Origin of the sequence: Marinobacter sp. MMG032 (assembly GCF_040112695.1) — a bacterium.
GTDB classification, from domain to species: Bacteria; Pseudomonadota; Gammaproteobacteria; order Pseudomonadales; family Oleiphilaceae; genus Marinobacter; species Marinobacter salsuginis.
Genome location: NZ_CP157802.1, coordinates 2,807,310 through 2,864,980, shown reverse-complemented (window position 1 = coordinate 2,864,980; position 57,671 = coordinate 2,807,310). Strand labels below are relative to the sequence as shown.

Here is a 57,671-nt window from a genome sequence, read left to right as displayed (position 1 = left end):
TGGGCATCAGCCTGTTCCGGGTTCGACAGACGATCAAGATAGCGCTTCAAAGCGGTGATACCCCGGCGGTACTCAGCCTCTGTTGAGGGAATGGCCCAGCTCTCGCTGTCGAAGTGGAACTGGGGCTCGGCAATGACCAGATCCTGATCCTCGGCCGACTGACTCTGGGAGCGGCTGATATCTTTGCGCATGGCACGCGAAAGGTCACGGAGCTGAACCAGCACGCCATATTCCCAGTTGGGCATGTTGTCCAGCCAAAGCCCGGGAGGGAAAACGTCGTTGGAGATGTAGCCACCAGGCTTGTCCAGCAGGGTTTCGCCAATTCGAATCATGGTCACCGTGGTGGCGAAGCCGGTGATGGGTTCCCTTTCCATGGAGTTGGCCACCGACCGGGTATGTTCGCGCACCGAGAAAGTTTCCGGCTCGCTGCTCCAGAACATGCCAAGCACCAAAGCCACCAGCAGGTAGACCACAACCAGCGCCAGAATCAGTTTGCCGATCACGCCGCTGCCACCGGCATAATCCTGAACATCGTCTTTCTTGTCCTTGAAGTACTGTCTGATTTTGCCTGGCATATGACTCTTAATCCCCTGTCTGTTGATTATCAGCGGCAAACGGCCGACCAAGATGGTAACCCATGGCTCCGTCGACACCCAGCTTACAGAGTACCGAGTATTCCGCGGCTGTTTCCACTCCTGTAGCGAACACTTTCACGCCGCGGCTGTGTGCGATGGCCACAACGGACTCTATGTAGAAGCGGTTATCCTCGTGGGTGTCGATGTCATGGATGAAACTGTTATCGATACGCAGGCCCTGAAACCTCAGATTTCTGAGATAACTGAATGGCACGCCACCAACGCCGAAGCGGTCTACCAGTACCGGCACCCCCAGGCGCCCCAGCGCCCTGACCAGCAGGCCCACTGCCGTGCGGTGATGGTGAATGGTCTGTTCGGAGATACCTATCCAGAGATTTCGGGCCAGCGAACCGGCCTGCCCCAGTTGTTCAAGCAAGTCCGTACGAAAGGCCTCGTTGGCCACGGACGCATTGCCAAGTGAGACGGCCAGAGGCTGATCGGGCAGGTCTTTCAAACGATCCAGTACCCGCTGGACCAACAGTCGATCAATATCGGAAATCAGGCCGAAGCGCTCGGCCATGGGCACAAAGGTACCTGCCTTCAGGGCCCCTTCAACGGAATCAATGCGGGAGAACACCTGGTGATAAACCGGCATGAGACGACCTTCGTGGACCATGGGCTGGAGCCAGAGCGAAAGTGTCTGTCGACGGATCGCCTCACTGATGATTACCCGCCAGGTCTCCAGATTGTGATGGCCATCCTTCTCCGGATCCGCCAGGTGACAGCCCGTGCCGTTGCTACTCTGGGCGGTCCGCAGGGCTTCGTCCGCAGCAGCCATGAGATCGCGGGCTCCGCGGCCCTCAAGCGTTCTCGCCAGCCCGGCATGCACGGCTGTATCCATGGGTGAGGCAAGATCCGAATACACCCCGTCAAGGTCATTTACCAGTTGCCGACACCAGACACCGGCGTCGGCCGGCATGACACCGGGCAGGAAAATGGCAAACTCGGCACCGGTTCGTCGACCGGCAAACGATCCGGCATGCTGCCTGACGAACTCTGCAATCACTGTGGCCACTCTCAACAGCAGCCGATCCGCTTCGCTCCGGCCATAGGCCTGGTTATACCCGGAAAAATCCGCCAGCTGAATCAGTATGAGAACCCCGGGCGCGGCCTTTTCCTCGGATTCCACTTCGACTTTCAGGCGCTGGTCAAAGGCACCCCGGCTGGCCAGCCCGGTGACCGAATCCTCGTTATTGACCCGGCGCAGGTGCTGGATGAGTTTGGCCTGGCCCTCAAAAAGCTGGCCCAGATCACCCGCCATCTGGTTCATGGCGTCCGTGACCTGGTTGATTTCACGGGTCGACTTGATCGACACCCGTTTCCTGAAATCCCTCTGGCCCAGGGCCCTGGCCTGATCCTCCAGAGCATGCAGCGGCCGCAGGGTCCGGCGAAGCAGCAGGAAAACCGCAAATAGTCCAATACCGCCAATAACCGCAGTACTGGCAGTCAGACCAATGGTGATTCGCCAAAGGTCTTCGTAGGCCCGACCTGGGTGGCTGATTACCTGAACCGTGCCAAGTCGGCTCCAGCCGCGGACCACTTCTGCCTCGGCGATCGGCAGGGGAAGATCCGCAAAAGTGCGGAACCAGGCCGGCACAGCGACCTTGTTCAGAGTCATTGCGCGCCCGGCAACCTGCTCACCCTGATGATTCAGGTAGCTGACGGACAGGTATCGCCCACTGTCGAACACCGCATCAATCAATGAGGCGGAAGCCACCGGGTCACGACCATCAATGGCGTTGGAGAGTGACAATCCGATGGCCGTAGCCCCGTCACGGGCGTGGCCGGCCAACTGATCGGAGACATAATTCCGGAAGTACCCGAAGCTGGTAATGAAAACCGCAATCAGCAGGGTTACCAGCAAACCTCCGGTCAACACCAGAAGCATTGTTCGCAGAGTAACCACACCCTGCTGCCTGCGTTTCAAGAGGATTTGCTTCCGTGCCATGGGGAGCTTCTCCGGATTGGCTGTGAGCCAGCCGGCCAGGTGTTTGTGACTTGCACCGCAGAGTTGACAAACATTTACATAGCGCAACCTACGCCGACAACATTAAACACTATAGACTCTGCAAAAGGACTAAGGTTGAAAAATCGTCCGCACCGGGGAAGGACGACCAATAACGAAAAAGAGACAGGCCCGAGCCACATGAACGACGAAAGCCAGAAAGAAAAACTCAGGCAGCATTTCGCACGCCGTGTAACAACCCAGGCCCGGGTTGTTCTGGACACCTGGCAGAAAATTCACGAAGACCGGGACAAGGCCGCCGCCCATCGCAACGAGTTTGCCGCTGCCACCGACAAGCTGGTGCGTTACGCCCAGCGCTTCGAAATGGAAAGTCACGCCAGGGCCGGGCAAACCACGCTGGAACTGATCAACCAGTGGGAACCGGGTTCGGCACTGGACGAAGGCCTTGAGCGACAGCTCCAGGATGCCATCGAAACCCTGTCCCAGAGCACCCTGCGCAGGACAGACCGCAACAGTTCCGAGGCGCCTCACCAGTTTCGCCGCACCCCGGTCTACATTGCTCTGGCCAACCAGGAAATGGCAAGCCGCCTCATCCGGCAACTGGAGTTTTTCGGGTTTCGGGCTTCGGCCTTTGCCAACGCCGATGAACTGACCGAAGCCTGTGCACTCCACAAGCCCGAGACCATCCTGGTAGACGTCAATTTCGGCGGTTCTCCCAATGCCGGCATTACCACCATCGAGCATCTGCAGGAACGTCACGATACGCCCATCCCGATCATCTTCATGAGCGATGAGGATGGCTCCATTGAAACCCGTCTGCAGGCCTCACGGTGCGGCGGGGAAGAGTTCTTCTATCCCGCCGTCGATCCGGGCCAGTTGATCGAGAAGATCGAAACCTATACCCACGGCAATACCGTGGAGCCTTACAAGGTTCTTGTTCTGGACGACTCCCGGGCCCAGGCCAAGTACATGGAAACGGTGTTGAAAAAGGCTGGCATGACCGCCCACATCATCACCGACCCGATGCAGATCATCCACGCGCTGGAAGAGTTCTCCCCGGAGATCATTATCCTCGACATGTATATGCCGGGCTGCACCGGGATGGAGATCGCCCGTGTCATCCGTCAACAGGATCGCTTCCACAGCGTCCCCATTATTTACCTGTCAGCAGAGGAAGACGTCAGCAAACAGCTCCATGCCATGAGTCTGGGGGGCGACGATTTCCTGACCAAGCCAATCGACCCGAAACATCTGATAGCCACCATCCACAACCGTGGCCGCCGTGCCCGCTCTCTACTGGCACTGATGATCCGTGACAGCCTGACTGGCCTGTTCAATCACACTCACACGCTCCACCTGCTGGACCAGGAGATTGTGCGGGCTCGCCAGAAAGAGCAGCCACTGTGCTTTGCGATGATCGACATCGATTACTTCAAGAAGGTAAACGACACCTTTGGCCATCCGATCGGCGACCGTGTGTTGCGAAGCCTGTCGATGTTCCTCAAACAGCGCCTGCGCAAAACCGATCACATCGGCCGGTATGGCGGTGAGGAATTCGCCATTATCCTGCCCAACACCCGCCCGAGCGATGCCCGGAACGTTCTCAATGAAATCCGGGAGCGGTTCTCGGAGCTCCAGCAGCCCGCCGGCGACCGGGAATTCAACGTCACCTTCAGTTGCGGAATCGCAGCCTGGGATGACGACACTTCCCAGGCATTGTGCGAGCGGGCAGACCGGGCGCTCTACAGCTCCAAGGAACTGGGCCGCAACTGCGTGACTCTGGCAGACACCTGATTCTGGGCCGTTCCGGCCCGCATCCCCCCGCGCAGACCCTCCAGAACAAATTTCGGTCGGGCATGGCTGAGTCCCTGCCCGGCTGCTACCTTTTATGAAACCAACGTCGTATAGAAGTTAGATCCTCCGTTCACGACAATGATTGTCATCAGCGGAAAGATCCCGTTTCGATTCATTTGCCGTCTTTTTTACGACCAATGGACAACAGGGAAGATTGTCAAAAAGTGTTGATCTGAACAAAACAAGCACGCACCATTGGGGGAACATGCCGTTAAATTCGGCGATCCTGTAAAAAGACACCAAGGCAGACAGAACCATGTCGACAATTCTCGTACTCCATGGACCCAACCTGAACATGCTCGGTACACGCGAGCCAGAGGTCTATGGCTACGAGACGCTGGCAAACATCGACGACCGGTTGCGTTCACAGGCGGCGGAGCACGGGCACCATCTGCTGCATCTGCAATCGAACGCCGAATACGAACTGATTGAACGGGTTCACGAGGCCCGGGCAGAAGGCGTGGACTTTATCATCATCAATCCAGCCGCTTTCACCCACACCAGCGTTGCCCTTCGGGATGCCATGCTGGCTTCGGGAATTCCTTTTATTGAAGTGCATCTTTCCAACGTGCATGCACGGGAACCGTTCCGGCATCACTCCTATTTCTCGGATATCGCCGAAGGCGTTATCTGTGGGCTGGGTAGCCAGGGGTACGATCTTGCACTCCAGGCGGCCCTGACACGCATTCACCGATAGACCTGACAAAACGGGACTGGACTGACTATGGATATTCGTAAAATCAAGAAACTGATCGAGCTGCTCGAGGAATCCGACGTCGAGGAGCTGGAGATTCACGAGGCGGACGATTCGGTTCGTATCTCCCGCCGCCGTGAGCCGGCCGCCGGCGCCCAGTACGTGAGTCATTATCCGGCCCCGGCGCCTGCACAGCAGCCAGCTCCGGCCCCTGCGGCGGCTGCCCCGGCGGCTGAAGAACCATCAGCGCCAGCGGGTCCGTCCGGACACACTGTGAAATCCCCCATGGTAGGTACGTTCTATCGCTCGCCGTCGCCCACCGCCAAGGCGTTTGTGGAAGTTGGCCAGACGGTCAACGTGGGTGATGTCATCTGCATCGTGGAAGCCATGAAGATGATGAACCAGATTGAGGCCGACAAGAGCGGCACAATCCAGGACATCCTGGTCGAGAATGGCCAGCCGGTTGAGTTTGACCAGCCCCTGGTCGTCATTTCCTGAACGCGGTGATAGCTACTCATGGCCATGTTAGAGAAAGTTCTGATCGCAAACCGGGGTGAAATTGCCCTCCGGATTCTGCGCGCGTGCAAGGAGTTGGGTATCAAGACCGTGGCAGTGCATTCCCAGGTCGATCGCGACCTGATGCATGTGCGCCTCGCTGACGAGTCGGTCTGCATTGGCCCCAACAGCGCCACCGACAGCTACCTGAACATCCCGACCATCATCAGCGCCGCCGAGGTCACCGATTCCGTGGGTATTCACCCCGGCTACGGCTTCCTTGCCGAGAACGCCGATTTTGCCGAACAGGTGGAAAAGAGCGGCTTCCGCTTCATCGGCCCCAAGGCCGATACCATTCGGCTGATGGGCAACAAGGTGTCCGCCATCAACGCCATGATCAAGGCCGGCGTTCCGACTGTGCCAGGATCGGATGGCCCGCTGGATGACGACGAAGAGCGGACCCTGAGAATTGCCCGCGAAATCGGCTATCCAGTGATGATCAAGGCCGCTTCCGGCGGCGGCGGACGCGGCATGCAGGTGGTGCACTCGGAGGCGGCCCTGTTGAAAGGTGTCCAGATCACCCAGAGCGAAGCCAAGAATGCCTTCGGCGACCCTACGGTGTACCTCGAGAAGTTCCTGGAAGCGCCACGTCACGTGGAAGTACAGGTTCTGGCCGACATGCACGGCAACTGCATCCATCTGGGCGACCGCGACTGCTCCATGCAGCGCCGGAACCAGAAGGTCATCGAGGAAGCCCCGGCCCCGAACATCAACCAGGAATCCCGGGAGCGCACCCTGAAGGCCTGCGTCGATGCCTGCAAGGAAATTGGCTACGTGGGCGCTGGCACCTTCGAGTTCCTGTACCAAGACGGCGAGTTCTATTTCATCGAAATGAACACCCGGGTCCAGGTGGAACACCCCGTCTCCGAGATGGTCACCGGCGTGGACATCGTGCGTGAGCAGCTACGCATCGCCAGCGGCCTGCCACTGCAGTACACCCAGGACGACATCCGGATCTCCGGGCACGCCATGGAGTGCCGGATCAACGCCGAAGATCCGAAAACTTTCATCCCCAGCCCTGGAAAGGTCAAGCATTTCCATGCGCCTGGCGGGAATGGAGTGCGGGTGGATTCCCACCTGTACAGCGGCTACACGGTTCCGCCCTATTACGATTCCCTGGTGGCCAAACTGATCACCTGGGGCGACGACCGAGACATTGCCCGGCGCCGGATGAAGAACGCGCTGGACGAACTGGTGGTCGAGGGAATCAAGACCAACCAGCCTCTGCATCGGAAACTGGTACGCGATGGTGGCTTTAAACAGGTAGACTTCACCATCCACTACCTTGAGAAACTGATGCGGGATTAAACATGCCCTGGATACAACTCCAGATCCCGGCTGATCCGGACAACGCGGATCAGCTGGAAGATCTGCTCATGGAGATGGGCTCCGACGCCGTCTCCATGGAGGATGCCGCCGACCAGCCCCTGTACGAGCCCGACCCGGGCACCACCCCTCTCTGGAGCCAGACCACCGTCACCGGATTATTCGACTCCGATCGGGATATCGAACAGCTATGCGCCGATATCCGGGATGCCTGGCACCAGCGAACCCAGCAGGCGCTTCCCGAAATCGAAGTAACGCTGGTTGAGGACAAGGACTGGGAGCGGGCCTGGATGGACGATTTTCAGCCCCTGAAATTCGGCGAGCGACTCTGGATCGTGCCCAGCTGGCATGACGCCCCGGACCCGGATGCCGCGAACCTGATGCTGGACCCCGGCCTGGCCTTCGGTACCGGCACCCATCCGACCACAGCCCTCTGTCTGGAATGGCTCGATGGCCAGGACGCCCAGGGTAAGCAGGTCATCGATTATGGCTGCGGCTCCGGCATTCTTGGCCTGGCAGCCCTGCTGCTTGGCGCAGACCATGTTATTGGCGTTGATACCGACCCACAGGCCCTTGAAGCCAGCCGGGAAAACGCCCGGCGTAATGGTGTCGAAGACAGCAAGCTGGACCTGTTTCTGCCAGAAGACGAACCCGAGACCCAAGCCGACATCATGCTCGCCAATATCCTGGCCCAACCTCTGATCGGCCTTGCCTCTCATCTGGCTTCCCGGACCAGACCCGGCGGCGACCTCGTGCTATCCGGCATTTTGTCCAGCCAGGCCCGGGAAGTGATGGCCGCCTACGAGCCCTGGTTCGTGATGGACGAGCCCGAACAGCGGGAAGAGTGGATACGCCTCACAGGACGGCGCAACGACAGATGACGAAACCGGTCTTAACGACTAAACTCCGACACTCGTAGCCCAGTCGCTTTCAGGAAGAAGCATGACCCAGAGCAGCCTGCAGACACAGTGCCCCAATTGCCAGACCCGGTTCCGGGTAACCGAAGAACAGCTTGGCATTGCCAAGGGCAAGGTACGCTGCGGGAACTGCATGAAAGTGTTCAACGCCATCGAACACCAGGTTATTCCCGGCGGCGATAAACCACGAACCCAACCCAGCCCCGAGCAACCGGCGGGCACCCAATCACCGGCCGGCTCCGGCGTCAGCGAGGAAGATTTTGTCTTTGCTGACAACCCGGAAGAGGATGCGGCGGAAGGCCGGTACGCCGGCACAAAGCTGACCTTTTCCGATGACGAGCTCAGCGACAGCTTCCGCAGCTTCGACGAGCGCGACGAAGCAGACTACAAAGACGCTGAGACTGACAGTTCCGACGAGAATGTGGATGAAAGCTGGGCCGAAGCCATTCTGCAGGATGACGAGCCAGCGCAACGGAAACCGTCTGCTGCAGAGCGGCCAGAACCGGAGCCCGTACCCGAGCCCGAGCCGGAAGAGCCAGCGTTCGAGCCACAAACCAGACAGGAACCCGACCGCGAGTTAAGCCTCGAGGAAGAACCGGTGTTCGAGCAGACCCAAACACCCGCTTCCCGGGGCGACCGGACCGCCAAAGAGCCTGATCCTTTCGATGACTTTGTGGAGGAATCCGGTTTCGATTTCGATGAGCCGGATCGACCGGCCGACACCTTCCATGCCGACCCGCCCTTCCGGGACCTGCGTCGCGACCCCGTTGCCGTCGATTCGGGCGGGAGCGGCATTCGAACCATCGTATGGAGTGTCATTGTGCTGGGCCTGATCGGTGTTCTGATCGCCCAGGTCACCTGGTTCCAGTTCGACCGCCTGTCGGCCATTCCCGAGTTGCGGCCGTTTTATGAAAAAGGGTGTGAACTGGCCGGATGCGAGCTCAAACCGCTGATCAATGTTGAGGCGATACAGAGCCGGAAACTGGTGGTTCGGACCGATCCGGATAACCGCTCGCAACTGGTGGTCGATGCCGTGATCATCAACCGGGCCGACTTCGAGCAGCCGTTCCCCGCCATTGCCCTGACCTTTTCCAACCTGAATGGCGATGTTGTTGCACAAAGCCTGTTCACGCCCGAAGAATACTTGGCCGGCGAGGGTCGAGAGCTGGAAGCCATGCCCACGGATACCCCCGTGCGCATTGCCATCAACATTCGGGATCCGGGCCGTGACGCAGTGAATTACAACATCCTCTTCCGCCCCCACACTCCCTGATCGAGTCAGGAAGTATTCACTCGACAGAGATGGCCGACGGCCATCGCACAGAACAAAAGTCAACCAGAAAGGGCGAAAAATAATCAGTTTTTTCACCGCCCAGCCCCTTCAATCATGGTCCACCCGGCGGTATCATTACCGCCCTTCGGATGCTGGATCGGTTACTTATTGAACAACCGCTCAGCCCGACCTTTGCTTAACCCGCTGTGACACGGACTCAGATCATGCTGCCAACGGCAAAAATCGGGCCGTACACCTTGCCCAACCCCTTGATTGTTGCGCCCATGGCTGGCGTAACAGACCGCCCTTTCCGTCTGCTTTGCCGGAGATTGGGCGCCGGTCTGGCGGTGTCGGAGATGGTCATAGCGGACAGCAAACTCTGGCATACGCGCAAATCCCGGACACGTCTGAATCATCAGGGTGAGCCGGAGCCCCGTTCGGTACAAATCGCCGGCGGTGATCCGCAGATGCTCGCCGACGCCGCACGTCAGAATGCGGAATTCGGTGCCCAGATCATCGACATCAATATGGGTTGTCCGGCCAAGAAAGTCTGCAACAAGGCCGCCGGCTCCGCCCTGATGAAAGATGAAGTCCTGGTGCGCGACATTCTTGAGGCTGTGGTTCAGGCGGTTGATATTCCCGTCACCCTCAAGATGCGTACCGGATGGGACAGGGACAATCGCAATGCACTGGTCGTTGCCCGAATGGCGGAGGATGCCGGTATTCAGGCGGTTGCCATTCATGGCCGGACCCGTGCGGACAAGTACGAGGGCAACGCCGAGTACGACACCATCGCCGATGTGAAGTCGCGCATCAGCATTCCGGTGTTTGCCAATGGGGATATTACATCACCGGAGAAAGCCCGGGACGTGCTTCGCCACACCGGTGCCGATGGCTTGCTGATAGGCCGTGCCGCCCAGGGTAGCCCCTGGATTTTTCGGGAAATCCGGCATTTCCTGGAAACCGGCAGCCACATGGCCGCACCGGAGCTGGACGAGGTCGAAGATATTCTGACCGAGCACCTCCAGGCACTGCACGCCTTCTATGGCGAGACCATGGGTGTGCGCATTGCCAGAAAACACGTGGGCTGGTACCTGCAGTCCCACGATCCGGGTAAACAGTTCCGCAAACGCTTCAACGCCATCGACGATGCGCTGGAGCAGAGAGACACGATTCAACGGTATTTTGCAGGCTTACGAAATGGAGAGGTATTCGCAGCATGAGCGCTGAGACTTTGGCAAACGATAACCTGAGCACCCCGGCCAACAATGATATTCATCAGTTGCAGACGGTGAACAGCAGCGGCAACACCGTCACCCTGCGTGACAGCGTGGAGGTTGCCCTGAAAAACTACTTCGCCCAACTGGACGGCGCTCCGGTGACCGAGGTCTACCAGCTGGTACTGTCCGAGGTGGAAGCTCCGCTGCTGGAGCAGGTGATGAAATACACCCGCAACAACCAGACCAAGGCCTCCACCATGCTGGGCCTGAACCGCGGCACCCTGCGCAAGAAGCTGAAGCAGTACGGTCTGCTATAATCCAGACACCCTGATTTGACGAGGGCCTCCCGGACACCATTCGCGAGGCCCTTATTCGTTCATCTCCAGCGAAGAAAGTGACCCATGGCAAACCAGGCTAACACCTCCGTCCGTCGCGCCCTGATCAGCGTGAGTGATAAAACCGGCATCGTCGATTTCGGACGTGCCCTGACCGAACGCGGCGTTGAGCTGCTCTCCACCGGTGGCACCTTCCGGCTCCTGAAAGAAAACAACATCCCGGTTACCGAAGTCTCCGACTACACCGGTTTTCCCGAGATGATGGATGGCCGGGTAAAAACCCTTCACCCGAAGATTCACGGCGGGATACTTGGCCGTCGGGGCACTGATGATGCGGTCATGTCCGAGCATGGCATCAACCCCATCGACATGGTCGTGGTCAATCTCTACCCCTTCGAGGAGACGGTTGCCAAACCCGACTGTGATCTGGCGACTGCCATTGAGAACATCGATATCGGTGGTCCGACCATGGTTCGCGCTGCGGCCAAGAACCACAACGACGTTGCCATCGTGGTGAACGCCTCTGACTACAGCCGGGTCCTTAAAGAGCTGGACGCCAACGATGGTCAACTCAGCTACAGCACCCGGTTTGACCTTGCGGTCAAGGCATTTGAGCACACTGCGGGCTACGATGGTGCCATTGCCAACTACCTGGGTGGCCGCACGCCGGATAACGACAACGCGGATTTCCCCCGTACCTTTAACGCCCAGTTCGTGAAGGTCCAGGACATGCGCTATGGCGAAAACCCGCATCAGCGCGCCGCCTTCTACGCCGAGCGCAACCCGAAGGAAGCCTGCGTAGCCACGGCCAAACAGCTCCAGGGCAAAGAGCTCAGCTACAACAACGTAGCCGACACCGATGCCGCCCTGGAATGCGTGAAGCCCTTCGCCGACCCGGCCTGCGTAATCGTCAAACACGCCAACCCCTGTGGCGTAGCCATCGGTGCAGATATCCGTCAGGCCTACGACTTGGCCTTCGCCACCGACCCCACCTCGGCGTTTGGCGGCATCATTGCCTTCAACCGGGAGCTCGATGCAGAGACGGCCAAAGCCATCATTGACCGCCAGTTTGTGGAAGTGATCATCGCCCCCACCGTCGCTCCGGAAGCGGTGGAACTGGTCGCCGCCAAGAAGAACGTGCGCCTGCTGGCCTGCGGCGAGTTTGATGGTGAACGCGCCCGTTCCATGGACTACAAACGGGTAACCGGCGGACTGTTGGTCCAGGACCGGGATCTGGGCATGGTGGCCATGGAAGACGTCAAAGTGGTCACTGAACGCCAGCCTTCCGAACAGGAACTGAACGACCTGCTGTTTGCCTGGGAAGTAGCCAAGTACGTAAAATCCAACGCCATTGTCTACGCCAAGGCCGGCCGTACCATTGGCGTGGGCGCCGGCCAGATGAGCCGGGTCTACAGTGCCAAGATTGCCGGCATCAAGGCCGCGGATGAAGGTCTGGAAGTGAAAGGGTCGGTGATGGCCTCTGACGCCTTCTTCCCGTTCCGCGACGGCATCGACGCGGCCGCAGCAGCCGGCATTACCGCTGTGATCCAGCCTGGTGGCTCCATGCGCGATCAGGAAGTCATTGATGCGGCCAACGAACACGGCATCGCCATGGTCTTCACCGGCATGCGCCACTTCCGGCACTGAGGGATACGCAACATGAATATTCTCGTTATTGGCTCCGGCGGCCGCGAACATGCCCTGGCCTGGAAAGCCGCCCAGTCACCCAAGGCAGACCGTGTTTTTGTAGCGCCCGGCAACGCCGGCACGGCACGGGAAGGCGGCCTGGAAAATGTCGACATCGACGTGATGGACCTGGACGGACTGGCCAACTTCGCCGCCACCAACCACGTTGGACTGACCATCGTCGGCCCGGAAGCACCGCTGGTGGCAGGCATCGTGGACAAGTTCGAACAGCGTGGCCTGCGGGTGTTCGGCCCGACTGCCGGCGCCGCGCAGTTGGAAGGCTCCAAGGCCTTTACCAAGGATTTTCTGGCACGCCACAAGATTCCGACGGCCGGCTATGGCAACTTCACCGACGTGGATGAAGCTCTGGCCTATGTCCGTCAGCAGGGCGCCCCTATCGTGGTCAAGGCTGACGGCCTGGCCGCCGGCAAGGGCGTGATCGTGGCCATGACCCTGGAAGAAGCCGAGGACGCCATTCGCGACATGTTGGCCGGCAACGCGTTCGGTGATGCCGGTAGCCGCGTGGTCATCGAGGAATTCCTTGACGGCGAGGAAGCCAGCTTCATCGTGATGGTGGATGGCGAGCATGTACTGGCCATGGCCACCTCCCAGGATCATAAACGGGTGGGCGATGGCGACTCCGGCCCCAATACCGGGGGCATGGGCGCCTACTCACCAGCTCCGGTGGTTACCGCCGACGTGCACCAGCGCATCATGGATGAGGTCATTTACCCGACTGTGCGCGGAATGGCATCTGAGGGCCACCCCTACAAGGGGTTCCTTTACGCTGGCCTGATGATCGACAACAGCGGCGCCCCGAGAGTGATCGAATTCAACTGCCGCTTTGGCGACCCGGAAACCCAGCCGATCATGCTGCGGATGAAGTCCGATCTGGTGGAACTGTGCGATGCCGCTATCGACGGCAAGCTGGACCAGTGTCCCTCAGAGTGGGACGACCGGGCCTCCGTGGGTATCGTACTGGCAGCCGGTGGTTACCCGGGCAGCTATAACAAGGGCGATGCCATCTCCGGCCTGCCGGAAACCGAAACCGAGGGCGAGAAGGTGTTTCACGCCGGCACTCGCCTGAACGGAGACCAGGTCGTTACCAACGGTGGCCGTGTACTTTGCGCCACCGCACTGGGCAACACCGTTACCGAGGCTCAGAAACGGGCTTATGAACTGGCCTCACGGATCCAGTGGGACGGCGCTTTCTATCGCAAGGACATCGCTTTTCGGGCCATTGCCCGCGAACAGTCCTGAGCCCTGGCAGAACCAGTCGGCGAAAACACAGCCCGGTCATTGACCGGGCTTTTTTATGGAGTAATGTAAACGCCTCGCAACGGATGCCGACAAGCCAACCGAAAGGAGCCCCTGATGCCACGCCCGCTAACCCTCAATCTGTTCCTGGTTCTGACTGTCTCGCTGGTTCTGAGCGCCTGCTCACGCCAGGGCATCTACGAGACGGCCATCGGGCTCGAACGGTCCTCGGCAGGCCTGGAAGCAGATACCGTGACTGTCGATAGCCTGGATATCGCCTACCTGCGGAATCACAAAGCGGTGGATGGCGACACCATCGTTATGATCCACGGGTTCGGGGCCAACAAAGACAACTGGACCCGCCTCGCCGGCCACCTGACCGGCGATTTCAATGTCTACGCGATCGATCTGCCCGGGCATGGTGAGAGCAGCAAACCCCTCGATATCGGCTATCGCCTGGAAGACCAGGCCGGTTACGTCGCACAGATTCTCGACGCGCTTTCCGTCGATGACGCCCACATTATGGGCAACTCCATGGGGGGTGCGATTACGGCTCTCTATGCCGCCAACCATCCCGGTAAAGTAAAATCGGCGGTGCTGTTCGACCCGGCGGGTATTCTGGAGTATGAAAGCGAGCTGGTGGATTTGGTGATGGAGGGAGACAACCCCCTGATTCCCAGGAAACCCGGTGATTTCGAGCGACTCATGGAATTTGCTCTTGAGAAAGAGCCCTTTGTGCCCTGGCCGATCATGGGTGTAATGGAAGAGCGGGCCATTGCCAATCGGGAAGTGAACGAAGTCATTTTTGCGGCCATCCGGGACGCCGGTTTCGAGTCGGACTTCCGCGACGCCATCACAGAGATTCAGGCGCCGGTCCTGATCATCTGGGGCAAAGAGGACCGGGTTATAAACTACCGCAACGGCGAGGTGTTTGCGGAAGCAATACCGGGTAGCCGCCTAGAGCTGATGGAAGGCATTGGTCACGCCCCCATGGTGGAGGCCCCCGCAGAATCGGCAGAACTGTTCCGAACCTTTATCGGGCAACCAGCAGAATGAAGCCTTTGGGGGTTACTTTGCCTGCCTTCCACCTTCTGCGAGTACACGAGCAGAGGAAAACAGGGTAGCCTAGCAACTATTGTGTTTTTGACATCCGAATTGATACCCCATGCCTGAAGCGATCTGGATTACCTTTGCCTTCGGCCTTGGCCTGCTGGTCAAGCTTGTTGGACTCCCTCCGCTTGTTGGCTATCTGGCCGCAGGCTTCGTGCTCAGTGGCATCGCCGAGGCAACCGGTGTTGTGATCGAGGAGACCAACGTTCTCCAACACATCGCGCACCTTGGGGTACTCCTGCTGCTATTCACTGTCGGGCTTAAACTTAAGCTCCGTTCCATCGTCAGCCCGGAAGTGATTGGCGGCAGTTTGCTTCATTTCGGAATTACCTGCGCGGTCTTTACGCCCGGGCTGTACCTGCTCATGGATATCGAATGGTCGACAGCCTTGATGCTGGCCATTGCCCTGTCCTTCTCGAGCACCGTACTGGCGGCGAAGGTGCTTGAATCCAAACGGGAGCTACGGGCATTCCACGGTCGGGTCGCCATCGGCATCCTCATCATGCAGGACCTGATTGCGCTGGTCGTCATGAGTCTCGCGGCCGGGAAGACACCTTCCGAGTGGGCGCTGATTGTGTTCGGGTTGCCGCTACTTCGACCTCTTCTGTTCCGACTGTTGGATGCCAGCGGCCACGACGAACTGCTGGTTCTCTTGGGCTTGCTGCTTGCGCTTGTTGTCGGCGGACTTGGCTTCGAAGCGGTTGGGCTGAGTTCCGAGCTTGGCGCACTTGTTTTCGGCGCCATGCTGGCCAATCACCCTCGCTCCCAGGAGCTTTCCAAATCGCTCTGGAGCGTCAAGGAAGTGTTCCTCGTGGGCTTCTTCCTGCAAATCGGCATTGGCGGGCTGCCCGATGGCGACGCGCTTCTCTTTGCCGTGATTGCCGGCCTGGTCCTTCCGCTGAAAGGCATTCTGTTCTTTTTCCTGCTACTGGCCTTCCGCCTGCGGGCCCGCAGCGGCTTCCTGAGTGCGCTGGCACTGACCAACTACAGCGAATTCGGCCTCATTGTCGCCAGCGTTGCCTTGCCTGAATGGCTGGTACCTCTGGCCATTTCCGTGTCTCTGTCGTTCCTGGTATCAGCCCCCATCAACCGGTTCGCGCACGGCCTTTACGAACGCTACGCCCAGGGGCTCAGCCGGTATGAGGGCAGCAAGCATCATCCGGACGAACAACCGCTGTCATTGGGCGACACCCGGGTGCTGATCATGGGCATGGGGCGGACAGGCACCGCTGCCTACGACTGGCTGATCGATGACCAGCCCAAACTGATGGGGCTCGACTCTGACCCGGCTAAGGCCCAACAACACCAGAAAGAGGGCCGCAACGTGGTCTTTGCTGACGCGGAGGACGCTTCTTTCTGGAATGGTTTGCACATGCCGGCGGTGCAATCGGTGATCCTTGCCATGGGTGATATCGAGGGCAAGCTCATCGCCGCGCGCATGCTTCGCAAGATGGGGTTCAAGGGTTTTATCGTGGCACACACCATGTATGAGGACGAAGCAAAGCAGATCCGGGAAGCTGGCGCCGACGAGGCCTATCTGACCATGAGCGAGACCGGCGTTGCGCTGGCCAGCCACCTGATCGACGAGACACCGGCGAAACCGTCCCTGGTGACGGGCAATCCGGAGTAATCGAATCGGCCCGAGCGCCTAACGTTTACTCTCGCTCAAGTGCACAGGTCCTGAAGCCGGTATAGACATCATTGCGCTGGGGCAGATAAGCCTGACGATAGGTGCCGCGGATCAGACAGGATGATGTCGCGCACCCACCGCCTTTGGTGACCTTGTGATCGCCGAACTGCAAGGTGGACATGAAAGGGTACATGTCCACCTTGAAGCCGTCGTAAGGGAGAAACTGATCACTGGTCCACTCCCAGACCGTTCCGGTCATCTGGCGGCAGCCAAAGGGACTGTCGCCTTCGGGAAAATCAAACACCGGGTTCTGGGCCATGGCTCTCCCGTCCAGATCCGCGAGCTGACCGGTCGGCGCCTCATTCCCCCATGGGAAACGCCGGAACGGCTCGCCCGGACGATTCCCAAGAGCGGCAACTTCCCATTCGTGTTCTGTCGGCAGCCGACGCCCTGCCCAACGACAATACGCCTCTGCTTCCCAGAACGTCACATGGGTAACCGGAGCGTCCGGATTAAGGGGCTGCCACCGGTCGAACACTCGCTCCTGCCACTGCTCATCATGCCAGCGCCAGTACAGCGGGTGACGTGGAACACGGAACAGGGGTTCCCGACTGCCATGAACAAGGGCCACGTCGGTTTCGGTCTGAAGCCATTTGCGTCCGCCAAATGACCAGAGGTCAGGGCGCCGATAGCCGCCGTCTTCCACGAACTCCAGGAACTGGCGGTTACTGACCAGGCATTTCGAAATGGCGAAAGCATCCAGCTTCACGCTGAAGCGCGGCTTTTCATTGTCAAAGGCGAAGTCGTCACTGGCATACCGTTGGGATTCGCCCGGCATCCCGATCAGCCACTCCCCCGCCGGAACCACCGCATCTCCGTGATGCGGTTCACCCGGTGCAGGCCGGTACAAATCGGTGTCTGGCGGCGCCGGGTAACCGATGGTCTGACGGCACCAGATCATCGACTCGATGTGCATGTTCTGGTGGTAGATAGCGTAGCGGTAAAGGTAACGGGCCTGATCGGTCAAAGGCTCTTTTTCGATCCGTTCGGCCACGCGGTCATAGATAAGATTGAAGTAATCGAGGGTCTTCTGGCGCCCGGGAAACAGCTCCCGGTTCCAGCGATCCCGGTGCTCGATATGGAACGAATCCCAGAGATCGTCCATGGATGGATCGTGGCTGGGCGTGCCATCCAGCAGATTGAATACAAACACCTCGAAGAAGAAGGCAGCATGCCCCATCTCCCAGAGCGGTGGATTCACGCCCGGATGGTAGGGAACATCCAGCGCGCTTTCCTGCAGAGAACCTACAAGGGTTTCAGTACGCTTGCGTGTCCATTCAAGCTGATCCAGCAATTCCGCCTTTGCCGCATCGATTTGCTCAATCGCTGTCATCTTGCCAACCACTTATCATCAACGGTTTTGTCAGCATACCAGAGAGTGCCAAACCGCGTTAAACGGACTCACCCCCAGACTGCCAGAATGACAGGGACTGCCACCAGGGCCACCAGTAAAGACAGCGGAAGCCCCAGGCGCCAGTAATCGCCAAACCGGTAGCCACCGGGTTCCATAACGAGCGCGTTGGACTGGTGCCCCACGGGCGTCAGGAAGGCGCAGGAGGCGCCAATAGCCACTGCCATCAACATGGCGTCTGCGGCAATGCCCAACTGGCCCGAAAGACTCAGTGCAATGGGGGCGACCAGAATGGCCGCCGCCGCATTGTTCACGACGTTCGACAGCAGCATGGTCCCCATCAGTACAATCGTAACGACCACCCAGGCCTCGCCCCCGGAGCCAAGCATCAGCATCCAGGACGCTATCAGCTCCGCGCCACCGGTGGTTTCGAGGGCCTGACCCACCGGAATCATAGCCGCCAGCAAAACGATGACCGGCCAGTCGATCGCACGGTAGGCTTCCTGATTGCTGAGCACGCTACTGAGAACCATTGCGACGGCACAGGCAACCAGGGCAACAGGCGGAGACAACCAGCCCACAACGATTCCTCCGATAGCAGCCACAAACAGTCCACCGGCCAGTAAGGCGTTGCGTTCACGGCCGAACCGGAGTCCTCGTTCTGCCAGCGGAAGGCACCCGAGTTCCTGAAGGGTAACGCGCAGGGTGTCCTCCTCACCTTGCACCAGGAGAATATCACCAGCCTGAAAGCGAATGTCCCCCAGGCGGCGCTGCAACCGCTGCCCCTGGCGTGCAACCGCCACAATATTGAGGCCATTCTGCTCGCGAAGATTCAGCCTGTTGGCGGTTTTCCCGATCAGGCCTGATTCCGGCGTGATGACCGCTTCCAGCAATCGGACATCACCCTCGGACAGAGACTTTTCGCGCGGTTTTTCCGGTGCACTCTCCTGCTCGTCAGCCTCTTTGGATGAGGACTCCTCTACATTCGCCAACTCAAGACCAGTGCTGTCCAGAAATTCCTGCAAAGCATCGGTATCCGCCTCCACCAATAGCAGATCGCCACCACGCAAAACGGAAAACGTCGATGGTGCCAGAGACCGCTTGTCATCCCGGATCAACGCCAGCACCACCACATCCTTCTCGGCGTCAGCCCGGGTCAGCAGGCCATGGAGTGTGGCACCAACATGCGAGGAATCGTCGGGAACCCGGAGTTCGGTCACATAATCCCCGACACTGAACAGCTTGCCGCCATCATCGGGTTTGCCTCGTCTTGGCGTCAGGCGCCACCCGACCAGCGTGATAAAGGCAATGCCTGCCAGGGTAATCGCCAGGCCTACCGGCGCGAAATCAAACATGCCAAAGGATCCCGCTTCCCGATAACTGGCAATGATGATGTTCGGGGGCGTGCCAATCAGCGTCATGGTTCCCCCCAGCAGAGAACCAAATGCCAGTGGCATGAGCAGCAGCGACGGAGAGCGCCCCGCTTCCCGGGACATCCAGATTGCCACCGGCATAAGAAGCGCAAGCGCACCGACGTTGTTGATGAAGCCCGAGCACAGGGCCACCACAGACGTCAGCATCAGCACCTGCAGGGTCGGCCGGTGCCCCACCTTACCGAGCAGGCGCGCCAGGCGGTCAACCACGCCGCCATTGACCAGCCCCTGGCTGATCACCAGAACCGCAGCCACGGTCACAACAGCCGGATGGCCGAAGCCATCGAATAGCTGATCTGCCGGCACGATCCCGGCGATGGCAACGGCGAGAAGCGCCATCAGGGCGACCAGGTCAAACCGGATTCGATTCCAGACGAACAGCACCAGGGCGATGCCCAGTATCGAAAAAACAATAGCCTGACTGACGCTCACTGTAACTCCATGCTTTCAGTCCCTGCCCGTCTGGTTTGCAGTCTGTGTCGGCAAACTTTACAGGGAGCCAGGAATGACAGAACCCTCTCTCTTTAAGCTCCTGAAAGGCCTACAAGTGTATAAACTGGCATACAAACTGAATGTCCGCCAGCAGGAGTTGTTTGCCTGTTTCCCCCAGCCGTATGCGGTCACAGGGCAGTGATCGGATCGAGCAGTTCCGGTATTACCAACATTTACTGAACGTCCAGCAGTTCGTTTTCCAGGCAAAGTCTCAGGGAGAGTCGCCATGAAGGAAAAACGACCGCTCGTTTGGTTGTCGGCGGTGTACCCGTGCCTTTCTGTCAGCGGGCCCTTGCTCAGGGACTGGCAGCTTGTTCACATTCCCATTTCAGACAAGCCCACGTCAGGTGAGACGCCCGTCCATGGGGCCAGAGTCGGCGTGTTTGATCTTGGCTCGTTAAGCGCCGATCAACTGACCCACCTGCCCGAATGGCTGGACACGATTCCGGTCCAGCACTGGATTGCCACGCTGGAGCCTCACCAGATCCGGAGCCCGGACGCCTGTGCCCTCATTAACCGTTACTGCACGGACTACCACACGAGGCCTCTGCAGGCCGAACGCCTCAATGCCATTCTTGGCCACCTTTGGGGTATGTCTGAACTTCAGGCGGAGGCGTCACGGACCAAGCCCGCCTGTTATCACGACGTTGCTCTTGAGGGTGACTCGGTGGCGATCCGACATGTCAGAGCGTTATTGCAGAAATTTGCCCGCACGGAGGAATCCGTACTGATCTATGGCGAGAACGGGACCGGCAAAGAAGCCGCAGCCCGTTTCATGCACGATCATTCACCACGTAAAAACAAGCCACTGATCGCCGTGAACTGTGCAGCCCTGCCCCGCTCACTGACCCAAAACGAGCTCTTCGGCCACGAAAAAGGCGCTTTTACCCATGCCATGAGCGTCCAGAAAGGGCGCATTGAAGCCGCCAATGGCGGCACTTTGCTATTGCTCGGTGTCGACGAGCTTGAATCAGAGCAACAATCCGCCATTCTGCGCTTCCTCCAGGAAGGCCTGATCGAGCGCCTGGGCTCCAACCATCCCATCAGTGTCGACACTCGACTGATTGCAACAAGCACCAAGCCGCTTGAACAGCTGGTCAAGACCGGGGCCTTCCGCAGCGACGTATTTTACCGGCTTGGAAGCCTGCATGTGTTGTTACCACCGTTGCGGGAACGCAAGGAAGACATTCCCATCCTGGCCAGCCGGATACTGTCGGCCACACCCTCAGCCAGAGGCACCAGGCGCCTCACGGACGATGCAATGATTTGCCTGGCCGGGCACCCCTGGCCCGGCAACCTCAGGGAACTGCAGAACCGTTTGCGTCAGGCATTATTGCTGGGAGAAAGCCCACAGATCGGGGCCGAAGACATGGGGTTTTCCACCAACCCGGCGGATAACCACGACCGAAACCGAGACCTCTCACTGGATGCTTTCCGCTCCAGAGCCGATCGGCAGGCGATCTCGGTAAGTCTCGCGCTTGCCCACAACAACGTGTCGGCAGCTGCCCGGCTGCTGAATATTTCACGGGTTTCGTTCTACCGGCTGATGGACAAGCACCACGTGCCCCACGGCCCCTCAACCCGGCTCCAGAAAGACAGCTGAAGGAGTTTCGCATGAACAAAAACACACTATGGCTCATCCCGCTTGTTTCTCTGGGTCCGGCGATGCTGGTTGAAGCCGCTCAGGCAGACCGGGATACCGCCCCCCTGGCCACCGAAATCCGGACAACCTCTGACGCGGTTCACGACCCGGCGACCGATATCGCCTCCATAACCGCCGACCGCGGTATCGTCACCCGGCCGGGCCGGTTTTCCATTGAGCCATCCTTTTCCCATGCCCATAGCAACTCGACGGCAGTCGCGATCGAAGGCTACACCGTCATCCCTGCGCTGTTGATCGGACTGATCAATATTTCAGAAATCCAGCGCGATATTTTCGTCGGCGCCGTGTCACTCAAATACGGATTGACCAGCAAGTTTGAAGCGGCGGTCCGGGTGCCTTACCTGAGCATCAACGAGGACCTGAGAGAGCGTGAGGTTTTCCAGGGCACTCCGGTGGATACCCTGCGTGAGTCTTCTGGCGAGGGTCTCGGTGATGTTGAAGTATCAGCTCGCTATCAACTGACTGATGGCCTCGGGGGCTGGCCCTACGTAATCGGCGCGCTGCGTGTCAGGGCGCCAACCGGTGAAGGCCCCTACGATGTTAACCAGCGGGTCATCGAGGATAATCAGGGCAACCCGATTGGCGTCGAGCTGGAGAGCCGGCCAACAGGTTCAGGCTTCTGGGCATTCGAACCCGGACTCTCTTTCATCTACCCCACAGACCCGGCCGTGTTGTTCGGCAATCTGAGCTATGTCTGGACCCTCAAAGAGGAGCAGGGCTTTGAAAATGGCGGCACCGTTGACCCCGGCGACATCGTGCGCTTCGGCTTCGGGATGGGATTCGCGTTTAACGATCGCACATCATTCAGCCTCGGCTACGATCACTCGATCATTCGAAAAACCACATTCGAGAGAGACATTGATCTCTTCGAATCCAATTTCGACCGAATTCAGATCGGGTCTCTTTCATTCGGGCTGTCCCAGCGCCTGTCGCGATCCACATCTCTTAACCTGACGGTAAGTATTGGCGTTACGGAAAACGCGCCCAACAGCGAGATTACACTCAAGCTTCCAATCAGTCTCTAGCGTGGGATCGGGGTTCTTTCAGCGGCCAAGCAACTGAATCAGTTGATCACTGAATCGGGCCGGGAACTGATTTCCCGCACCCAGGTTATTCAGCTCGATATTCAACTGATGCATATTCTGTATGACAGTGCTGTCCAGGCTGTTCTGAACCACCGTCATCCAGCCACTGGGACCTGCCATATGGCTGGCCACCCGCGCACCACCACTACGGTTGGCACTGATCACTTCCAGTACTGTTTCCATCTGGTGGTCCAGCAAACGGTCATTAACGGGCTGGTTGAGGTTGGGAATAGTCAATCGGTTGATTACCAGGGTGTCACCATTAATACCAACAACCTGTTCCAGACCAATACTGATCTCCAGATTATCCATCAGGAAGCCACCCCGGAACTCCGAAAGCTCCCTGTCACTGATGGGGTCAACTCCGGGGTTCAGTTCCGCGTGAGCCATTGGCGTCAGGGCCAAACAGGCAATAACGAGTAATGCGACCGCGGGCATCCTGCCCTTCATGATCATCACCATTCCCTCGTGGAGGGCCAGTAGGGCAGCGTGTGACCGAGAGATGGCCCCCCGAGCCCTTTTTGCAAAGGGGCCCTGGCCACCTGTGGCCAATGACCGTCGTCAAGAAAGTGGTCACGCCCCTGATCAAGGTGACTGCGGATAACGAAGGCAGTGCCATCCCAGTATTCTCTGAATGTTTCGTGGGGATAGACTTTCAGACCCCGGGCAGGATCGCCTATCAGTACCTCGTCATCGCTGATGCCCTTGATCAACACAAAATGACGGAAACCCTCGATGTTCAGCAAGACAATCATCGGCAGGCGCACCTTCTCCCTTAGCCCTTCCAATGGCAAGCGAAACCCATCGGCCCGATACCCTCTGGACCCCAGGTAACGTTTCATATCCAGCATGGAGAACCCATGCCGGCGCACCTTCTCTTCATCTGCCAAGGCCAACATGTCGATAAAGACTTCGTGCTCGGTGACCTGATCCTCGTAATGAAACGACAATAACGAGGCCACTGCCGCAGAGCCGCAACTGAAGTCGTACTGCTGGCGCAGGACACTGTCGAAGCGACGGCTTTCAAAACTCTTTACGGTAAGACGAAAATCCCCGCCTATACCGGGAACCATGACCGATCCGGCAAATGCGGTGGACCACAGCAGCCCGGCACTCGCGCAAACCGCGACAAGAACCTTCCTGGTCATGGCCCACCTCCGTCAGTGATTGATCAGTATGTTGATCTGGGTACTGTCCTGAATGACCACCTGATTACCCGTGTTCTGGATAACCGTGGCGACTCCGCTCATGTTGCCGAAGGCGTTGTCGGAAATACTGTTATTGCCAGTGACAACGTTTCCGGACAGCAGGTTATCGGAGACGTTCGCATTCTGCTGGTTATTGTTGATCTGCCATTGCAGCGGGATTCCCTGGCGACCGCTGGCATCTTCCAGTTGATCTTCCGACAGGGAATGGGCGTCCATCCACTCCTCGGCCGAAGCATATCCCGCTCCTGTAACCAATAGCGCCAGCAAGGCAGCCTTCAGTTTCCATCTGATGACGTAACCCATGGCAGTTCTCCCGGAATAACCGGGCCGCACCCGCCAAGGTGCGGCCTGGATTCCTTACTGGCCGCCACCACCGGTGGACAGGTTGGACATTACACTGACATTTGCCTGTGTAACGCTGCCGTTGCCGGCATTCTGGGCAAAGGCGCCAACGCCGGTGTAGTTCGCTGAACCGCCGGCGATTTCGTTGCGGTTGCGAGCCTCGGTGTAAGATGCTCTGCCGTTGGCATCGCCATAGGAGGTTGAAGAGCCCGACACACTGCCGTCCAGATCCAGTGCCAATGAGTTATCGGAACTGTCGTTACCGCTGTCGGAGACAGTCGTATTCCCGCTATCGGCAATGTTAGTGGAGTTGTCGGAACTGTCATTGCCACTATCCGAAACGGTGGTATTACCGCTGTCCGCTACGTTGGTGGAGTTGTCGGAATTGTCGTTTCCGCTATCCGCAACGTTGGTGGAATTATCGGAACTGTCATTCCCGCTGTCTGCCACATTGGTAGAGTTGTCGGAATTGTCGTTTCCGCTGTCCGCAACATTGGTGGAATTGTCGGAACTGTCATTTCCACTGTCGGCGACATTGGTGGAGTTGTCCGAACTGTCATTGCCGCTGTCCGCGACATTGATGGAATTATCGGAACTGTCGTTTGCACTGTCTGCCACATTAGTGGAATTGTCGGAGTTATCATTTCCGCTATCGGCCACAGCCGTATTTCCGCTGTCAGCAACGTTGGTGGAATTGTCCGAATTGTCATTTCCACTGTCGGAAATCTTGAACGAATCGGCCACGTCGGTGCTGTTATCGGAATTGTCGTTGCCACTGTCCGCAACATTGGTTGAGTTATCGGAACTGTCCGTGGAGTTGTCGTTACCACTGTCGGCAATCTTGAACGAATCAGCCACGTTGGTGCTGTTGTCCGAGCTGTCAGTGGAATTGTCGTTACCGGAGTCAGTGTTGCCGGATTGGTCGTTGTTAGCGGTGGAGGTGTTGTCCGCATTGGTATTCGGATCACCGTCCCCGCCCTGATCGGCATAGGCAAAACCGGAAACGCCCATTGCCATTGCGATGGCAGCTGCTAGCAGTGTTTTTTTGGTATTCATGATGTCATTTCCTTTGAGTTGTTGGCTTTTAAGGGATCCGACCCAACCCGCTAGCCTTCGGGTAAGCCAAGGTTCAGACCCGCCAGGACAAGGAGCGATTCCCGTGCCAATACCGGAAATTCGCATGCAACACATTGTTTTTAATATCTTTTATCTTAAGCGCCTGAAATGCATGCGGTCTTGGTAATGGCGAAACTGTTTCAGCGATGAAACAGCGAGTGCAAATAAAAAGGGTGATATGGGAGGTTTATGCGGTCGTTTCAGACACATACAGAAGAAATGAGGTGTCAGAAAAACAAAACCCCGCACAAGGCGGGGTTTTGTGGTTTGAAGCGAACCGGTCAGGCCCGCCTCAGCAACATCCGAACCGTCGATTAACCGAACTGGTTCATAGTGTTGTCTTTACCACCGGCCTTCAGGGCCGCATCACCAGCGAAGAATTCCTTGTGGTCGTCACCGATGTTGGAACCAGCCATGTCCTGGTGCTTAACGGTAGCGATACCCTGACGGATTTCCTTGCGCTGTACACCGGCAACGTAGGCCAGCATGCCTTCGTCACCGAAGTAGCCCTTGGCCAGGTTGTCGGTAGACAGGGCCGCAGTGTGGTAAGTCGGCAGAGTGATCAGGTGGTGGAAGATACCCGCTTCGCGAGACGCGTCACGCTGGAAGTTCTGGCACCACTGGTCAGCCAGCTGACCCAGCTCAGTGTTGTCGTACTCTTCGCTCATCAGCTTGTCACGGTCGTAGGCAGATACGTCCTTGCCTTCTTCCTTCCAGGCGTCGAATACCTGCTGACGGAAGTTCAGGGTCCAGTTGAAGGACGGGCTGTTGTTGTAGACCAGCTTGGCATCGGGCACTACTTCACGGATGCGGTTAACCATGCCGGCGATCTGGCCAACGTGCGGCTTCTCGGTTTCGATCCACAGCAGGTCAGCGCCGTTCTGCAGGCTGGTGATGCAGTCCAGAACAACACGGTCTTCGCCAGTGCCCGGACGGAACTGGAACAGGCCGGAGGCCAGACGCTTGGGCTTCATCAGCTTACCGTCAGACTTGATGACCACGTCACCGTTGTTGATCTCGGAAGCGTCCTCGATGTAGTCACCGTCGAGGAAGCTGTTGTACTGGTCGCCCAGGTCGCCCGGCTCGTCGGTAACAGCCAGCTTCTGGGTCAGGCCAGCGCCCAGGGAGTCGGTACGGGCTACGATTACACCGTCATCCACGCCCAGCTCGAGGAACGCCAGACGAACGGCGTTGATCTTGGACAGGAAGTCAGCATGGGGAACGGTTACTTTGCCGTCCTGGTGGCCACACTGCTTCTCGTCAGACACCTGGTTCTCGATCTGGATGCAGCAGGCACCGGCTTCGATCATCTGCTTGGCCAGCAGGTAAGTGGCTTCGGCGTTACCAAAACCGGCGTCGATGTCGGCAATGATCGGCACAACGTGAGTTTCGTGGTTGTCGATCTGTTTGATCAGCTCTTCAGCCTTGGCGTTGTCGCCAGCTTTCTCGGCTTCTTCCAGAGCGCGGAACAGGTGGTTCAGTTCCCAGGCATCTGCCTGACGCAGGAAGGTGTACAGCTCTTCGATCAGGCCGGATACAGCCGTCTTCTCGTGCATGGACTGGTCAGGCAGCGGACCAAACTCGGAGCGCAGGGCGGCAACCATCCAGCCGGAGAGGTACAGGTAACGACGCTTGGTGGTACCGAAGTGCTTCTTGATGGACAGCAGCTTCTGCTGACCGATGAAGCCGTGCCAGCAGCCCAGGGACTGGGTGTACTGGGAAGTGTCCTTGTCGTAGTTCGCCATGTCTTCGCGCATGATCTTGGCGGTGTACTTGGCGATGTCCAGACCAGTCTTGAACTTGTTCTGGGCGCGCATGCGAGCGGCGTGCTTCGGGTTGATAGCGTTCCAGGTCGGGTGCTGCTTCAACAGGGAAGCAATCTGGTCAACGTCTTGTGCATAGGGCATGGTCTCAATCCTTTCTACGTTGGTTTTCTAAGTCGTTAGGGAGAAGCGTACAGCAACTTCCGAAGCCAACAACCTGCTCACTTTTTGAGCAAAGCGATGACGTTGAGGGTTACTTTAGTGGTTTCAAATTTATAATTGAAATTTATATGATCTATTTTCGGCATTTTCCTGGTGAATGACGAATTGACGCCGGTCTTGAGCTGGATCAACACGGGAACCATGGCTATTGTTACGGTGTCCAACGAGCACTTTTAACCGGAACCCACCAGGCGCAAACAGTGTTCTATCTGCACGCTTTCAGTCATTCCTTGCTGCATGCCCTGAAAAATCTGTTTCCGATTATCGCCGTCGTTGTCTTCTTCCAGCTTCTGATTCTCCAGCAAATACCCGAGAACATCTTCGTGATGGCGGCAGGCCTGCTGATTGTGGCAGTGGGTGTCGCCCTGTTTCTTCAGGGTCTGGAGCTAAGCATTTTTCCGGTCGGGAAAAGCCTGTCCAATCAGTTTGCCCGTAAGGGCTCGGTACCGGTGCTGTTGTCGTTCGGCTTCGCCATGGGTTTTTCCGCCGTGGTCGCAGAACCGGCGCTTATTGCGGTAGCCCAGCAGGCCGAGGAAATCAGCGAGGGCAAGATCAAGGCCCTGACACTCAGGATACTGGTGGCCGTTTCTGTCGGGCTGGTGGTGGCTCTGGGCGTGTTCAGAACCATCTTCGGTTACCCGCTGCAGTGGTTCATGATCATCGGCTACATCGTTGTGGTGATCATCACCTGGTTCGCACCGCCCGAGATCGTGGGCCTGGCCTACGATTCCGGTGGCGTTACCACCAACATCGTTACCGTTCCTCTCATCGCAGCCCTGGGCATCGGGCTGGCAGCCTCAATCCGGGGGCGCAATCCGCTACTGGACGGCTTCGGTCTGGTAGCCCTCGCCGTCATGGTTCCGATGATCACCGTTCAGCTGTACGGGATTGTTGTGTATTCCGGAGCCCCCGCAGACCCGGTAGCTTTGCCAACGACGGCCCAGACTGGAACAGTCGACCAGACACCCGTTGTGCTGGGCATGCTGCTCGATCTTGCCGGGATGGTCCGCGACGTCCTTCCCATCATCATTACTATTTTGTTTTTCCAGTATCTGGTTCTGCGTCGCGGGCTGACCAATCCCCGCAAGATCCTGTTCGGATTTGCGCTGGTGGTGCTGGGGCTGTATGCCTTCGTGGTCGGGCTCAAGCTTGGCCTGTTTCCCATCGGAACAAGCATGGCCCGACAGTTGATGGGGATGGAGGGGTATCTGTTCGTCTACCTCTTCGCCTTCATGATCGGCTTTGCCACCACCATGGCCGAACCCGCGTTGATCGCGATCGGACACCAGGCGGAGCAGGCGGCCGCCGGCACCATCAACGGCAACGCCATCAGACTCATTGTGGCAGTCGGCGTCGCGATGGGTATCACCCTTGGCGTTCACCGGATTATCAGCGGCGATTCCATTCACCATTACATCATTGGCGGCTATATTCTGGTCATCGTCCTGACCGCGCTGGCCCCAAGGTACATCATCCCCCTGGCGTACGATCTTGGCGGGGTCACCACCTCAGAGGTGACCGTACCTCTGGTGACCGCACTGGGTATTGGCCTGGCAAGCAGCATCGAAGGCCGCAACGTGCTCATCGACGGTTTCGGCCTGATCGCCTTCGCCTCCATCTTTCCGATTGTGACGGTGATGAGCTACGCCATCATTGTTGAAATGCTCGCAAAGCAGAGGAAAACAGACCCATGAAATTTTCGGTACTGGTAGCAATCGTTCCCGAGGATCAGGAGCAGGACTGCGTTGATGCCGCAAGGGATCTTGGTGCCGGCGGCATCACGGTGCTTTCTGGTCGCGGTATCAGCAATACCGCCAAGAAAACCTTCTTCGGTCTGACCTACGATGGCAGCCAGAGCATTCTGCTGATGGTCCTGGAAAAGAGCCTTTCGCTCGATATTCTCAAAGCCATCCAGAAGATACTCATGCCTGACCATAGCGATTCGAAGGGGCTTGTATTCACACTTCCCCTGGAACATCTGGGTGGGATCGACATGTCACAAGTCGAAAAATTCGAACAACACCTGAAAGATTCACTGTAACCGGAGAACACCCATGAAACTGGTCAAAGATGTGATGGTTCGGGACGTGATCACCATCTCTCCGTTTGCCAGCATCCGCGAGGCGCTATCAAAGATGAAGCAGCATTCCTTGAAGTCGCTGGTGGTGGAAAAGACAAGCGAACACGATGCCTGGGGCCTGATCACCTACACCAATGTACTGAAAACCGTCATCGCCGAAGACGGCGATATCGATCTTCTCAACGTTTATGACGCCTGCGCCAAGCCGGTGATCAGCGTCGGCGAGAACCTGAACGTTCGGCATGCGGCAAGCCTGATGAGCAAATACCGGGTAAAGCGCCTGCTGGTGCTGGCCGACAATGACCTCAAGGGCTTCGTGGTCATGGACGACATCATGGCGGCCCTGCTCGACAGCATCGACTGATGTGTCATCAGGTCAGGCACAGCACCACCAGGCGGTCACCCGGCTGCAACTCCAGGTAGTCCTTCCTGGGCGGGTTCAGTTGCAGGTGGCGCCCACGTTCGTTGGCGTTGTTGCGAAAGACACCCAGGGCAAGCTCACCCTCTGAGGCCACCGTTTTTTCCAGGACCTGAAAGGTCGCACTCGCGGGCAGCGGGTAATCTGCGGGATCCCGGAACTGGATTTCGGCGCCGCCCACGGTGAACAGCTCATCCAGCACGATCCGAAGCTCCCGCCGCAAGGCCACCTGGGCCAGAACGTGACTGAGAATCATGGGGCTGATCATCATCTCACTCTTGTGCCCATCCAGCAGGTGCCGGTTGTCCGGGTCACTCAACTCCATGATCAGCTGTGGCCGCCGGGCAAAATCGGCCAGGATGTCCTCGAGCTGGAGATACCCCACCATCGCACGGGCATCGGCCTCTTCGCCGGAGGCCAGTCGGTCGCTGCTGAGCAGGATCACCGTATCGTAGCCCGCTGGCCCGATCCGGCGCAGTTCTCCCTCCACCATGTAATCCGCTTCGATATGCCGGCAGGTCAGGCGATCGGCATTCTCCACGTACTGGGCAATCGCCTGTTCCCGCTCGGCTTTCGGAACCACGGAAACCAGGTCCACCTCGAAGTGACGGTGTCCGTAACTCAGGAATTCCGCAATCAGGCTGGGCACCCGCCGATTCCACCCCAGCACCAGGACCCGGTGGTTGGCCTGGTCAGAAGGCCGGTCGACGCGCACCGCCTGCCCTCTTTCCAGCTCCGGCAAAGGTGTCTTTTTGGGATCGGGTTCGGTCTCGGAGTAGTCCCGGGCCATGATCACCACCCGATCGGCCGGATCAATTCGTGAGTCTGAGGGTGCCAGCAGCTGCACGTCCCAGCCTGCACCGCGCTGTTTCAAAAGGCCCAGCACGATAACCTCGGGCCGGGCCGCGGCCAGCTCACCAAGCGTTATTCCGCCCAGCGACTCTCCGCCCCGGATGTAGATCTCGTTGCCCTCACCGGCCGTGAGCAATTCGTTGTATACCTCCGATAGCCCGGGATGAAGAATATTCTGAACCATCAGACGACTGATCGTGGCATCGCCCGCTACCACTTCCACCGCGCCTGGATAGGCCCGCTCAATCACCGGAAGCTTGCGAACGTCCTGGATCTCGGCCACAACGAAAGGCAAGGAAGACTTGAGCTGCCTGGCCTGGGCCGCAATGGAGAGCAGTGCCTTGACGGTTTCCACATCCGAGGTCACCAGGCTTCCGGCCTCATGGGCGGCGCTGGGGACGATAACCGCCGCGGCATCCAGACAGGCCACCCGATGCAGGGCGTCCGGCTGGATTGCCGAGCCAGAACGCAGGATGATCTGCCGGGCCCTGCGACCGATGCCCGGTTCACTCCGCAGCTCGTGAACCTGGGCTGCAGAAGCCTCCTCCGACAGCACAACAAGATTCAGTTTCTGGGCATCGTGCTTTTCCAGAAAGCGGCGCATCCGGCCACTGGAGCCCAGCAATTCAGAAAGCAAGGGCAGGGTCTGGCTGGTCCAGCCCAGCACCACCACATGGTTTTTAAGAGTTACCGGTGTGAGACCGCGTTCCAGGTCCGCCATCTTGGCTATCAGCCATCGGGTCAGGATGGCCACCAGGGTGCCCATGAACACCACGTACCCCAGAACTGTCAGCAGCGTCGAGACGATTCGCTGCCAGGTGCCGACATCATCCCCCAGATATCCGGGATCGGTCAGCCGAAGAAAAGCCCACCAGATGGCCGAGCCCGGCTCCTCGAAGTCTCCGCCCTGGGGGACCACCAGAAGGCCGCCAATCAGGGAAATCAGGCCGATAAACACACCGACCACAAGAAGCTGGAACCCCGCCCCTTTTACCAGTTGGCGTTCCAGTATGAATTTCACTCGGTCGATCAGCCGAAAAGGCAGCATGGCATTCCTTCTTTTGCGCGTAGTCTTATCGCCTAAGGGTAAACCATTCCGGGACTTCGGGAATCAATGTTTTATCCGGCGGGCTGGCCAGGTTCAGCGCCGGGTTCAGCAATCAGCCGCAAGGCTTCGTCCAGGGAGGACGTGTAGCGGCTCACACCAGGCACTGGCATGACACCGGCGCGAGAGAGGGTTCGCAACGGCTGGAACTGAAGATCGGCGATCACAATTTGCGTACCGTCCCGCTCACAGGTGGCAATCAGTTTGTTCAGGGCAGACAGCCCTCCGGCATCGAGAATGGTGACGCCGTCCATATAGAGGACGAACCCGCGCGCGTTTCTGGCCATCAGCGCCAGCTCTCCGAAAATCCGGTCAGCGGCGGCAAAGAACAAGGGACCATTGATCTTGAAGACCTGCCAGCCCTCGGGCACTCGAGCTTCCGCAATCCGTTTGCTCAGTGTGATATCCGTGACCTTGGTCATCTGGGCCATTTCCCGCATGAACAGGACGGCCGCCAACAAGACTCCGGTGGTGATGGCAATTACCATGTCCAGCAGCACCGTAAGCGAAAAACAGGTGATAAAAACCAGGATATCGCTGCGCGGCGCGGTTTTCAGCAGATGCAGTGACTTGGGCGCCTCACTCATGTTCCAGGCCACCATAATCAGCAGGGCCGCCATGGCCGGCATAGGCAGATAGGCCAGAAGGCCCGCCAGAGAAACCAGGGCAAGCAGCACCACCAGAGAGTGCACCATGGCCGATACGGGTGACTCGGCGCCAGCGCGGTAATTGGCAGCAGAGCGGGCAATAGCGGCGGTCGCGGTAATGCCGCCGAAAAACGGCGTGATGATGTTGCCAAGCCCCTGCCCCATCAGCTCGCTGTTGGCGCTGTGGCGTTTTCCGGTCATGCCATCCAGCACAACGGCACAGAGCAGGGATTCGATGGCGCCGAGCATCGCAATGGCAAACGCGGCAGGTAGCAGGTCACGAACCAGCGACCATGACAAGCCAATTGGCTCGCCCGATGCCCCCGCCTGCTGCCAGGGCCAGGCAAACTCTGGCAGGAAAGGCGGAATACCCGCCCCCATCGAGCCATCGGGCAGCAGATAGCTGAACCTTGAGCCAATGGTTTCGACAGCAGCGCCCTGTGTATTCAACCACAGAGCCAGAAGACTCCCGATCACCACAGCCGGCAGATGCGGAGGCACCGGGGTTTTAAGTCTTGGCCAGAGCAACATGCAGGCGAGGGTGACGCTGGCCACGAGCGTGCTCATGGCACCAAACTCCGGCAACGCCCCTGCCAGCAACGCCAGTTTATCCCAGTAGTGCTCGGGCATATCGCCAACCGGCAGACCCAGAAAATCCCGGACCTGCAAAGTGGCAATCACCACCGCAATGCCTCCGGTGAACCCCAGGGTGACAGACTCCGGAATGTACTCGATGAATCGCCCCAGCCGCATCAGAGCCATGATCATCAGCAAAACGCCGGACATCAGGGTAGCCAGCAGCAAACCACCCAGACCATAGCTCTGGGCGATCGGATAGAGAATAACAACGAAGGCAGCCGTGGGCCCGGAGATACTGAACCGGCTGCCACCAGTCAGTGCAATTACAAACCCGGCAATAATGGCGGTGTAGAGCCCGTACTGTGGCGCAACACCACTGGCAATCGCCAACGCCATGGCCAGAGGTATGGCAATAATGCCCACCGTTACACCGGCCATCAGATCCCGTAGAAAACGCCTTCCGCGATAGGGCTCATCGATGCAGGCTTCTCGGAATGCGTGGGCTATCCGGAGTGAAAACAGGTGGGCGCGATGCGGCATAAAAGACTCGTTAATTGCAACTGATGCCTGTAAATTATATGCTCATAAAATATTCATTCAATGTTAATATTATTAACATACTTAGCAATCACCAAAGGTTATGAACAACTCCATGGAAAAGCGCACTGCCCGTCTGACGTTACTGATCGACCCGGAAAAAAAGGCCGCCTTTGAAGAACTGTGCAAGCAGGAAGACGTAACCCCTTCCCAGAGGGTGCGCCAATTCATCCGGGAATACGTGGAAGAAAGGCTGGGCCCCGACTGGCGAGAAGAACGCGAAAAACGATCCTGAATGTGATCAAAACGTAAGGACTGTCATGAACGTTTTTGCGCCAGCCCTGCTCATTGCCACACTGTCCGCCCTGAACGGATGTACTGCCATGCCTTCATCAAAAGACCCTGATGCGGTTCTGACAGCACCGCAGACCCAGTACGATGCCCGCATCATTCAGCCGGAGAACAATACCGCACTGACGCCTGAACAGCTGGCCCAGCGACTGGTCAACACAGATGTGGTTTTTGTCGGCGAATACCATGGGCACCATGGCTCGCATCTTCTTCAATCCCGGCTTCAAACCGCCCTGTTCCAGCAACGGCCAGAGCAGATTCTCAGCATGGAACAGTTCAACCTGGACCGTCAGAACGAGCTGCGCCGGTACCTGAAGGGAGAGACCGGCGAAACCGAAATGATTGAGGATGCCGATGCCTGGGATAACTACCGGGCCTCCTATCGGCCACTGGTGGAATTTGCCCGCCGGCATAATCTGCCAGTGATCGCCGCGAATGCGCCGGCAGACGTTGTGCGCTGTGTCGGCCGGAAAGGTCCGGAGTACCTCGAGCGTGTCTCAGACACCCTGAAACAGAAGTTGCCCTCCGCCCCCTTCATGGACACCCCGGCCTACCGGGAAAAGTTCATGGCAGCCATTGGTGCGAGCCATCAGGCAGACGACACCATGAGCGAGCGCATGGAAAACACCTACAAGGCTCAGCTACTCCGTGACAACACCATGGCTGCCCGCATTCTGCAGGCCCGGGCAGAGCATCCGGGGCACCAGGTGCTGCACCTGACCGGCACGTTTCACAGTGAAGAAGGCCTGGGAACCGTGGCGCTGTTAAAGCAACGTGCACCGGAGGTCTCGGTTGCCGTGGTCAGTCCAGTTTTCTGGCCATCAGACATCAACCAACCACCACTGGACCAGAATCGCGCGAAAGGTGACTTCGTTTACTTTATCCAGCCCCTGCCCGACGAATTCCGGGATGCCGAGCGGGAACGCAAAGCCATGCAGGCCCGTTTCAGCCGATCAACCGACAGGACCTGTGACTAAGGCAACCTCTACCTACCGGAAAGGTCCGGTTCCAGCTTGAGGGCCTCATCGAATATGGAAAGATCCTGATCGCTGAAAAGAACAAACCGGACCATACGAACAGAGTTGAGATCTGCCAGGGTGTCGGCCACCGTTTTCATGGCCACAGCCGCTGCGTCTCTCAACGGGTAACCGAAAACCCCGGTAGAAATGGCAGGAAAGGCAATGGAGGACAGGCCGCGCTGGTCCGCCAGTCGCAGCGCGTTCCGGAAACAGTCCGCCAGCAGACGGTCTGAGGGCTCATCCACCCCATAAACCGGGCCCAGGCAATGGATGACATACTGGTTAGGCAGGTTGTGGGCGGAGCTGATCACCGCCTCGCCAGGACTGATGGGCGCCAAAGTCCGGCACTCCTCTGCCAGACCGGGGCCTGCGGCACCGTGAATGGCACCGGCCACGCCACTGCCGGGCAGAAGTTCGGCATTGGCCGCATTCACGATGACATCGATATCCGGTTGTGCGGCAATATTGCCTTTGACGCACTCAACTTTCACAGCCGTCATGATTCCTCCCTTCCAGCTTTTGAGGTGAAGCGCTAGTCTTGTTCCTGACATTCAGGATAGCAGCCATCATCCGGACGCTTTCCGGAGCTCTCCGGTGATTCCAACAGGGAAACTCCATGAAAATTCTTGCCTCGCTGATTCTCGGCATCAGCGCCATTATCTCCGCCGCCCTGATCGGTGACGGCCTGACTGACCTGAAAACCGGCGACCGCTATGTCACCGTCAAGGGTGTGGCTGAACGGGAAGTAACTGCAGATCTTGCCTTGTGGCCCATTCGCTTTGTTGCAACAGGGGCGTCGCTGAGTGAGGCCCAGGACAAGGCCAGAAGCAGCCGGGATGCAATCATTGCCTTCCTGAAACTGCAGGCCATTGACCAGGATGCGGTTGAACTCCAGCGCCTGGATGTCACCGATACCCGGGCCAACCCCTACCAGGCCAATAACGGCGAGCAGAAATTCATCATCAGCCAGACCCTGATGGTCCGTAGCACCGATATTGACCGAATCCGCCAGGCCGCACAGGGAGTCAGTGAACTGGTGGACTCGGGAGTGGTGCTCTCCTCGGACTACGGCCCATCGGGGCCTACCTATCTGTTTAACGGACTCAACGATATCAAGCCCGAGATGATCGCCGAAGCCACGGCATCAGCGCGGGAAGCGGCAGCCCAGTTTGCCCAGGATGCCAAGGCGGAACTCGGGGGTCTGCGACGCGCCAATCAGGGTGTGTTCCAGATTCTGGCCCGGGATCAGGCACCGGGCATCATGGAAGGACAGCAACCCGTCAAAACCGTTCGCGTGGTCTCGACCGTTGAATATTACCTTCGCTAGCCGCGCGGGTTACTGGGTAGCCACCATCTCATCGGTAACCTGATATTCACCCGCCAGCCAGCGCAGAACCTCGTTGGCTGCAGGGTGGTCGAAGGCATCGTAGGTGTGCTGCAGACTCTGCCGCTTTTCAGCACTGATCCGGCCCAGGCCGGCGTCCTGCAGTACCAGCAAATCCGCCTGCAGCTGCGCCGCCAACTCCCGGCCCAGCACCTCCCGGGCCGCGTGGCGGAACGCCTGGCCGTATTGATAGGAGGGTCCCAGGCGATAGGATTCTGCCAGCGTGATGGCCGGAACTGCCGTTAACGTCGGCTGCAGTGCCGGATTGATCCCGTGGGCTGCCAGATGCGCGGCATTGGCCGCCGGTCGCCCGGTGAACGCACGCAGGTGCAGATGCTGCGACATCCGGTCACCGTCATTGACCGGGTAATTGTCCCAGAGTACCGGCTTGCGCCCGAGCAGATCCCCGATCCTCTTCAGGTGCCCGGGCGATACTTCCCGGGAGCACACCTCCTCCCCGGTCCAGAAGATATTCACCGAATGGTCCAGTTTGCGCCCGAGAGTTTCCAGATAATCTGCCGGACGCTCTCCAAACACCCGATCCAGTACGGGGTCGTCAGAATAGTAACTGGGACAGACGCTCAGAAACTTGATGGCTGTGTGCTCACGAACCCAGTGCACTATGTCAGCCTGAGTACCGGCAAGGTCCGGGGTATCGGAACGCATGTCGTCAAACAGGATCGCCAGTTCATCAATACCGATACGTTCCAGCAGCGCGAGTTTGTCTGCCAACGCCGCGCGGGCCTCGTCGTCGAACCGGTTGAATATCTCGAACGGGCTCAGCCCTATGCCGAAACGCACCCCCTCATGACGACAGAAACGGGAAAACTCGGCCAGCTCCGAGGCCATGGCTGGCGGGTGTGGCTGCTGCCATTTGCGCCGGAGGAAGGCATCGGCCTTGGGAGCATAGAGATAAAACCCGTAACCGTGGGGGGCCAGGGTGCGGACCAGGTGTCGACGTTCCTGCCAGGTCCACATGGGGCCGTAGAATCCTTCAATGATGCCTAATGTCGTTGTCATGGCCAATTTCCGTTTCGCTGATGCCGGAGCCCGGCGGGTACCCCATAACCCTCAATTTTGACTAGACTTATCTCTAATGCCAACTACAAACAATCCGCCCCGGCAAGGAGCAGAGCAATGGAGATAACAACTTTCGAGGACCTGATTGACTGGACACGTCAGCTGCACGCGCATCTGTCCCGAAGCCTTCATGAATCGGCCAAACTGAACAATGACGAGAGAGCCTCCGCGTTGCTCGATTACCTGTCGCGCCATGAGTCGCTGCTGGAGAAAGCCGTGCGTGAATTCGAGAACCAGGCCGAGCCCAAGGCCATGAGCACACGCCTCTACGATTACCTGAACAACCAGCACAAGCCGATTGGCCCCAGCGCCGACTCCTACACCCATTATGCGTCCATGTCTTTCGAAGACATCGCCCGGGAGGTCTTCCAGTTTCACGACCAGGTCATGGACCTCTACGATTCACTGATCGGCAAGGCGGAAATCCCCGAAGCCAAGTCGCTGCTGGAAGACCTCCTGGCGCTGGAAGAACACGAGGCGATGCGTCTCGCCAGCCAGATTGGCAGGATGCAAGACCTCTGATCCACCTTACGACCAAGGTCGTATAAGAACCGGTTTTTGATTTCGTTTGTTAACGATAATTGCTAACGTGAACTAGCATCAAGAGTAGTTTTCCCCCAAAAGGGGGAACGCTCGACCCACAAAAAAGATAAGAGGATAGAAGAGCAATGAAGATCCGTTCTGTTCTTTCCGCGGCTGTGCTGGCTGTGGCAACTACCTTTGCCTCCTCGCAGGCGCTCGCCCAAGACACGTTCACCCTCCGCCTTGCGGAAACCTGGGGACCTAACTTTCCGATTTTCGGTGACACCACCAAGCGTTTCGCCGAGAACGTCGAGAAAATGTCCGACGGACGCCTGAAAGTCCGCATCGACTCTGCCAACAAGCACAAGGCCCCGCTGGGCGTGTTTGACATGGTCAAGGCCGGACAATATGACATGGGCCACTCTGCCTCCTACTACTGGAAAGGCAAGGTTCCCGAGACCCTGTTCTTCACCAGCATGCCGTTTGGTATGAACGCCATGGAACAGTACGCCTGGTTCTACCATGGCGGCGGCATGGAACTGATGCAGGAAGTCTATGAGCCCCACAACATGCTGTCCTTCCCGGGCGGTAACACCGGTGTTCAGATGGGCGGCTGGTTCCGCGAGGAAATCAACTCTCTGGAAGACCTTCAGGGTCTGAAAATGCGTATCCCCGGTTTCGCCGGTGAGGTATTCGCGGAAGTTGGCGTTAACCCGACCAACATTGCGCCGGGTGAGCTCTACACCGCTCTTGAGCGCAACACCATCGATGCGGTTGAGTGGGTAGGCCCGGCCCTGGATCTCCGTCTTGGCTTCCAGCAGATTGCCGACTACTACTACACCGGTTGGCACGAGCCGGCCACCGAGCTGCAGTTCCTGGTGAACAAGCGTGTTTGGGACAAACTGCCGGCGGATCTGCAGGAAATCATGCGTGTCGCCATGCGCACTGCCTCCTACGACATGCTGGTTCATTCCCAGCACGCCAACGCCGAAGCCTGGGCCAACATTCGCGAGGAATATCCGAATGTCCAGATCAAACGTTTTCCGGACGAAATCTTTGATGCCATGTATGAAGCCAACAACAAGCTGCTGAAAGAAGCCGCTGCTGAGAGCGACATGGCTGCCAAGATTATCGACTCCCAGGAGAACTACCTTGAGCAGAGCCGCGCTTATACCAACATTTCCGAGCGCGCTTACCTCAACACCATGGCCGAAGTCGAGTAAGATATAGGCTGTAACGGAGCCGGGATCGCTCTACGAGTGATCCCGGTTTTGTCGTTTATAGCAACTGAAAAAGCGCCAGCTCTCCTGGCGGGGGATCATCAATGCGGTGGATTATCAAACTGGACGAGGGGCTTTCGCGCTTGTCCACATTCTGTGGCTGGGTTGCCTGTGTCGCGATGATACTGATGGCAGCCAACGTCTTTTACGACGTCGTGGCCCGCTACGCTTTCAACAACGTTTCAATCGGCATGCAGGAAATGGAGTGGCACCTCTATTCGGTGGTGTTCCTGCTGGGTATTCCCTACGCATTGCGCACGGATGGTCATGTTCGGGTCGACGTTTTCTACACTCGCTGGAGCAACAAGGCCAAGGCCTGGGTAAATCTGGTGGGTGCATTCATTTTCGTTATTCCCTTTGCCTACCTGATCGGCGTCTATGGTTACGATTTTGCCGTGGACTCCTACAACATGGGTGAAGGCAGTGGCGACCCCGGCGGTCTGCCCCACCGCTGGATCATCAAGTCCGTCATCCCTATCAGCGCAGTCTTCATCGGCATTGCAGGCCTGAATATGGCCACCTATGCGATACGGGTTATGTCGGGCGAGAAAGAATACGAAGGTGAGCATAGCGCAGGAGGCCTCGCATGATCGGTATGATTATGTTCGGTGTCGCCCTGCTGATGCTGATGCTGGGCTTCCCGGTAGCATTCACCTTCGGTGGCGTGGCATTGTTCTTCGGAATCTTCGCCGAGGGCATGGATCTCTTTGCCTTCATGCCCTATCGCATCATGAGCGTGATGCAGAATACCGTTCTGATGGCGGTGCCCCTGTTCATTTTCATGGGCGTGGTGCTTCAGCGCACCCGGCTGGCAGAGCAGCTATTGACCTCCATGGGTCGACTTTTTGGTGGCCTTCCAGGCGGTCTGGCGATTTCGACCATCCTGGTTGGTGCCCTGTTGGCCGCATCCACCGGCGTCGTGGGCGCCAGTGTGGTGGCCATGGGCCTGATTTCCTTACCGGTGATGCTGGCCCACAAATACGACAAACGGCTCGCTACAGGCACCATCTGTGCATCCGGTACGCTCGGCCAGATCGTCCCGCCCTCGATCATCCTGATCATCCTCGGTGACGTGCTTGGCCTTCCGGTCGGGGACCTGTTCAAGGCCGCCGTCTGGCCCGGCATCGTACTGGTGGGGCTCTATATCGTGTACATCCTGGTTCTGACCAGGCTGCGGCCCGAGACGGCTCCGGCCATGCCGGATGAGCCAGGCGTATCGCGCAAGAAGGAAATCTTCAATGCGCTGCTGGCAATCATTCCGCCGCTGGCATTGATTGTGGTGGTTCTGGGCTCGATCTTCACCGGCATTGCCACGCCTACGGAGTCATCTGCTCTGGGTGGCGTCGGCGCTGTTGTTCTGGCCATCATCTACCGTCAGTTCTCGTTCAAGATGGTATGGGATGCATCCAAGGACACGGTGAAGGTAACTGCCATGGTCTTCGCGATCCTGATTGGTGCCACCGCTTTCTCCATGGTGTTCAGCTACACCGGCGGCGACTACCTGCTGGAAGAGTGGCTGCTCCAGCTGCCCGGTGAAAAGTGGGGCTTCATCATCCTGGCCATGGTGGTCATCCTGGTACTGGGTTTCTTCATCGATTTCGTGGAGATTTCCTTCATCATCGTGCCGATCCTTGCGCCGGTGGCCGAGGCCATGGGCATCAACATGCTCTGGTTCGCGATTCTGATTGCAATGAACCTGCAAACCAGCTTCCTGACGCCACCATTCGGGTTTTCGTTGTTCTATCTGAAGGGGGTAGCACCGCCCGAGGTGCGAACAACGGACATCTACAAAGGCGTGCTGCCCTTCATCCTGATACAGATGTTTGTGCTGGCACTGATAGTCATTTTCCCAGAATGGTTTGGTATGAGTTCCTCATACTGATTCGAAGAATACCGGGCCTGAGGGCCCGGTATTTTTTTCAGTCCCTCTCATTTCCTGCGACTCTATTCTCACGATAGTTTTCTTCTTCATACGCCTCACCTGACAAAATCTGACTGTTTTCTATACTGAACGGACAAGCGGTGATTCTCAGACTGGTATTCGGGAACCCTGGAAAACGCACGTCGACAAAACATTGATGTTGAGGTTAGGAAGGGAGAGTGGAGTCCATGAATCAGAGCACTGCCCAGAAACCCCGTGACCACGGGCAAGAATCCAAAAGCCATGTTCTGACCCTGCCACTGGAAAGCACCCACGTGGACCGGTCACCGCACACGTACGAACGCTGGCTGATTGCCAAGCTGATGCGCATGGCCGGCTCACCGCCGCTTCGGTTCCGGCTCTGGAACGGCGATGTCATCGAACCGGAGGGCCAACAGGCACAGTTCACTCTGCACCTTACCGACCCCAAGGCCCTGTACGCACTGGTGACCAACCCCAACCTGGCGTTCGGCGATCTCTATAGCGCGGGCCGACTGGAGGTAGAAGGCGACCTGCCCGACCTGATGGAAACCCTCTACCGCTCAGTTCATCAGGCGCGCCAGAAGTGGCCAAAATGGCTCGAAGCACTCTGGCGCAATCACAACCCCCGGTCCACCGGGATCTCCGAAGCCAAAGAAAACATTAACCACCACTATGACCTGGGCAACGAGTTCTACCGGCTCTGGCTGGACAGCGCTGAAATGCAGTACACCTGCGCCTATTACGAGAGCCCCGAGCTGACCCTGGAACAGGCTCAACTGGCCAAGCTGGAGCATGTCTGCCGCAAGCTCCGTCTCAAACCCGGCATGACCGTGGTCGAGGCCGGCTGCGGCTGGGGTGGGCTGGCCCGTTACATGGCCCGCAACTACGGCGTCAAGGTGCACTCCTACAACATCTCAAAAGAGCAGCTGGCCTTTGCCCGGGAGGAGGCCCGTAAGCAGGGGCTGAATCATCTGGTGGAATACGTCGAGGACGACTACCGAAACATCAGCGGCCAGTACGATGCCTTTGTCTCCATCGGCATGCTGGAACACGTGGGAAAGGAAAACTACGAGGCGTTGTCCGAACTCATCAAGCGGAGCCTGAAACCCGACGGGATTGCCCTGCTCCACAGTATTGGCCGCAATCGCCCGATGCTGATGAACGCCTGGATCGAAAAACGCATCTTCCCCGGCGCCTATCCGCCCAGCATCGGCGAATTCATGAAAATCTGCGAACACGGCGATTTCTCGGTACTGGATGTGGAGAACCTGCGCCTGCATTACGCCCAGACCCTCAGCCACTGGATGGATCGTTTCAACGAGAACGAAGACAAGGTAACGGCTATGTACGATGGCCACTTTACCCGGGCCTGGCGCATGTATCTGGCGGGCTCCATCGCTGCGTTCCGCGCCGGCTCACTGCAACTGTTCCAGGTGGTTTTCACCCACGGCGACAACAACAGTCTGCCGCAGAACCGCCGGGACCTGTATGAGTTTCCAGCGGCACCAGAGGAGGCCTGATGGATTATTACGACCTGATCATCGTCGGTGCCGGCCCAGCCGGCTCCACCCTGGCCAGTGCCCTTGAGACCAGCGGCAAAAAAGTACTGATCATCGACAAACAGGATTTTCCCCGGGATAAAACCTGCGCGGGCTGGGTGACTCCTGCCGTCATGAAAACCCTGAAGATTGATCTCGACGAGTACGCCAACGGACGGACATTCCAGCCTATTCGCCGGTTTCGCATCGGCATGATGGGGCAGCCGGCCGTGGAAAACGACCACGGCGATGTGGTCAGCTATGGCATTCGCCGGTGTGAATTCGACGATTATCTGCTCAGCCGCGTCACCGGTCCGAAACAGCTCGCCACGCCGGTCAAGTCCATCGTCCGGAAAGACGGCAACTGGCTCATCAACGACACCTGGGAAGCCCCCCTTGTCGTGGGTGCCGGCGGGCACTTCTGCCCGGTTGCACGGTTGCTTGGCGAAGGCCCGGGTAGCCACGAGACCGTTGTCGCCGCCAAGGAGGTGGAATTCGAAATGACACCCGAGCAGGCTTCCGCCTGCGAGGCCCGGGGCGACACCCCGGAGCTCTGGTTCTGCCGCGATCTCAAGGGTTATGCCTGGGTGTTTCGCAAAGGCAATTACCTGAATATCGGGCTGGGCCGGGAGGATAACCACAAGCTGAGCGGTCATCTAGAGGCTTTTGTCGATGAGATGAAGTCCGCCGGGCGCATTCCGGAGGACCTGCCCGGGCGTTTCAAAGGCCACGCCTACCTGCTTTATGCCCATGCCGAGAGGCCACTGGTGGACGACGGTATTCTGTTGATTGGCGATTCCGCCGGCCTGGCTTACACCCAGAGCGGTGAAGGCATCCGGCCCGCCATCGAATCGGCGCTGCTGGCGGCAGATGTGATACGGGACGCGCCGGATTATTCGGCCTCCTCATTGCAGATCTACGGCGATGCCATTGCCGAACGCTTTGGCAATCGGGCGGCAGACACGGATCAGGGCTGGCAGGTTCCGGACTGGATCAAGACGCCACTGGCCAGCAGCCTGATGCGCTCGCACTGGTTTACAAGAAAGGTGGTTACGGAGAAGTGGTTCCTCCATCAGGAAGTGCCGCCGCTGAAAGCCGCTGTCTGAGACGGAAAACAAAAAACCCGGGAGAATCTATAACGATGCCCCCGGGTTTCTTTCAGGCCCTGAACTCAGTTCGCCGTCAGTTCAATCACGTCAATACCGTACAGGGTGGTGGTTCCGCTGATTTCATTTCCCACTGCCAGCAAGGGCTGCCCATTCGGGCTGTCCTCAGCGGCGATGAAGGCAATGCCCTCCGGCCCAAGATCTTTGGCCATACCGGCCCGCAGGTCTGCATCCGACACTGAGAAATCCCGATTGTTCAGGTACTGGACGAATTCCGGATTCTGGGGATTGGTCACGTCGTAAACCATGATTCCGCCAATTCGCTCAAGACCGATAAACGCGAAGGTCTGGCCGTTGATTGTGCCAACCGTGACGGCTTCCGGCTCAGGACCTTTGTCATCAGATCGGTTGTCGAAATTGTTCTCGTCATTGGTGGCGTTGAAGTTCTCAGGCAACAGACTGGCGGTGATCCGCTCGAATTCGCTGCCGCTGTCAAAGACCCTCTGGCCATCGACAGACCAGATAGAGAAGGATCGTGCGCCGTAGGTGTAGATTTCGCTGTATTCGCAGTCTACTCCCGGATCTGTCGCCGGGTCAGAGGGATCGCAGCCATTGCTGACGCCCAGGGTCGAGGTCACGTTGATCCGGCCCAGGTTCTCCTCCAGCTGTAGATCGGCCGCATTTGGGAAGGCCGTGGCATCCAGGGTCAGATCCCCGAGCCGGAACTCTTCGGAGAAGCCATCATAGTCCCGGGAATCACCCTCGTTGGCGGTGATGTAGTAGGTCTTGCCGTTGTAGCCGTAGCTGGTGATCGCGTCCGGCATATACATACCTTTTACCGGCCAGTTGCGAATGTTGATGCCGCTATCCCGGTTGCTGACGTCCAGCTCGTTTCCTATCACGCTGTGGTCCTTGAAACCGAGGGGCAGGATCGCATTGATCACCCCGGCCTCGATATCCAGCTCGGCTACGGCGTTGTTCTCCTGCAGGGCGACCCAGGCGGTCTTGTTGTCGAGGGAGACCGCAATGTACTCCGGCTCCATATCCTGGGCGACGGTTGCTCCCGGCCCAAACACCCGCACACCGCTGGCTTTCAGGGCCACCTCATCGGCATTGAAGGCTTCGAATCCTGCGGTGGTTACCGTTGCACCGGCAACGCCCGCTGACAGATCAATAATGCTGACGGATCCCACCGGATCGTTGGTGTAGTCGTCGCTGGGTTCACCCTCGTTGGCGACCAGCACTTTCATGCCGTCCCGGGTAAAGGTAACCATATCGGGCAGCGCCCCTACCGTAACTTCACCAACCTTGCCAAGGTCAGTGGTGTTGTAGAAAACGACCTTGCCGTTGTCCTGCTTGACGTCGGCTTCGATGGCCACCGCCACCAGGCTGCCGAAGACAGCCACACTGTTGGCGGAAGCACCCTCGGCGGTCGCCTCGATGGTCTGCAAGAGAACCGGTTGGGAGGGGTCCTGGATATCAAGCACGTCTACCGTGGAGGCACCGGCGTTTACAACGAACAATCGCTGGTTGGCAGCATCGTGGGCAACAATTTCGGCGGCTCCCACGTCGAACACATCGCCCGGGGCCTGATAGGTGCCCAGGACATTAAGTTCGATCAGTGCTTTGCTGGTGCCGTTGATACCATCAGCGCCATCGTCACCATCATCGGTACAGGCGCTCAGGCCCAAGAGGGAAGACAGGATGGTTGCGGAAAGCAGGGTCTTACGGAACATGACATTGTGCCTCTGGCATTGCTTGATGTAGGGAATTCCTACACACGCTAGGCCACGGGCGTGACAGTTCAGCGTCAATTCCGAGTCATTACCATGACGAATTGCTGACAGGAACAAAAAATGGCGACCCGGAGGTCGCCATTCCGTAACTTCGATCGACTCAATGGCCGAGGTAACTCCGATACATCCAGACAGTCTTTTCCTGCTGAGAGATGTAGTCACTCATAAGGGCAACGGTGCCCTCATCTTCCGCGTCACCAGCCAGACTGAGCAACGCACGCTGTTTGCCGATCAGTTTGGCAAAGCTTTCCACGATGTTCTCCATCGCTTCCTTGCCATCCGAAACATCTTTGCGCTCGGGCACTTCAGACCGTTCAATATAGGTGCTGTAGGCGTGAGCCGGCCGATGGCCAAGCGTCAGCACGCGCTCTGCAATCTCATCAATCTTGAGCAACAGATCATCGTACAGCTCTTCGAATTTGACGTGCAGCTCGAAGAAGTTGTCGCCCTTGATATTCCAGTGGTAGCCACGGACATTCATGTAGAAGATCTGATAGTTGGACAAAAGATCATTCAGGGAATCAGCAAGCTGCGCTGCTTTCTCAGTATCAAGACCAATAAAGTTCTTACCCATAACGCATCTCCTTGGCAGTTATGTATGACATTTTGAAAAGTATACGACCGACCAAACACGGTCGGGAAGTTTAGTTTGCTAATCTCGTTAATAGCGACGCTGAATAATGCTATGGAAGGAGTCAAACAAATAGCCCGAAGCTATCCTCATTCTCAATACAATTCATTTAACAATCATTCTCACCCGGTCTTAAATAAGCAATGAACCACGAGCGAAACCGGAGATGACCATGAGCACGTTAAAACTGTTTGTACATAACCATGGCACGAATGGCGACCAGTCGCTGATCAAAACGGTAACGTTCGCCCTCACCCATTTTACAGTGGCCTTCACCGTGGCTTATATGCTCACGGGTGACATCCTGATTGGCAGTTTGATCGCCATGGTGGAGCCGGCCATCAACACCGTTGCCTATTTCTTCCATGAAAAGATCTGGGCCCGCCGCCAGCGTAACGCAAGGACAACAACCGGAACTTTATCCCAGACTCAGCCCCACACCTGTTGATTCTGATCAAGGACCGGCTCAAACACCCGGCCCACAATCGGTGCAGCCCTCTTCTGGCGCCGGTCCGATACTGAGATTTCGGTTGAGGTCTTTCAGGGCCGTCCGCAACCCTTCCTCGATAACCGGATGGTAAAATGGCATTTCCAGCATTTCGCTGACGGTCAGTCGTCGCTGGGCCGACCATGCGAGCAGATGGGCAATATGCTCCGCCGCAGGGCCGAACATCTCGGCTCCCATGAACAGGCCACTGCCATGCTTACCATAAACCCTCAGTAGCCCCCGGTTTTTGCCAATGACCCGACTGCGCCCCTGATCCTCGAACGATACCTCGCCCACGGCGAAACAACCGCGACACCGCTCGTCCACCTGCTGAATGGTCAGGCCTACGGTCGCAATCTGCGGATCGGTGAATACCACCGCCAACGGGGTACGGCGAAGTCCCGTCCGAACATCCGGGTAGGACGCCGCGTTGTCGCCCGCGATACGGCCCTCGTCGGCCGCCTCATGCAACAGCGGCAGGCTGTTATTGGCATCACCGGCGATGAATATGTGGCTGTCGCCACATCGCAGGGTATGGGGATCAAACAGGGGGAGGCCCTTGTCATCGAGCTCAATACCGGCGTTCTGGATATCCAGCCCGTCCACATTCGGACGACGGCCGGTAGCTGCTAACAGGTAATCAAAGGTTTCGGTCTTTTCACCGGCATCCCCATCCACAAACGTAATGGCAACACCCTTATCAACCCGCTCAACGTTCTTGACCTCCGCATCGGGATCCAGCGGGAACTCTTCGTTGAAGGTTTTAAGGGCGTAGTCCCGGATGGAGTCATCCTGGATGGGACCGACGGCCCCGCCAACCCCGAACATTCGCACCCGGACACCAAGCCGGCTCAAGGCTTGCCCGAGCTCCAGGCCAATCACGCCCGGACCAAATACCGCCACCGAGTCCGGCAGATCCTGCCACTCGAAAATATCATCATTCACCACCAGCCGGTCTTTGGCCTCTTTCAGAAACCCGGGAATGTTGGGCCGTGAACCGGTAGCGATAATGATCCGGCCGGCCTGCACCTCAAGGTTGTTGCCAACGACCAGATGATTCGGGCCGACAAACCGGGCGTGACCTCTCAACCGGTGCGCCTCCGGAAACTTCTCGACCGAGTTAATCACGCCAGAAACGAAACGGTCCCGCTCGGTTCGCACCCGTTCCATAACCCGTTTGCCATCAACTCTGATCGCTCCGGCAGACACACCAAACAGGTCGCCAAGCTGCATCTGATGGGCATTTTCGGCGGCCGCAATCAAAAGCTTGCTGGGCATACACCCGACCCTGGCGCAGGTGGTTCCGTACTGGTCGCCCTCAATCAGTACTACTCTGTCGGTCGCCTTGCGCACACGCTGATACGCCACCATTCCTGCGGTACCGGCTCCGATAATGGCAACGTCTACGGCTCGCTTTTCCATACAAGGTCTCCTGACAGGCGTTCCCGGCATCGGGGAACACGGAAGGTTGGAACGGGTGAGACCTCAGTATAGAAGCCATGGCAAGTTTCACCCATACCGTGAAAAAAGACCGGATTCAGCCTATGCTGTCAGACTTTTCAGACCTTGGCAGGCTCAGGAGAGGAGTTGGAATTATGCAGAGTTACTGGCCGGAGTTTCTGACGGTGGCCCTCGTCCACTTGCTGGCAGTGGCAAGTCCCGGCCCGGATTTTGCCGTGATGCTCAGACAGGCGCTCTGCCAGAGCCGAAGGAACGCGCTGCTGACAGCCATCGGTATCGGCGGGGGCATTCTGGTGCATGTCTGCTATTCCTTGCTCGGAATCGGCCTGCTGATCCAGCAATCGATCATGCTGTTCAATGTTCTCAAGGTGCTGGGGGCACTCTACCTTGCCTGGATTGCCGTTCAGTGCTTGAGGGCCCGGGCCGGTGGCGTTCATGTAGAACAGGCCCCGACTGCAGGGCAATCCGGTCTTGCCGCCCTGCGACTGGGTTTCCTGACCAACGCGCTGAACCCCAAGGCAACGCTGTTTTTTGTCTCCCTGTTCTCTGTTGTGATCAGCCCGGGCACGCCCATTGCGCTCCAGGCCGGCTACGGCATTTACATGGCTTTGGCCACGGGGCTGTGGTTTGCCATGGTCGCTGTCTTCTTCACCCTGCCCCGGATCCGCCGCGGGTTTAACCGGTTTGGCCACTGGCTGGACCGGCTGATGGGCGGTGTTCTGCTGTTACTGGCAGGCCAGCTGCTACTGTCTACAGTGAGCGGATCAGAGCCTCCGTCTGCGCCCATCCCAGACAAGGATCGGTAATCGAGCAGCCGTAGCGCAGGTCTTCACCATCGTCCTGGCGGCCCGGTTCCAGGAAACTTTCCAGCATCAAACCACGGATGTGTTGGTTGCCGGCACGGCGCTGGGCCATTACCTCCCGGGCAATATCCAGCTGTCGTTCGGCCTGCTTGCAGGCATTGTCATGGCTGCAGTCCACCATCACCGCAGTCGACAATCCGGCTTCTGCCAGGGCTCCAACGGCCTGTTCAATACTTGCAGCATCATAGTTGGTAATACCGCGGCCACCGCGCAACACCAGATGGGTATCAGGGTTGCCCCGGGTGGTAATCATGACCGGCGCCCCGGTCGCGGACACCCCAAGGTGGTGATGAGGATGGGATGCCGACTTCATGGCGTTGGTTGCCACGGCAATGCCGCCATCGGTGCCGTTCTTGAAGCCGGTGGGCATCGGGAGGCCACTGACCATTTCACGATGTACCTGGGATTCGGTGGTTCGGGCACCAATGGCAGACCAACTTACCAGATCACCCAGGTAATCCATCGCGAAAGGGCTCAGGGCCTCGGTGGCCAGCGGCAACCCCATGGCCGCCAGATTCAATAACAGGCGGCGGGAGCGGCGCAGCCCCTCATTCAGATCGCCGGCCCCTGTGCGCTCCGGATCGTAAAGCAGCCCTTTCCAGCCGACCGTGGTCCGGGGCTTCTCCAGATACGCCCGCATAACGATAAGATAGCGGTCGCTGACGTCGTCCGCCAGGGCTTTCAGTTTCTTCCCGTATTCCAGGGCCGCCACCTCATCGTGTATGGAACACGGCCCCATCACGATCAGGGTTCTGCTGTCCTCGCCCTGCAGAATGTCCCGGATGGCCTGTCTGTGCTCTTCTACCTGTTGGACAACAGCGGCACTGGCCGGCATCTCAAGTCTCAGCTCCGCGGGCGTCGGCAGGACCACTTCCTGTCGGTGCCGGGCTTGGGTCTCCGCATCCTGCTGTGTCAGTTCAGTGTTCAAGGGCATGTTCATGTCAGTGTTCCCGTTTCCCTGCGTCAGAATCAAAAAAGCCCCGGCTGGGCTACCAGTCGGGGCTTTTTGAGTCCGGTGGCAGCCTGGGTTTTCTGCCGGGCTGCCTTCCTCGTTATTCGTTCGATGAAGATCTTATGGGCGGCCCCGGCTCTGGCTAAAATAAAAGCCATAACCAAACCACCAGAAAAACACAGCAGCGACTGCAGCCGCCGGCTTGGTGCCGAAAGCTTGCAAAACATTCAATTGACAGGTCGCGTGTGTCGTCTTCATGCTTTTCAATATATACCCCTGGTTTTCACCTTGGCAACCCGTGTGTCGGAGTTTTTTCAATACCGACAGAAGGATTGGAGCACTGAATGGCCGTTTTTGTCCGAGGATACCCCCTGCAGCTTTTTCTTGTTCTGCTGCTGGTACTTTGTTCCAGCCAGGCTCTGGCCCAGGCGGAGTCTCGCGTGTACCAGCTCAATAGCCGACCGGGCGACGATGTGGCGGTGCAGATCCGCGAGCTTTACCAGGGCTCGCCGGTAACCGTGACCGCCCGGGGCCAACAGCTGGTGGTACGCGGTGAACCCGCCCTGCTGGACGAAATCGGACGGCTTGTCGAAACCCTGGATGTGGCGCCCGTTCAGGTCAGGATCACTGTGCGCTCCAGAACGGATAGCGGCGGCAAGCGCTCAGGTGCCGGCATTTCCGCGTCGAACGGCCGGGCCGAACTCTCAGCCGAACGCCGTGTTACCACGACCGGCAGCGCCCAGGAGCGAACCATCGTGATGCAGGATGGCCAGTCGGCACACATTACGTCGGGCCAGGTCCGGACGATTCCAGTCGCCATTCGCGGCGGTCGTAATCCCGCGGCTTTCCTGCAACAGGTCGAAACCCGCAGCGGGTTCCTGGTCAGTCCCCAGGTCATTTCCGATCAGGCGGTCGAACTGAGCATTGTCTCGTTCGAGGAGGAACCGGCAAATATGGACGGATATGAAACGGAAGCGGTCGTTACCATTCGCCGAGTTGAGCCGGGACAGTGGGTGTCACTGGGTAGCACAACAACCCATTCCAGCCAGGAGCGCAGTGGAATTACCTATCAGGTGAACAGTAGCCGCTCCGACAATCGCAGTTTTGAAGTCCGAGTGGATATTCTGCCCTGAATCAGGCCTGTCGCTTGCCGAGAAGTACCTGTTTGGCTTCGTTCAGTTTGGCTGCCAGGTAATCGTTTCCGCCCCGGTCGGGGTGAAGTTTCTGCATGAGCCGGCGATGCGCCATCACGATTTCCTCTTCAGAGCAGCCGGCTTTTACCCCGAGAATATCGCAGGCCTCTCGTTCTGACATCTGCCCAGCCAGATCCGTGCCCGAGCCAGAATGATCACTCGCCTGCTCACGGCTTTCTTGCCCCGGCTTCCTCCCCATGAACCGGTTGATTTCCGGAGCAAATTTCAACAAGGCGGGAAGCTTGCGCAAGAGGGGAATCACAGCCGCAACTGCCGCTGTGAGCACATGCACGCGTCCGGTCAGGACCATGAACACCAGCAAGGCTCCACCGACCACGAGGATCACCTTCCAGGTGGCCGCCTTTTTCTTTTCCGCGGACAACGCGCCCCACTGTTTCAGAATCACAAAAACGGCGGCTGCCAACGCAAGCCCCAGAATCCACTGCATTATTGATCCTCACCCTGAATACCGTCGTAATTCTGTCATCGACGCGAGCTACATTACCAGCACCCTGCAGGGAAAGCCGCCCCTCATGAAAACACCCAGACAGCCTTGATGCTTGTCAAATCCGGCAAACCCGGAGTCTAGATAGAAATACTTACAACCCAGTGACAATAGCGACCCTGATTTTGTAGGATGCTATGCTTCCCAAAATCTGACACAGATCCCCAGGACCCGAACCATGCGCACTGCTTCCCGCTTTATAATCGTCATTATTTTTCTCGGCGTAGTGCTCGGAGGCATCTTCGGCTACAAGTTCTACCAGTTTGGCCAGATGCAAGAGCAGATGTCCCAGCCTCAGCCACCCGCCCAGATTTCCGCGGTTGAGGCCCAGAAAGAAGCCTGGACGCCCGCCATCAAGGCTGTCGGCAGTGTTGAAGCCATCAACGGCATCCAGGTGGCCAACGAAGTGCCCGGCGTCATTGAGACCATCAATTTCGAATCCGGTGACCAGGTTAGCCGTGGTGATGTATTGATCCGGATTGATTCAGCAATCGATGAAGCCGCCCTGCGCACACGTCGCGCCGAGGCACAGTTGGCCGAGCAGGAGTTCAAGCGGGTGTCCGACCTGCTCCCCAAGCGCGCAGTGTCCCAGTCCCAGTACGATGAAGCCAAGGCCAATTTCGACGCGGCCCGCGCAAGGGTGAATGAAGCCGAAGCACAACTGAGCAAAAAAATCATTCGGGCGCCCTTTGATGGCACGCTGGGTATCCGGATGGTCGACCAGGGTGAGTACATTGCCACCGGCACTCCGATTGTCGAGATCAACATGCTGGATCCGATCTACGTCGACTATACCCTTTCCGAGAAAAACCTGCCGAACGTGAAGACCAGCTATCCGGTAGTCGCCACCGTCGCTGCCGTTCCGGAGCAGGATTTTGAAGGGTCCGTCAGTGCCATCAACACCTCGGTCAACCCGGAAACCCGGACTGTCCGTGTCCGCGCCACGCTCTCCAACCCGGATAACTTGCTGCGCCCCGGCATGTTTGCCACCGTCCTGACACAGCAGCCGGAAGACAACGAGGTTGTGACCGTGCCACGCACTGCAATCTCCTACAACACCTATGGCGATTTCGTGTTTGTGGTTGAGGAGAACGACGAGGGCAATCTGGTCGTTAACCGCCGCACGGTAACCACCGGCGAAACCCGTAACACCCGTGTTGCCGTTCTGTCCGGCCTTGAAGCCGGCGAAACCGTCGTCGAGAAGGGTTTGCTGCGTCTGCGCGCTGGCCAGCAGGTGGCCATAAAGGAAGAAGACCAGAAGCAGGGGGCGTCTGAGTAATGCGCTTCACCGACATATTTATCCACCGTCCCGTCCTGGCGACGGTGGTCAGCCTGCTGATCCTGCTCCTGGGCGCCCGGGCGGCCATGGAGATGGAGATCCGCCAGTACCCCGAGCTCGAAAGCACGACGGTAACCGTCACTACCGCCTATCCCGGTGCCAGCTCAGACCTGATCAAGGGCTTTATCACCACACCGCTGCAGCAGGCCATCGCTGAAGCCAGTGGCATCGACTATCTGACATCCACCAGTTCTCAGGGCACCTCCACCATCGAAGCAAAGATGGTGCTTAACTATGACGCCAACGCGGCCCTGGCGGAAATACAGGCCAAGGTGGCAAGCCAGCGAAACGTCCTGCCGGCCGAAGCTCAGGATCCGGTGATCACCTCCACCACCGGTGATTCGACGGCGCTGATGTACATTGCCTTTTACAGTAACGAGCTGGCCGTACCCCAGATCACCGATTACCTCACCCGTGTGGTCCAGCCCAGACTCCAGGCGCTCTCCGGAGTGGGCAAAGCGGAACTGCTGGGCCGCAAATTCGCCCTGCGGGTTTGGCTGGATCCGGAACGCCTGGCGGCGGTGGACATGACACCCCAGGAGGTGGTGGCCAGACTCAGGGCCAATAACTACCAGGCTGCCGTCGGTAACACCAAGGGCACCTACACCGAAATCAGTATGACCAGCGACACTGATGTGGGTGATCCGGATGCGTTCCGCAATCTGGTGGTCAAGCAATCCAATGGCACCCAGATCCGCCTGCAGGACATCGCCCGGGTTGAGCTGGGTTCTGAAACCTACGATCAACTGGCCCTGTACAAAGGCCAGCCGGCCACTTACGTCGCCATTGAACTGGCTCCCGGGGCCAACCCCCTAACGGTCGCCGGCCTGGTGAAGGACGAGCTGCCTGATATCGAAAGCCAGCTGCCTTCCGGGCTGGATGTGCGCCTGGCGTACGATGCCTCTGACTTTATCGAGGATTCCATCAACGAGGTTATCCAGACACTGCTGGAAGCCATGATCATCGTTCTGGTGGTGGTGTTCCTCTGTCTTGGTTCGGTTCGGGCCTCTGTGGTGCCATCGGTTGCGGTCCCGCTCTCATTGATCGGCGGCGCCTTCATCATGCTGATGTTCGGTTTCTCGCTGAACCTGCTCACCCTGCTCTCCATGGTACTGGCCATCGGCCTGGTGGTGGATGACGCCATCATCATGGTGGAGAACGTACACCGACACATCGAACATGGCGAATCGCGCTTCGATGCGGCCATAAATGGTGCTCGTGAAATGGCGGTGCCTATCATCGCCATGACCACAACGCTGGTGGCCGTCTATGCACCCATTGGCTTCATGGGCGGGCTGGTCGGCTCGCTCTTCACCGAGTTTGCGTTCACGCTGGCAGGGACCGTGGTTATTTCCGGCATTGTTGCCCTGACGCTCTCTCCCATGCTGTCGGGCAAGGTCCTGAAGCCCCACGGCAACCCCGGCAGATTCGAGCAGGTAGTTGAGAAAACCTTCAACGGCCTGGCGGCAAGCTACAAGTCTGCTTTGAGCTCACTGATGCAGACCAAATCGGTGGTGGTCTTCTTCGCCGTCGTTGTACTCGGCTCCATCTACTTCATGGTCTCCATGAGCCAGAATGAGCTCGCCCCTACCGAGGATCAGGGCATTCTCTTCTATCAGGGGCTTGGCCCCCAGACCTCCACCCTGGATTACCTGCTGGAGCACGGTGATGAAATCCAGGAGCGGATGTCGACGGTCCCGGGCTACAACGAGGACTTCATGATCATCGGTATTACCGGGCCCAATGCGGTCTTCGGTGGCTTCAAGCTGGCGCCCTGGAGTGAGCGGGAGATCAGTCAGTTTGAAGCACAGCCGAAGCTGGATGCCGAGCTCAAGAATGTCACCGGACTGCAAACCGCGGTGTTCCCGCGGCCCTCACTGCCCGGATCCGGCGGTGGCCTGCCGTTCCAGTTCGTGATTACCACCGGCAGCAGCTATGAGCAGCTGGATCAGGTTGCGGATGAGCTGCTGGGCAAAGCCATGGGCAGCGGCAACTTCATGTTCCTGCAGAAGTCCATCAACTTCGATCGCCCAATTACCCGGATCAACGTTGACCGGGACCGGGTCGCCGACCTGGGCCTGTCCATGCAGGACGTCGGCCAGAGCCTGTCGAGCATGCTGGGCGGCGGATACATCAACCGGTTCAGCATGGAAGGTCGTTCCTACCAGGTGATTCCACAGGTTGACCAGCAGTTCCGGCTGGACGCCCAGGCGCTCAATGAGTACTACATTCGTGCCGACAACGGCGAACTGGTGCCACTGGGCAGCGTGGTGAGCTTCAGCCAGGATGTTGAACCGTCCAACCGGACCCAGTTCAACCAGCAGAACTCCCTGACACTCCAGGGCGTGGTTATGCCGGGGATTGCCGCCGGCACTGCCATGGACTTCATGGAGCAGACCGCTGCTGAGGTTTTCCCCCAGGGCTTCAGCTATGACTACACCGGTCAGAGCCGACAGTTGGCGACCCAGGGTAGCGCCCTGATGGTGACCTTCTTCCTGTCGCTTCTGGTGATTTACCTGGTGCTGGCGGCCCAGTTCGAAAGCTGGCGGGATCCGTTCATCATCCTGGTCTCGGTGCCCATGTCGGTTGCCGGCGCCATGGCGTTCATCGTGCTCGGCTTTGCCACCATGAACATCTACACCCAGGTGGGGCTGATAACGCTGATCGGGGTGGTCTCCAAGAACGGCATCCTGATTGTCGAGTTTGCCAACCAGTTGCAGAAGGAACGCGGACTTAACAAGGTGGATGCGGTGATCGAGGCGGCGGCGATTCGCCTGCGGCCAATCATCATGACGTCCCTGGCGCTGATCTTTGCCATGGTGCCGCTGCTGATTGCCATTGGCCCGGGCGCGGAAAGCCGCTTCGCCATCGGCCTGACGATCAGCGCAGGTCTTGGTATCGGCACCCTGTTCACCATCTTTGTGTTGCCGGCGTTCTACATCCTGCTGGGCCGTGATCATCACGGTTCAGCCTCCGATGAGTACGGCAACGGGTCCGAATCCGAGGGTAAATCGGCCCCCGCCCACTGACCCGGAGTAAGGCATCAGGCCCGGCCACGGCAACGTGAGCCGGGCTTTTTTGTGAATCACCTCAGGACATCAACAGGTCCGGCTCTTCCACAATCGGTTTGCCAGCTCCACTGCCCTGAAGGTTTCGCCGCCATTGAACCGTTTCGCTGGGCAATTCCCCGAAGTGTTCCCGGTACAGGGCCGCGAACCGCCCCAGGTGGGAAAAACCTGCATCGGCGGCATACCATGAGATGTGCGGCACGTCGCACTGGCAGTCCACCAGACGCTGACGCACCCTTAGCAGCCGGTTTCGCTGGTACAACCGGTAAGGTGTCATACCGGTTTCCCGTTTCATCAGATAGTAGAGGTTACGTTCGCTGACGCCGGAATGGCTGGCCAGTTCCTGAAGGTTGAAGTCCCAGCCCGGCTCGTATCTGATTTTTTCGATGGCCCGGAGTAACCGACGATCGAGTTTCGGGCACTGACAGGTAAAATCCGATTTCACCGGGGGACGTGTCAGGTTGCAGAAAAGCTCATTCGTGAGCCTGATGGCATCCGAATCATCCCGAAAGAAGGGTGCCCGATGAAGATAGCAGGTGATGAGCTCTTCGTAGTTTGACAGACAGACGTCACTTGCATCGGGAACAACCGGGGCCGAAAAGTCCGGTTCCAGCCTGACAATCAATACCCTCGATCTCGGCGTCAGACGCAATCGAAACCGGTCTCCCGGCCATGCCAGGACCAGCCCGCTCAGGTATTGCCAGGGTTCATCACGTGTTGCGATCTCGGGGTTGCCGGCCCTCGGTAACAGGAAAACAGGCTCAGTCGCCCGGCAGCCTGTAATTTCCATGCCCTCCGCTGCATACAGACAGATCAGGCGGCCACGCTCGGTGGTCAGCGTCGACAAGGCACCTACCTGGTGGCCACTGCCCTCAAACAGGGAGCAGTCGATGTCATCACACCCGGACAACTCGCGAATCGCGGCCAGCCACTCAGCGATGGAGGCACGATTAAGTCGAAGATAGGCATCGAGTTCCAGTTCTGGCGCAGTATTTGGCATAGAGATCCGGGATGAGAGTTTGCCCCTTATTAAAACAATCGGGGTATCCGACCTAGCCAAATCTTGCAAAATGCCCGTGGAAAGGCATCGAACTGACCTAATCTTGATTTCGATCAAAAAATAAGGGAATCAGTTCCTGCCAGGGCGCTGGCCTGGCCATCAGGAAACCCTGCCCACGGTGGCAGTTCAACTCCCGCAGTTTGTTGTGCTGCTCCTCGGTCTCGATACCTTCGGCAACCACTTCCAGATCGAGGGCCTCGGCAATTCCAAGGATCGCAGAGACGATTCGGGAATCGCGGGATTTTCCGCCAAGACGCCATATAAACTGACGATCAATCTTCAAGACTTGCACAGGAAGCGCATGCAAATAGGCGAGAGAAGAGTAGCCGGTCCCGAAATCGTCGATCGCAACCACCACGCCCTGCTCGCCGAATTCCTGCAGCCGGTTCAGACATTGTCGCGACAAATTCATCAGATGGGTTTCGGTTATCTCGATTTCCGGTACCCAACCCACACCACGAATGCGTTCAAACAGCGGCGTCAGCAAGGCCTCCAACCGGGAATCGGTAATCTGACGCGCCGAAATATTGATCGCCAGGCCGAGCCCTTCAGGTAACGTTGCCGTCTTGTCTGAGAGATCGGCTAACACACACCGCACCAGATGTTCGGTCAGCTCATGGATGTGGCCCCGCTGTTCGGCAATGGCAACAAAATCCCCCGGTGATACCGGGCCGAATTCCGGATGATTCCAGCGCAGCAGCGCCTCCACCACAGCGACCTCA

Annotated in this window: 51 protein-coding genes (2 of these 51 cut by a window edge); 31 read left to right on the top strand and 20 right to left on the bottom strand. The window is 58.1% G+C overall.

Annotated elements, in window-relative coordinates:
* Positions 1-575, bottom strand: the 5' portion of a protein-coding gene (locus tag ABNF92_RS13075) for a DUF2333 family protein (RefSeq protein ID WP_069182012.1). 478 nt of this gene lie to the left of the window's left edge; the window shows 575 of its 1,053 coding nt (coding positions 1-575); its start codon is at positions 573-575; the stop codon falls past the left edge of the window.
* A 7-nt stretch (positions 576-582) separates the two neighbouring features.
* Positions 583-2,583, bottom strand: a complete 2,001-nt coding sequence (locus ABNF92_RS13070) for an EAL domain-containing protein (RefSeq protein WP_349342382.1) — start codon at positions 2,581-2,583, stop codon at positions 583-585.
* A 198-nt stretch (positions 2,584-2,781) separates the two neighbouring features.
* Here ABNF92_RS13070 and ABNF92_RS13065 point away from each other — a divergent pair, with 198 nt between their 5' ends.
* From ABNF92_RS13065 to ABNF92_RS13010, 12 genes are all read left to right on the top strand, one after another.
* Entirely contained in the window at positions 2,782-4,395 is a 1,614-nt protein-coding gene (locus ABNF92_RS13065; RefSeq protein ID WP_069182014.1) for a diguanylate cyclase, read from the top strand.
* A gap of 316 nt (positions 4,396-4,711) precedes the next feature.
* Positions 4,712-5,152, top strand: a complete 441-nt coding sequence (gene aroQ / locus ABNF92_RS13060; RefSeq protein WP_069182015.1) for a type II 3-dehydroquinate dehydratase — start codon at positions 4,712-4,714, stop codon at positions 5,150-5,152.
* Between the two features lie 27 nt (positions 5,153-5,179).
* The gene (accB, locus tag ABNF92_RS13055; RefSeq protein WP_349342381.1) at positions 5,180-5,647 is read left to right on the top strand and encodes an acetyl-CoA carboxylase biotin carboxyl carrier protein; all 468 of its coding nucleotides are present in this window, start codon (positions 5,180-5,182) and stop codon (positions 5,645-5,647) included.
* A gap of 18 nt (positions 5,648-5,665) precedes the next feature.
* Positions 5,666-7,012 (top strand): acetyl-CoA carboxylase biotin carboxylase subunit, encoded by a 1,347-nt coding sequence (gene accC / locus ABNF92_RS13050; protein ID WP_069182017.1) that lies wholly within the window; start codon positions 5,666-5,668, stop codon positions 7,010-7,012.
* 2 nt (positions 7,013-7,014) lie between these two features.
* Entirely contained in the window at positions 7,015-7,911 is an 897-nt protein-coding gene (gene prmA, locus ABNF92_RS13045) for a 50S ribosomal protein L11 methyltransferase (protein WP_069182018.1), read from the top strand.
* Between the two features lie 61 nt (positions 7,912-7,972).
* The gene (locus ABNF92_RS13040; RefSeq protein WP_349342380.1) at positions 7,973-9,220 is read left to right on the top strand and encodes a DUF3426 domain-containing protein; all 1,248 of its coding nucleotides are present in this window, start codon (positions 7,973-7,975) and stop codon (positions 9,218-9,220) included.
* Between the two features lie 227 nt (positions 9,221-9,447).
* Positions 9,448-10,443, top strand: coding sequence for a tRNA dihydrouridine synthase DusB (gene dusB, locus ABNF92_RS13035; RefSeq protein WP_349344090.1), 996 nt, complete (start codon positions 9,448-9,450; stop codon positions 10,441-10,443).
* Positions 10,440-10,757, top strand: coding sequence for a DNA-binding transcriptional regulator Fis (gene fis / locus ABNF92_RS13030; RefSeq protein WP_349342379.1), 318 nt, complete (start codon positions 10,440-10,442; stop codon positions 10,755-10,757). Before dusB ends, fis begins: the two co-directional genes overlap by 4 nt.
* An 84-nt stretch (positions 10,758-10,841) precedes the next feature.
* Positions 10,842-12,422 carry a bifunctional phosphoribosylaminoimidazolecarboxamide formyltransferase/IMP cyclohydrolase gene (gene purH, locus ABNF92_RS13025; protein ID WP_136631362.1) on the top strand — a complete coding sequence of 527 codons (1,581 nt, stop codon included), beginning with the start codon at positions 10,842-10,844 and terminating at the stop codon, positions 12,420-12,422.
* Between the two features lie 12 nt (positions 12,423-12,434).
* Positions 12,435-13,721, top strand: a complete 1,287-nt coding sequence (gene purD, locus ABNF92_RS13020) for a phosphoribosylamine--glycine ligase (protein ID WP_349342378.1) — start codon at positions 12,435-12,437, stop codon at positions 13,719-13,721.
* A gap of 114 nt (positions 13,722-13,835) precedes the next feature.
* Positions 13,836-14,774, top strand: a complete 939-nt coding sequence (locus tag ABNF92_RS13015; RefSeq protein WP_349342377.1) for an alpha/beta fold hydrolase — start codon at positions 13,836-13,838, stop codon at positions 14,772-14,774.
* A 109-nt stretch (positions 14,775-14,883) separates the two neighbouring features.
* Positions 14,884-16,458 (top strand): cation:proton antiporter family protein, encoded by a 1,575-nt coding sequence (locus ABNF92_RS13010; protein ID WP_305966464.1) that lies wholly within the window; start codon positions 14,884-14,886, stop codon positions 16,456-16,458.
* A gap of 25 nt (positions 16,459-16,483) precedes the next feature.
* On the opposite strand, the gene senA is transcribed toward ABNF92_RS13010, so the two are convergent.
* Together senA and ABNF92_RS13000 are read right to left on the bottom strand one after the other, a co-directional pair.
* Complete coding sequence (gene senA, locus ABNF92_RS13005) at positions 16,484-17,851, bottom strand: selenoneine synthase SenA (protein ID WP_349342376.1); 1,368 nt, start codon at positions 17,849-17,851, stop codon at positions 16,484-16,486.
* Between the two features lie 68 nt (positions 17,852-17,919).
* Positions 17,920-19,734 carry an SLC13 family permease gene (locus ABNF92_RS13000; protein ID WP_349342375.1) on the bottom strand — a complete coding sequence of 605 codons (1,815 nt, stop codon included), beginning with the start codon at positions 19,732-19,734 and terminating at the stop codon, positions 17,920-17,922.
* A 286-nt stretch (positions 19,735-20,020) separates the two neighbouring features.
* Here ABNF92_RS13000 and ABNF92_RS12995 point away from each other — a divergent pair, with 286 nt between their 5' ends.
* Positions 20,021-21,397: a sigma 54-interacting transcriptional regulator gene (locus tag ABNF92_RS12995; RefSeq protein WP_349342374.1), complete on the top strand. Its 1,377-nt coding sequence runs from the start codon at positions 20,021-20,023 to the stop codon at positions 21,395-21,397.
* 11 nt (positions 21,398-21,408) lie between these two features.
* The gene (locus ABNF92_RS12990) at positions 21,409-22,482 is read left to right on the top strand and encodes a transporter (protein WP_349342373.1); all 1,074 of its coding nucleotides are present in this window, start codon (positions 21,409-21,411) and stop codon (positions 22,480-22,482) included.
* A gap of 18 nt (positions 22,483-22,500) precedes the next feature.
* Here ABNF92_RS12990 and ABNF92_RS12985 read toward each other — a convergent pair whose 3' ends face one another.
* The 5 genes from ABNF92_RS12985 to ABNF92_RS12965 all read right to left on the bottom strand — a co-directional run bounded on the left by ABNF92_RS12985 (position 22,501) and on the right by ABNF92_RS12965 (position 27,115).
* Positions 22,501-22,992, bottom strand: a complete 492-nt coding sequence (locus tag ABNF92_RS12985; protein WP_349342372.1) for a hypothetical protein — start codon at positions 22,990-22,992, stop codon at positions 22,501-22,503.
* Positions 22,993-22,997: 5 nt separating this feature from the next.
* Complete coding sequence (locus ABNF92_RS12980; RefSeq protein WP_349342371.1) at positions 22,998-23,690, bottom strand: C39 family peptidase; 693 nt, start codon at positions 23,688-23,690, stop codon at positions 22,998-23,000.
* A gap of 12 nt (positions 23,691-23,702) precedes the next feature.
* Positions 23,703-24,053 carry a hypothetical protein gene (locus ABNF92_RS12975; protein WP_069182029.1) on the bottom strand — a complete coding sequence of 117 codons (351 nt, stop codon included), beginning with the start codon at positions 24,051-24,053 and terminating at the stop codon, positions 23,703-23,705.
* 54 nt (positions 24,054-24,107) lie between these two features.
* Positions 24,108-25,148 (bottom strand): hypothetical protein, encoded by a 1,041-nt coding sequence (locus tag ABNF92_RS12970; RefSeq protein ID WP_349342370.1) that lies wholly within the window; start codon positions 25,146-25,148, stop codon positions 24,108-24,110.
* Between the two features lie 374 nt (positions 25,149-25,522).
* Complete coding sequence (locus ABNF92_RS12965) at positions 25,523-27,115, bottom strand: isocitrate lyase (RefSeq protein WP_069182031.1); 1,593 nt, start codon at positions 27,113-27,115, stop codon at positions 25,523-25,525.
* A 278-nt stretch (positions 27,116-27,393) separates the two neighbouring features.
* On the opposite strand from ABNF92_RS12965, the gene ABNF92_RS12960 reads away from it, so the two are divergent.
* The 3 genes from ABNF92_RS12960 to ABNF92_RS12950 are packed head-to-tail and all read left to right on the top strand — an operon-like array spanning position 27,394 to position 29,637.
* On the top strand, positions 27,394-28,887 hold the full coding sequence (locus ABNF92_RS12960) for a DUF1538 domain-containing protein (protein WP_349342369.1): 1,494 nt from the start codon (positions 27,394-27,396) through the stop codon (positions 28,885-28,887).
* The gene (locus ABNF92_RS12955; protein ID WP_291904359.1) at positions 28,884-29,234 is read left to right on the top strand and encodes a transcriptional regulator; all 351 of its coding nucleotides are present in this window, start codon (positions 28,884-28,886) and stop codon (positions 29,232-29,234) included. Before ABNF92_RS12960 ends, ABNF92_RS12955 begins: the two co-directional genes overlap by 4 nt.
* Before the next feature lie 13 nt (positions 29,235-29,247).
* Entirely contained in the window at positions 29,248-29,637 is a 390-nt protein-coding gene (locus ABNF92_RS12950; protein WP_069182034.1) for a CBS domain-containing protein, read from the top strand.
* 7 nt (positions 29,638-29,644) lie between these two features.
* On the opposite strand, the gene ABNF92_RS12945 is transcribed toward ABNF92_RS12950, so the two are convergent.
* A complete protein-coding gene (locus ABNF92_RS12945) occupies positions 29,645-31,591 on the bottom strand; it encodes an ion channel DMI1 (protein WP_349342368.1) in 1,947 nt (648 codons plus the stop codon).
* A gap of 71 nt (positions 31,592-31,662) precedes the next feature.
* Positions 31,663-33,414, bottom strand: a complete 1,752-nt coding sequence (gene dauA, locus ABNF92_RS12940) for a C4-dicarboxylic acid transporter DauA (RefSeq protein WP_349342367.1) — start codon at positions 33,412-33,414, stop codon at positions 31,663-31,665.
* A 112-nt stretch (positions 33,415-33,526) separates the two neighbouring features.
* Between dauA and ABNF92_RS12935 the strand changes: the two genes are divergently transcribed.
* Together ABNF92_RS12935 and ABNF92_RS12930 are read left to right on the top strand one after the other, a co-directional pair.
* Positions 33,527-33,706, top strand: coding sequence for a CopG family transcriptional regulator (locus ABNF92_RS12935; protein WP_069182795.1), 180 nt, complete (start codon positions 33,527-33,529; stop codon positions 33,704-33,706).
* Between the two features lie 88 nt (positions 33,707-33,794).
* Positions 33,795-34,739 carry a ChaN family lipoprotein gene (locus ABNF92_RS12930; protein ID WP_349344089.1) on the top strand — a complete coding sequence of 315 codons (945 nt, stop codon included), beginning with the start codon at positions 33,795-33,797 and terminating at the stop codon, positions 34,737-34,739.
* A gap of 8 nt (positions 34,740-34,747) precedes the next feature.
* Here ABNF92_RS12930 and ABNF92_RS12925 read toward each other — a convergent pair whose 3' ends face one another.
* Positions 34,748-35,281, bottom strand: coding sequence for a macro domain-containing protein (locus ABNF92_RS12925; protein WP_349342366.1), 534 nt, complete (start codon positions 35,279-35,281; stop codon positions 34,748-34,750).
* A 116-nt stretch (positions 35,282-35,397) separates the two neighbouring features.
* Between ABNF92_RS12925 and ABNF92_RS12920 the strand changes: the two genes are divergently transcribed.
* The gene (locus ABNF92_RS12920; RefSeq protein ID WP_349342365.1) at positions 35,398-36,108 is read left to right on the top strand and encodes an SIMPL domain-containing protein; all 711 of its coding nucleotides are present in this window, start codon (positions 35,398-35,400) and stop codon (positions 36,106-36,108) included.
* A gap of 9 nt (positions 36,109-36,117) precedes the next feature.
* Here the strand turns inward: ABNF92_RS12920 and ABNF92_RS12915 are convergent, their stop codons facing one another.
* Positions 36,118-37,185, bottom strand: a complete 1,068-nt coding sequence (locus ABNF92_RS12915; RefSeq protein WP_349342364.1) for a beta-N-acetylglucosaminidase domain-containing protein — start codon at positions 37,183-37,185, stop codon at positions 36,118-36,120.
* Positions 37,186-37,302: 117 nt separating this feature from the next.
* Here ABNF92_RS12915 and ABNF92_RS12910 point away from each other — a divergent pair, with 117 nt between their 5' ends.
* The 6 genes from ABNF92_RS12910 (at position 37,303) to ABNF92_RS12885 (ending at position 43,594) form a co-directional block, all read left to right on the top strand.
* Positions 37,303-37,767 carry an ATPase gene (locus ABNF92_RS12910; RefSeq protein WP_222465463.1) on the top strand — a complete coding sequence of 155 codons (465 nt, stop codon included), beginning with the start codon at positions 37,303-37,305 and terminating at the stop codon, positions 37,765-37,767.
* 146 nt (positions 37,768-37,913) lie between these two features.
* On the top strand, positions 37,914-38,990 hold the full coding sequence (locus ABNF92_RS12905; RefSeq protein ID WP_349342363.1) for a TRAP transporter substrate-binding protein: 1,077 nt from the start codon (positions 37,914-37,916) through the stop codon (positions 38,988-38,990).
* A 101-nt stretch (positions 38,991-39,091) separates the two neighbouring features.
* On the top strand, positions 39,092-39,637 hold the full coding sequence (locus ABNF92_RS12900; protein WP_349342362.1) for a TRAP transporter small permease subunit: 546 nt from the start codon (positions 39,092-39,094) through the stop codon (positions 39,635-39,637).
* The gene (locus ABNF92_RS12895) at positions 39,634-40,929 is read left to right on the top strand and encodes a TRAP transporter large permease subunit (RefSeq protein ID WP_069182043.1); all 1,296 of its coding nucleotides are present in this window, start codon (positions 39,634-39,636) and stop codon (positions 40,927-40,929) included. The genes ABNF92_RS12900 and ABNF92_RS12895 overlap by 4 nt, the downstream gene beginning before the upstream one ends.
* Positions 40,930-41,156: 227 nt before the next feature.
* Positions 41,157-42,470, top strand: a complete 1,314-nt coding sequence (locus ABNF92_RS12890) for a cyclopropane-fatty-acyl-phospholipid synthase family protein (protein WP_349342361.1) — start codon at positions 41,157-41,159, stop codon at positions 42,468-42,470.
* Entirely contained in the window at positions 42,470-43,594 is a 1,125-nt protein-coding gene (locus ABNF92_RS12885) for an NAD(P)/FAD-dependent oxidoreductase (RefSeq protein WP_349342360.1), read from the top strand. The genes ABNF92_RS12890 and ABNF92_RS12885 overlap by 1 nt, the downstream gene beginning before the upstream one ends.
* Positions 43,595-43,659: 65 nt before the next feature.
* Here the strand turns inward: ABNF92_RS12885 and ABNF92_RS12880 are convergent, their stop codons facing one another.
* Entirely contained in the window at positions 43,660-45,330 is a 1,671-nt protein-coding gene (locus ABNF92_RS12880; protein ID WP_349342359.1) for a choice-of-anchor I family protein, read from the bottom strand.
* A 160-nt stretch (positions 45,331-45,490) separates the two neighbouring features.
* The gene (locus tag ABNF92_RS12875; RefSeq protein WP_349342358.1) at positions 45,491-45,964 is read right to left on the bottom strand and encodes a Dps family protein; all 474 of its coding nucleotides are present in this window, start codon (positions 45,962-45,964) and stop codon (positions 45,491-45,493) included.
* Positions 45,965-46,193: 229 nt separating this feature from the next.
* Between ABNF92_RS12875 and ABNF92_RS12870 the strand changes: the two genes are divergently transcribed.
* Positions 46,194-46,469, top strand: coding sequence for a DUF2061 domain-containing protein (locus tag ABNF92_RS12870; protein WP_349342357.1), 276 nt, complete (start codon positions 46,194-46,196; stop codon positions 46,467-46,469).
* Positions 46,470-46,487: 18 nt separating this feature from the next.
* On the opposite strand, the gene ABNF92_RS12865 is transcribed toward ABNF92_RS12870, so the two are convergent.
* Positions 46,488-47,930, bottom strand: coding sequence for a dihydrolipoyl dehydrogenase (locus ABNF92_RS12865; RefSeq protein ID WP_349342356.1), 1,443 nt, complete (start codon positions 47,928-47,930; stop codon positions 46,488-46,490).
* Between the two features lie 173 nt (positions 47,931-48,103).
* Here ABNF92_RS12865 and ABNF92_RS12860 point away from each other — a divergent pair, with 173 nt between their 5' ends.
* Positions 48,104-48,775 (top strand): LysE family transporter, encoded by a 672-nt coding sequence (locus ABNF92_RS12860; protein ID WP_349342355.1) that lies wholly within the window; start codon positions 48,104-48,106, stop codon positions 48,773-48,775.
* Here the strand turns inward: ABNF92_RS12860 and ABNF92_RS12855 are convergent.
* Positions 48,720-49,772, bottom strand: coding sequence for a 3-deoxy-7-phosphoheptulonate synthase (locus ABNF92_RS12855; RefSeq protein ID WP_349342354.1), 1,053 nt, complete (start codon positions 49,770-49,772; stop codon positions 48,720-48,722). The two genes, ABNF92_RS12860 and ABNF92_RS12855, sit on opposite strands and share 56 nt — an antisense overlap.
* A 356-nt stretch (positions 49,773-50,128) precedes the next feature.
* Between ABNF92_RS12855 and ABNF92_RS12850 the strand changes: the two genes are divergently transcribed.
* Positions 50,129-50,917: a secretin N-terminal domain-containing protein gene (locus ABNF92_RS12850; RefSeq protein WP_349342353.1), complete on the top strand. Its 789-nt coding sequence runs from the start codon at positions 50,129-50,131 to the stop codon at positions 50,915-50,917.
* Position 50,918: 1 nt separating this feature from the next.
* Here the strand turns inward: ABNF92_RS12850 and ABNF92_RS12845 are convergent, their stop codons facing one another.
* The gene (locus tag ABNF92_RS12845) at positions 50,919-51,425 is read right to left on the bottom strand and encodes a DnaJ domain-containing protein (protein WP_069182053.1); all 507 of its coding nucleotides are present in this window, start codon (positions 51,423-51,425) and stop codon (positions 50,919-50,921) included.
* A 235-nt stretch (positions 51,426-51,660) separates the two neighbouring features.
* Between ABNF92_RS12845 and ABNF92_RS12840 the strand changes: the two genes are divergently transcribed.
* Positions 51,661-52,761, top strand: coding sequence for an efflux RND transporter periplasmic adaptor subunit (locus ABNF92_RS12840; protein WP_349342352.1), 1,101 nt, complete (start codon positions 51,661-51,663; stop codon positions 52,759-52,761).
* Positions 52,761-55,850, top strand: a complete 3,090-nt coding sequence (locus ABNF92_RS12835; protein ID WP_349342351.1) for an efflux RND transporter permease subunit — start codon at positions 52,761-52,763, stop codon at positions 55,848-55,850. Before ABNF92_RS12840 ends, ABNF92_RS12835 begins: the two co-directional genes overlap by 1 nt.
* A 61-nt stretch (positions 55,851-55,911) precedes the next feature.
* Here the strand turns inward: ABNF92_RS12835 and ABNF92_RS12830 are convergent, their stop codons facing one another.
* Both ABNF92_RS12830 and ABNF92_RS12825 read right to left on the bottom strand, forming a co-directional pair.
* Positions 55,912-56,889: a helix-turn-helix domain-containing protein gene (locus ABNF92_RS12830; RefSeq protein ID WP_349342350.1), complete on the bottom strand. Its 978-nt coding sequence runs from the start codon at positions 56,887-56,889 to the stop codon at positions 55,912-55,914.
* Between the two features lie 97 nt (positions 56,890-56,986).
* On the bottom strand, positions 56,987-57,671 hold the end of the coding sequence (locus tag ABNF92_RS12825) for an EAL domain-containing protein (RefSeq protein WP_349342349.1). It continues 995 nt past the right edge of the window; only the last 685 of its 1,680 coding nucleotides appear in the window; its start codon lies beyond the right edge, outside the window; its stop codon occupies positions 56,987-56,989.

Excerpts from the sequence above, each read along its gene's own strand:
- ABNF92_RS12925 (WP_349342366.1), bottom strand. The coding sequence starts at position 35,281 with ATGACGGCTGTGAAAGTTGAGTGCGTCAAAGGCAATATTGCCGCACAA.
- ABNF92_RS13010 (WP_305966464.1), top strand. The coding sequence starts at position 14,884 with ATGCCTGAAGCGATCTGGATTACCTTTGCCTTCGGCCTTGGCCTGCTG.
- dauA (WP_349342367.1), bottom strand. The coding sequence starts at position 33,414 with ATGCCGCATCGCGCCCACCTGTTTTCACTCCGGATAGCCCACGCATTC.
- aroQ (WP_069182015.1), top strand. The coding sequence starts at position 4,712 with ATGTCGACAATTCTCGTACTCCATGGACCCAACCTGAACATGCTCGGT.
- ABNF92_RS12945 (WP_349342368.1), bottom strand. The coding sequence starts at position 31,591 with ATGCTGCCTTTTCGGCTGATCGACCGAGTGAAATTCATACTGGAACGC.
- accB (WP_349342381.1), top strand. The coding sequence starts at position 5,180 with ATGGATATTCGTAAAATCAAGAAACTGATCGAGCTGCTCGAGGAATCC.
- ABNF92_RS12880 (WP_349342359.1), bottom strand. The coding sequence starts at position 45,330 with ATGTTCCGTAAGACCCTGCTTTCCGCAACCATCCTGTCTTCCCTCTTG.
- ABNF92_RS12875 (WP_349342358.1), bottom strand. The coding sequence starts at position 45,964 with ATGGGTAAGAACTTTATTGGTCTTGATACTGAGAAAGCAGCGCAGCTT.
- ABNF92_RS12920 (WP_349342365.1), top strand. The coding sequence starts at position 35,398 with ATGAAAATTCTTGCCTCGCTGATTCTCGGCATCAGCGCCATTATCTCC.
- ABNF92_RS12850 (WP_349342353.1), top strand. The coding sequence starts at position 50,129 with ATGGCCGTTTTTGTCCGAGGATACCCCCTGCAGCTTTTTCTTGTTCTG.
- ABNF92_RS13040 (WP_349342380.1), top strand. The coding sequence starts at position 7,973 with ATGACCCAGAGCAGCCTGCAGACACAGTGCCCCAATTGCCAGACCCGG.
- ABNF92_RS12990 (WP_349342373.1), top strand. The coding sequence starts at position 21,409 with ATGAACAAAAACACACTATGGCTCATCCCGCTTGTTTCTCTGGGTCCG.
- ABNF92_RS12845 (WP_069182053.1), bottom strand. The coding sequence starts at position 51,425 with ATGCAGTGGATTCTGGGGCTTGCGTTGGCAGCCGCCGTTTTTGTGATT.
- ABNF92_RS12995 (WP_349342374.1), top strand. The coding sequence starts at position 20,021 with ATGAAGGAAAAACGACCGCTCGTTTGGTTGTCGGCGGTGTACCCGTGC.
- ABNF92_RS12970 (WP_349342370.1), bottom strand. The coding sequence starts at position 25,148 with ATGAATACCAAAAAAACACTGCTAGCAGCTGCCATCGCAATGGCAATG.
- ABNF92_RS12950 (WP_069182034.1), top strand. The coding sequence starts at position 29,248 with ATGAAACTGGTCAAAGATGTGATGGTTCGGGACGTGATCACCATCTCT.
- ABNF92_RS12935 (WP_069182795.1), top strand. The coding sequence starts at position 33,527 with ATGGAAAAGCGCACTGCCCGTCTGACGTTACTGATCGACCCGGAAAAA.
- ABNF92_RS12865 (WP_349342356.1), bottom strand. The coding sequence starts at position 47,930 with ATGGAAAAGCGAGCCGTAGACGTTGCCATTATCGGAGCCGGTACCGCA.
- ABNF92_RS12830 (WP_349342350.1), bottom strand. The coding sequence starts at position 56,889 with ATGCCAAATACTGCGCCAGAACTGGAACTCGATGCCTATCTTCGACTT.
- ABNF92_RS12900 (WP_349342362.1), top strand. The coding sequence starts at position 39,092 with ATGCGGTGGATTATCAAACTGGACGAGGGGCTTTCGCGCTTGTCCACA.
- ABNF92_RS13015 (WP_349342377.1), top strand. The coding sequence starts at position 13,836 with ATGCCACGCCCGCTAACCCTCAATCTGTTCCTGGTTCTGACTGTCTCG.
- ABNF92_RS12870 (WP_349342357.1), top strand. The coding sequence starts at position 46,194 with ATGAGCACGTTAAAACTGTTTGTACATAACCATGGCACGAATGGCGAC.
- ABNF92_RS13070 (WP_349342382.1), bottom strand. The coding sequence starts at position 2,583 with ATGGCACGGAAGCAAATCCTCTTGAAACGCAGGCAGCAGGGTGTGGTT.
- ABNF92_RS12890 (WP_349342361.1), top strand. The coding sequence starts at position 41,157 with ATGAATCAGAGCACTGCCCAGAAACCCCGTGACCACGGGCAAGAATCC.
- ABNF92_RS12855 (WP_349342354.1), bottom strand. The coding sequence starts at position 49,772 with ATGAACATGCCCTTGAACACTGAACTGACACAGCAGGATGCGGAGACC.
- prmA (WP_069182018.1), top strand. The coding sequence starts at position 7,015 with ATGCCCTGGATACAACTCCAGATCCCGGCTGATCCGGACAACGCGGAT.
- ABNF92_RS12915 (WP_349342364.1), bottom strand. The coding sequence starts at position 37,185 with ATGACAACGACATTAGGCATCATTGAAGGATTCTACGGCCCCATGTGG.
- ABNF92_RS12965 (WP_069182031.1), bottom strand. The coding sequence starts at position 27,115 with ATGCCCTATGCACAAGACGTTGACCAGATTGCTTCCCTGTTGAAGCAG.
- ABNF92_RS12910 (WP_222465463.1), top strand. The coding sequence starts at position 37,303 with ATGGAGATAACAACTTTCGAGGACCTGATTGACTGGACACGTCAGCTG.
- purD (WP_349342378.1), top strand. The coding sequence starts at position 12,435 with ATGAATATTCTCGTTATTGGCTCCGGCGGCCGCGAACATGCCCTGGCC.
- senA (WP_349342376.1), bottom strand. The coding sequence starts at position 17,851 with ATGACAGCGATTGAGCAAATCGATGCGGCAAAGGCGGAATTGCTGGAT.
- ABNF92_RS13065 (WP_069182014.1), top strand. The coding sequence starts at position 2,782 with ATGAACGACGAAAGCCAGAAAGAAAAACTCAGGCAGCATTTCGCACGC.
- ABNF92_RS12955 (WP_291904359.1), top strand. The coding sequence starts at position 28,884 with ATGAAATTTTCGGTACTGGTAGCAATCGTTCCCGAGGATCAGGAGCAG.
- purH (WP_136631362.1), top strand. The coding sequence starts at position 10,842 with ATGGCAAACCAGGCTAACACCTCCGTCCGTCGCGCCCTGATCAGCGTG.
- ABNF92_RS12980 (WP_349342371.1), bottom strand. The coding sequence starts at position 23,690 with ATGACCAGGAAGGTTCTTGTCGCGGTTTGCGCGAGTGCCGGGCTGCTG.
- ABNF92_RS12985 (WP_349342372.1), bottom strand. The coding sequence starts at position 22,992 with ATGAAGGGCAGGATGCCCGCGGTCGCATTACTCGTTATTGCCTGTTTG.
- ABNF92_RS12860 (WP_349342355.1), top strand. The coding sequence starts at position 48,104 with ATGCAGAGTTACTGGCCGGAGTTTCTGACGGTGGCCCTCGTCCACTTG.
- ABNF92_RS12840 (WP_349342352.1), top strand. The coding sequence starts at position 51,661 with ATGCGCACTGCTTCCCGCTTTATAATCGTCATTATTTTTCTCGGCGTA.
- ABNF92_RS12835 (WP_349342351.1), top strand. The coding sequence starts at position 52,761 with ATGCGCTTCACCGACATATTTATCCACCGTCCCGTCCTGGCGACGGTG.
- ABNF92_RS12895 (WP_069182043.1), top strand. The coding sequence starts at position 39,634 with ATGATCGGTATGATTATGTTCGGTGTCGCCCTGCTGATGCTGATGCTG.
- ABNF92_RS12975 (WP_069182029.1), bottom strand. The coding sequence starts at position 24,053 with ATGGGTTACGTCATCAGATGGAAACTGAAGGCTGCCTTGCTGGCGCTA.
- ABNF92_RS12930 (WP_349344089.1), top strand. The coding sequence starts at position 33,795 with ATGCCTTCATCAAAAGACCCTGATGCGGTTCTGACAGCACCGCAGACC.
- fis (WP_349342379.1), top strand. The coding sequence starts at position 10,440 with ATGAGCGCTGAGACTTTGGCAAACGATAACCTGAGCACCCCGGCCAAC.
- ABNF92_RS12885 (WP_349342360.1), top strand. The coding sequence starts at position 42,470 with ATGGATTATTACGACCTGATCATCGTCGGTGCCGGCCCAGCCGGCTCC.
- accC (WP_069182017.1), top strand. The coding sequence starts at position 5,666 with ATGGCCATGTTAGAGAAAGTTCTGATCGCAAACCGGGGTGAAATTGCC.
- ABNF92_RS12905 (WP_349342363.1), top strand. The coding sequence starts at position 37,914 with ATGAAGATCCGTTCTGTTCTTTCCGCGGCTGTGCTGGCTGTGGCAACT.